The 57,671-nt window shown below is 38.6% G+C and carries 60 protein-coding genes (1 of these 60 running past the window's edge); 6 read left to right on the top strand and 54 right to left on the bottom strand.

Translation table 11 applies throughout. The features are described from left to right. From QYB95_RS17505 to ccpN, 5 genes are all read right to left on the bottom strand, one after another. Positions 1-64, bottom strand: partial view of a hypothetical protein gene (locus QYB95_RS17505; protein ID WP_301139664.1) — the 5' end (the start) only. Its footprint begins 494 nt before the window's first position; 64 of the gene's 558 nt are visible here — the first part of the coding sequence; its start codon is at positions 62-64; its stop codon lies beyond the left edge, outside the window. Between the two features lie 188 nt (positions 65-252). After that, positions 253-1,380, bottom strand: a complete 1,128-nt coding sequence (gene rpoD, locus QYB95_RS17500) for an RNA polymerase sigma factor RpoD (protein WP_301139663.1) — start codon at positions 1,378-1,380, stop codon at positions 253-255. A 32-nt stretch (positions 1,381-1,412) separates the two neighbouring features. Further along, entirely contained in the window at positions 1,413-3,233 is a 1,821-nt protein-coding gene (gene dnaG, locus QYB95_RS17495) for a DNA primase (RefSeq protein WP_301139662.1), read from the bottom strand. A 310-nt stretch (positions 3,234-3,543) separates the two neighbouring features. Beyond that, positions 3,544-4,356, bottom strand: coding sequence for a pyruvate, water dikinase regulatory protein (locus QYB95_RS17490; protein WP_301139661.1), 813 nt, complete (start codon positions 4,354-4,356; stop codon positions 3,544-3,546). Positions 4,357-4,367: 11 nt separating this feature from the next. Then, positions 4,368-5,006: a transcriptional regulator CcpN gene (gene ccpN / locus QYB95_RS17485; RefSeq protein WP_301139660.1), complete on the bottom strand. Its 639-nt coding sequence runs from the start codon at positions 5,004-5,006 to the stop codon at positions 4,368-4,370. A 400-nt stretch (positions 5,007-5,406) separates the two neighbouring features. Here ccpN and QYB95_RS17480 point away from each other — a divergent pair, with 400 nt between their 5' ends. Together QYB95_RS17480 and QYB95_RS17475 are read left to right on the top strand one after the other, a co-directional pair. Continuing rightward, positions 5,407-6,795 carry a glycine--tRNA ligase gene (locus QYB95_RS17480; protein WP_301139659.1) on the top strand — a complete coding sequence of 463 codons (1,389 nt, stop codon included), beginning with the start codon at positions 5,407-5,409 and terminating at the stop codon, positions 6,793-6,795. Between the two features lie 303 nt (positions 6,796-7,098). Next, positions 7,099-7,572, top strand: coding sequence for a hypothetical protein (locus QYB95_RS17475; RefSeq protein ID WP_301139658.1), 474 nt, complete (start codon positions 7,099-7,101; stop codon positions 7,570-7,572). 1 nt (position 7,573) lies between these two features. On the opposite strand, the gene recO is transcribed toward QYB95_RS17475, so the two are convergent. From recO to gpr, 26 genes are all read right to left on the bottom strand, one after another. Next, positions 7,574-8,353, bottom strand: coding sequence for a DNA repair protein RecO (recO, locus tag QYB95_RS17470; RefSeq protein WP_301139657.1), 780 nt, complete (start codon positions 8,351-8,353; stop codon positions 7,574-7,576). A gap of 185 nt (positions 8,354-8,538) precedes the next feature. Beyond that, the gene (gene era, locus QYB95_RS17465) at positions 8,539-9,456 is read right to left on the bottom strand and encodes a GTPase Era (protein ID WP_301139656.1); all 918 of its coding nucleotides are present in this window, start codon (positions 9,454-9,456) and stop codon (positions 8,539-8,541) included. Then, on the bottom strand, positions 9,437-9,880 hold the full coding sequence (locus tag QYB95_RS17460) for a cytidine deaminase (RefSeq protein ID WP_486684538.1): 444 nt from the start codon (positions 9,878-9,880) through the stop codon (positions 9,437-9,439). Before QYB95_RS17460 ends, era begins: the two co-directional genes overlap by 20 nt. 61 nt (positions 9,881-9,941) lie before the next feature. After that, positions 9,942-10,292, bottom strand: coding sequence for a diacylglycerol kinase family protein (locus QYB95_RS17455; protein WP_301139655.1), 351 nt, complete (start codon positions 10,290-10,292; stop codon positions 9,942-9,944). After that, a complete protein-coding gene (ybeY, locus tag QYB95_RS17450) occupies positions 10,279-10,764 on the bottom strand; it encodes an rRNA maturation RNase YbeY (RefSeq protein WP_301139654.1) in 486 nt (161 codons plus the stop codon). Before ybeY ends, QYB95_RS17455 begins: the two co-directional genes overlap by 14 nt. A 15-nt stretch (positions 10,765-10,779) precedes the next feature. Next, complete coding sequence (locus QYB95_RS17445) at positions 10,780-12,915, bottom strand: HD family phosphohydrolase (protein WP_425609222.1); 2,136 nt, start codon at positions 12,913-12,915, stop codon at positions 10,780-10,782. A 145-nt stretch (positions 12,916-13,060) separates the two neighbouring features. After that, complete coding sequence (locus QYB95_RS17440; RefSeq protein ID WP_301139653.1) at positions 13,061-14,017, bottom strand: PhoH family protein; 957 nt, start codon at positions 14,015-14,017, stop codon at positions 13,061-13,063. 4 nt (positions 14,018-14,021) lie between these two features. After that, a complete protein-coding gene (locus tag QYB95_RS17435; RefSeq protein ID WP_301139652.1) occupies positions 14,022-15,146 on the bottom strand; it encodes a sporulation protein YqfD in 1,125 nt (374 codons plus the stop codon). Beyond that, entirely contained in the window at positions 15,130-15,384 is a 255-nt protein-coding gene (locus QYB95_RS17430; RefSeq protein ID WP_301139651.1) for a hypothetical protein, read from the bottom strand. The genes QYB95_RS17435 and QYB95_RS17430 overlap by 17 nt, the downstream gene beginning before the upstream one ends. A 169-nt stretch (positions 15,385-15,553) precedes the next feature. After that, positions 15,554-15,997 (bottom strand): hypothetical protein, encoded by a 444-nt coding sequence (locus QYB95_RS17425; protein ID WP_301139650.1) that lies wholly within the window; start codon positions 15,995-15,997, stop codon positions 15,554-15,556. A gap of 38 nt (positions 15,998-16,035) precedes the next feature. Next, the gene (gene floA / locus QYB95_RS17420; protein WP_301139649.1) at positions 16,036-17,034 is read right to left on the bottom strand and encodes a flotillin-like protein FloA; all 999 of its coding nucleotides are present in this window, start codon (positions 17,032-17,034) and stop codon (positions 16,036-16,038) included. Positions 17,035-17,036: 2 nt separating this feature from the next. After that, a complete protein-coding gene (locus QYB95_RS17415; protein WP_301139648.1) occupies positions 17,037-18,362 on the bottom strand; it encodes an NfeD family protein in 1,326 nt (441 codons plus the stop codon). A gap of 318 nt (positions 18,363-18,680) precedes the next feature. Further along, positions 18,681-18,854, bottom strand: a complete 174-nt coding sequence (gene rpsU, locus QYB95_RS17410) for a 30S ribosomal protein S21 (protein WP_004227078.1) — start codon at positions 18,852-18,854, stop codon at positions 18,681-18,683. A 109-nt stretch (positions 18,855-18,963) separates the two neighbouring features. Beyond that, positions 18,964-19,632 carry a deoxyribose-phosphate aldolase gene (gene deoC, locus QYB95_RS17405; RefSeq protein WP_301139647.1) on the bottom strand — a complete coding sequence of 223 codons (669 nt, stop codon included), beginning with the start codon at positions 19,630-19,632 and terminating at the stop codon, positions 18,964-18,966. 193 nt (positions 19,633-19,825) lie between these two features. Continuing rightward, the gene (mtaB, locus tag QYB95_RS17400; protein WP_301139646.1) at positions 19,826-21,163 is read right to left on the bottom strand and encodes a tRNA (N(6)-L-threonylcarbamoyladenosine(37)-C(2))-methylthiotransferase MtaB; all 1,338 of its coding nucleotides are present in this window, start codon (positions 21,161-21,163) and stop codon (positions 19,826-19,828) included. A 15-nt stretch (positions 21,164-21,178) separates the two neighbouring features. Further along, on the bottom strand, positions 21,179-21,922 hold the full coding sequence (locus QYB95_RS17395; protein ID WP_301139645.1) for a 16S rRNA (uracil(1498)-N(3))-methyltransferase: 744 nt from the start codon (positions 21,920-21,922) through the stop codon (positions 21,179-21,181). A gap of 356 nt (positions 21,923-22,278) precedes the next feature. Further along, entirely contained in the window at positions 22,279-23,217 is a 939-nt protein-coding gene (gene prmA, locus QYB95_RS17390) for a 50S ribosomal protein L11 methyltransferase (protein WP_301139644.1), read from the bottom strand. Between the two features lie 76 nt (positions 23,218-23,293). Further along, entirely contained in the window at positions 23,294-24,412 is a 1,119-nt protein-coding gene (gene dnaJ / locus QYB95_RS17385) for a molecular chaperone DnaJ (RefSeq protein WP_301139643.1), read from the bottom strand. A gap of 166 nt (positions 24,413-24,578) precedes the next feature. After that, positions 24,579-26,411: a molecular chaperone DnaK gene (dnaK, locus tag QYB95_RS17380; protein ID WP_301139642.1), complete on the bottom strand. Its 1,833-nt coding sequence runs from the start codon at positions 26,409-26,411 to the stop codon at positions 24,579-24,581. Positions 26,412-26,473: 62 nt separating this feature from the next. After that, positions 26,474-27,043 (bottom strand): nucleotide exchange factor GrpE, encoded by a 570-nt coding sequence (gene grpE, locus QYB95_RS17375; RefSeq protein ID WP_301139641.1) that lies wholly within the window; start codon positions 27,041-27,043, stop codon positions 26,474-26,476. 13 nt (positions 27,044-27,056) lie between these two features. Then, positions 27,057-28,091 carry a heat-inducible transcriptional repressor HrcA gene (gene hrcA, locus QYB95_RS17370; RefSeq protein WP_301139640.1) on the bottom strand — a complete coding sequence of 345 codons (1,035 nt, stop codon included), beginning with the start codon at positions 28,089-28,091 and terminating at the stop codon, positions 27,057-27,059. A 90-nt stretch (positions 28,092-28,181) separates the two neighbouring features. Further along, positions 28,182-29,327: a radical SAM family heme chaperone HemW gene (gene hemW, locus QYB95_RS17365; RefSeq protein WP_301139639.1), complete on the bottom strand. Its 1,146-nt coding sequence runs from the start codon at positions 29,325-29,327 to the stop codon at positions 28,182-28,184. 146 nt (positions 29,328-29,473) lie between these two features. Beyond that, entirely contained in the window at positions 29,474-29,803 is a 330-nt protein-coding gene (locus QYB95_RS17360; RefSeq protein WP_301139638.1) for a hypothetical protein, read from the bottom strand. Positions 29,804-30,188: 385 nt separating this feature from the next. Then, positions 30,189-32,021, bottom strand: a complete 1,833-nt coding sequence (lepA, locus tag QYB95_RS17355) for a translation elongation factor 4 (protein WP_301139637.1) — start codon at positions 32,019-32,021, stop codon at positions 30,189-30,191. A gap of 290 nt (positions 32,022-32,311) precedes the next feature. Next, positions 32,312-33,187: a stage II sporulation protein P gene (spoIIP, locus tag QYB95_RS17350; protein ID WP_301139636.1), complete on the bottom strand. Its 876-nt coding sequence runs from the start codon at positions 33,185-33,187 to the stop codon at positions 32,312-32,314. Between the two features lie 48 nt (positions 33,188-33,235). Beyond that, on the bottom strand, positions 33,236-34,264 hold the full coding sequence (gene gpr, locus QYB95_RS17345) for a GPR endopeptidase (protein ID WP_301139635.1): 1,029 nt from the start codon (positions 34,262-34,264) through the stop codon (positions 33,236-33,238). A 164-nt stretch (positions 34,265-34,428) separates the two neighbouring features. Between gpr and rpsT the strand changes: the two genes are divergently transcribed. Beyond that, positions 34,429-34,680, top strand: a complete 252-nt coding sequence (gene rpsT, locus QYB95_RS17340; RefSeq protein WP_301139634.1) for a 30S ribosomal protein S20 — start codon at positions 34,429-34,431, stop codon at positions 34,678-34,680. 390 nt (positions 34,681-35,070) lie between these two features. On the opposite strand, the gene QYB95_RS17335 is transcribed toward rpsT, so the two are convergent. The 3 genes from QYB95_RS17335 to holA form a co-directional block, all read right to left on the bottom strand. Continuing rightward, the gene (locus tag QYB95_RS17335; protein WP_301139633.1) at positions 35,071-36,396 is read right to left on the bottom strand and encodes an efflux RND transporter periplasmic adaptor subunit; all 1,326 of its coding nucleotides are present in this window, start codon (positions 36,394-36,396) and stop codon (positions 35,071-35,073) included. Then, positions 36,393-37,082, bottom strand: a complete 690-nt coding sequence (locus QYB95_RS17330; protein WP_301139632.1) for a hypothetical protein — start codon at positions 37,080-37,082, stop codon at positions 36,393-36,395. Before QYB95_RS17330 ends, QYB95_RS17335 begins: the two co-directional genes overlap by 4 nt. Before the next feature lie 97 nt (positions 37,083-37,179). Then, positions 37,180-38,193: a DNA polymerase III subunit delta gene (holA, locus tag QYB95_RS17325; RefSeq protein WP_301139631.1), complete on the bottom strand. Its 1,014-nt coding sequence runs from the start codon at positions 38,191-38,193 to the stop codon at positions 37,180-37,182. Between the two features lie 174 nt (positions 38,194-38,367). Here holA and QYB95_RS17320 point away from each other — a divergent pair, with 174 nt between their 5' ends. Then, positions 38,368-38,532, top strand: a complete 165-nt coding sequence (locus QYB95_RS17320; protein WP_036201782.1) for a YqzM family protein — start codon at positions 38,368-38,370, stop codon at positions 38,530-38,532. Positions 38,533-38,591: 59 nt separating this feature from the next. On the opposite strand, the gene QYB95_RS17315 is transcribed toward QYB95_RS17320, so the two are convergent. From QYB95_RS17315 to QYB95_RS17260, 12 genes are all read right to left on the bottom strand, one after another. Beyond that, entirely contained in the window at positions 38,592-40,883 is a 2,292-nt protein-coding gene (locus QYB95_RS17315; RefSeq protein WP_301139630.1) for a DNA internalization-related competence protein ComEC/Rec2, read from the bottom strand. Next, positions 40,870-41,436, bottom strand: coding sequence for a ComE operon protein 2 (locus QYB95_RS17310; protein WP_301139629.1), 567 nt, complete (start codon positions 41,434-41,436; stop codon positions 40,870-40,872). The genes QYB95_RS17315 and QYB95_RS17310 overlap by 14 nt, the downstream gene beginning before the upstream one ends. Before the next feature lie 76 nt (positions 41,437-41,512). Beyond that, on the bottom strand, positions 41,513-42,223 hold the full coding sequence (locus tag QYB95_RS17305) for a helix-hairpin-helix domain-containing protein (RefSeq protein ID WP_301139628.1): 711 nt from the start codon (positions 42,221-42,223) through the stop codon (positions 41,513-41,515). 34 nt (positions 42,224-42,257) lie between these two features. Further along, on the bottom strand, positions 42,258-42,998 hold the full coding sequence (locus tag QYB95_RS17300) for a class I SAM-dependent DNA methyltransferase (protein ID WP_301139668.1): 741 nt from the start codon (positions 42,996-42,998) through the stop codon (positions 42,258-42,260). Beyond that, positions 42,998-43,351, bottom strand: coding sequence for a ribosome silencing factor (gene rsfS, locus QYB95_RS17295; protein ID WP_301139627.1), 354 nt, complete (start codon positions 43,349-43,351; stop codon positions 42,998-43,000). The genes QYB95_RS17300 and rsfS overlap by 1 nt, the downstream gene beginning before the upstream one ends. A gap of 27 nt (positions 43,352-43,378) precedes the next feature. Then, positions 43,379-43,942 (bottom strand): bis(5'-nucleosyl)-tetraphosphatase (symmetrical) YqeK, encoded by a 564-nt coding sequence (yqeK, locus tag QYB95_RS17290; RefSeq protein ID WP_301139626.1) that lies wholly within the window; start codon positions 43,940-43,942, stop codon positions 43,379-43,381. Continuing rightward, a complete protein-coding gene (locus QYB95_RS17285) occupies positions 43,929-44,501 on the bottom strand; it encodes a nicotinate-nucleotide adenylyltransferase (RefSeq protein ID WP_301139625.1) in 573 nt (190 codons plus the stop codon). The genes yqeK and QYB95_RS17285 overlap by 14 nt, the downstream gene beginning before the upstream one ends. Positions 44,502-44,513: 12 nt before the next feature. Further along, positions 44,514-44,819, bottom strand: a complete 306-nt coding sequence (gene yhbY / locus QYB95_RS17280) for a ribosome assembly RNA-binding protein YhbY (RefSeq protein ID WP_301139624.1) — start codon at positions 44,817-44,819, stop codon at positions 44,514-44,516. 21 nt (positions 44,820-44,840) lie between these two features. Further along, complete coding sequence (gene aroE, locus QYB95_RS17275; protein ID WP_301139623.1) at positions 44,841-45,671, bottom strand: shikimate dehydrogenase; 831 nt, start codon at positions 45,669-45,671, stop codon at positions 44,841-44,843. 49 nt (positions 45,672-45,720) lie between these two features. Further along, positions 45,721-46,824, bottom strand: a complete 1,104-nt coding sequence (gene yqeH, locus QYB95_RS17270; protein ID WP_301139622.1) for a ribosome biogenesis GTPase YqeH — start codon at positions 46,822-46,824, stop codon at positions 45,721-45,723. Further along, the gene (locus tag QYB95_RS17265) at positions 46,824-47,342 is read right to left on the bottom strand and encodes a YqeG family HAD IIIA-type phosphatase (protein WP_301139621.1); all 519 of its coding nucleotides are present in this window, start codon (positions 47,340-47,342) and stop codon (positions 46,824-46,826) included. The genes yqeH and QYB95_RS17265 overlap by 1 nt, the downstream gene beginning before the upstream one ends. An 86-nt stretch (positions 47,343-47,428) precedes the next feature. Continuing rightward, positions 47,429-48,211, bottom strand: a complete 783-nt coding sequence (locus QYB95_RS17260) for a phosphatidylserine decarboxylase (protein ID WP_301139620.1) — start codon at positions 48,209-48,211, stop codon at positions 47,429-47,431. A gap of 117 nt (positions 48,212-48,328) precedes the next feature. Between QYB95_RS17260 and pssA the strand changes: the two genes are divergently transcribed. After that, positions 48,329-48,868, top strand: a complete 540-nt coding sequence (gene pssA / locus QYB95_RS17255) for a CDP-diacylglycerol--serine O-phosphatidyltransferase (protein WP_301139619.1) — start codon at positions 48,329-48,331, stop codon at positions 48,866-48,868. 127 nt (positions 48,869-48,995) lie between these two features. Beyond that, positions 48,996-49,742: an RNA polymerase sporulation sigma factor SigK gene (sigK, locus tag QYB95_RS17250; RefSeq protein ID WP_301139618.1), complete on the top strand. Its 747-nt coding sequence runs from the start codon at positions 48,996-48,998 to the stop codon at positions 49,740-49,742. Positions 49,743-49,963: 221 nt separating this feature from the next. Here the strand turns inward: sigK and mtnN are convergent, their stop codons facing one another. The 8 genes from mtnN to mltG all read right to left on the bottom strand — a co-directional run bounded on the left by mtnN (position 49,964) and on the right by mltG (position 57,222). Continuing rightward, the gene (gene mtnN, locus QYB95_RS17245) at positions 49,964-50,656 is read right to left on the bottom strand and encodes a 5'-methylthioadenosine/S-adenosylhomocysteine nucleosidase (protein WP_301139617.1); all 693 of its coding nucleotides are present in this window, start codon (positions 50,654-50,656) and stop codon (positions 49,964-49,966) included. Between the two features lie 66 nt (positions 50,657-50,722). Then, positions 50,723-51,388: a YrrS family protein gene (locus QYB95_RS17240; protein WP_301139616.1), complete on the bottom strand. Its 666-nt coding sequence runs from the start codon at positions 51,386-51,388 to the stop codon at positions 50,723-50,725. A 277-nt stretch (positions 51,389-51,665) separates the two neighbouring features. Beyond that, the gene (gene greA / locus QYB95_RS17235) at positions 51,666-52,148 is read right to left on the bottom strand and encodes a transcription elongation factor GreA (RefSeq protein WP_301139615.1); all 483 of its coding nucleotides are present in this window, start codon (positions 52,146-52,148) and stop codon (positions 51,666-51,668) included. A gap of 241 nt (positions 52,149-52,389) precedes the next feature. Continuing rightward, the gene (gene udk, locus QYB95_RS17230; RefSeq protein WP_301139614.1) at positions 52,390-53,028 is read right to left on the bottom strand and encodes a uridine kinase; all 639 of its coding nucleotides are present in this window, start codon (positions 53,026-53,028) and stop codon (positions 52,390-52,392) included. Beyond that, on the bottom strand, positions 53,028-54,305 hold the full coding sequence (locus tag QYB95_RS17225; protein ID WP_301139613.1) for a peptidase U32 family protein: 1,278 nt from the start codon (positions 54,303-54,305) through the stop codon (positions 53,028-53,030). Before QYB95_RS17225 ends, udk begins: the two co-directional genes overlap by 1 nt. 16 nt (positions 54,306-54,321) lie before the next feature. Continuing rightward, positions 54,322-55,254 carry a peptidase U32 family protein gene (locus tag QYB95_RS17220; protein WP_301139612.1) on the bottom strand — a complete coding sequence of 311 codons (933 nt, stop codon included), beginning with the start codon at positions 55,252-55,254 and terminating at the stop codon, positions 54,322-54,324. 6 nt (positions 55,255-55,260) lie between these two features. Further along, entirely contained in the window at positions 55,261-55,893 is a 633-nt protein-coding gene (locus tag QYB95_RS17215) for an O-methyltransferase (protein WP_301139611.1), read from the bottom strand. Between the two features lie 234 nt (positions 55,894-56,127). Beyond that, entirely contained in the window at positions 56,128-57,222 is a 1,095-nt protein-coding gene (gene mltG, locus QYB95_RS17210; RefSeq protein WP_486684539.1) for an endolytic transglycosylase MltG, read from the bottom strand. Positions 57,223-57,671: the final 449 nt, after the last annotated feature.

Below are 57,671 nucleotides of genomic sequence, written 5' to 3'. Positions count from 1 at the left end.
ATAATTTATTTTGTTTCCAGAATAATATTTCATTCAAAACAATTTTTTTCTTTGCATTTGCCATAATCTATCTCCAAATTTGTTGACTTATGTATGGTTTCATTTTATCTTATTTTTACTGTTGATGGCACGTAAATTCGCTAAATAAACCAATTTCATACAAAAAAGGCACCCTTTTTTCAGGATGCCTTTTTTTATTACAGTTAACTAAACTAACCTATAAAATTTAATTAACTTCTTGATTTGTCATCTTTACTCTAAGAAGTCTTTTAGACGTTTGCTTCTTGAAGGATGGCGCAGCTTTCTTAATGCCTTTGCCTCGATTTGACGAATACGTTCCCGAGTTACACCGAAAACTTTTCCTACCTCTTCAAGTGTGCGTGTACGTCCGTCATCTAAACCAAAACGTAAACGTAATACATTTTCTTCACGATCTGTTAAAGTATCAAGAACATCTTCAAGTTGCTCTTTCAGCAGTTCATATGCAGCATGGTCCGATGGTGATTGTGCTTCATGGTCTTCAATGAAATCCCCTAGGTGCGAATCATCCTCTTCACCTATTGGTGTCTCCAAAGAAACGGGTTCTTGTGCAATTTTTAGGATCTCGCGTACTTTTTCAGGAGTAAGGTCCATTTCTTCCCCGATTTCTTCCGGAGATGGTTCACGCCCTAAGTCTTGCAGCAATTGTCTTTGCACACGAATTAATTTATTGATGGTTTCAACCATATGAACCGGAATACGAATTGTTCTTGCTTGGTCGGCAATTGCACGCGTAATTGCTTGACGAATCCACCAAGTTGCGTAAGTCGAAAATTTAAACCCTTTTCGGTAATCAAATTTTTCTACCGCTTTAATAAGTCCCATATTTCCTTCTTGAATTAGATCAAGGAACAACATGCCTCGACCTACATAACGTTTGGCAATTGATACTACTAAACGCAAGTTTGCTTCAGCTAAACGCTTGCGGGCCTCTTCATCGCCTTGCTCAATCCGTTCTGCCAGTTTAATTTCTTCTTCTGCAGAAAGTAAATCTACGCGGCCGATTTCTTTTAAGTACATACGTACAGGGTCATTAATTTTTACGCCAGGAGGAACACTTAAGTCATTTAAATCAAATGCTTCTTCGCTCTCTTCTTGTTTCGCTAGAACTTCTTCCTCAAACTCTTCTTTCCCATCTACCTCAATACCGAAGCTTTTTTCAATATCTTCGGCAAAGTGGAAAATCTCCTCATTTTCTAACTCAAATGGAGTGAGTTTGCTTGAAATTTCTTGCATTGAAATTTCATTTGATTTTTTTGCTTTCTCTTGTAAAAGTGCTTTAACTTCGTCAATCGTCTGTCCATTGACAACTTCTTTTGATTGTTCTGACTTATCCGCCATAAACCTTCCTCCTTCTAACAACGCAAATCGGTCTAAATTGTCGATAATGAATTCTTCAATTGAATGAATGCCTTTGAAAGTTCCAATGCACGTTTATGCTCATGCAACTTCTCTGCTTCTTGCATATCATGAAGTGTTTTTTTTATCTCCATTTCAATCCGATGTTTTTTTAACTGCCTTAAGCAATCTGATATTTCAGCTTCAGCCTGTTCAGGATCATGTTCCAGAAGTGCTGCTTCCATGACAATTTTCCTTAGTTCTGAATCCTCCAATATTTCTAAAAACCTTTGATAATCTGCTGAACCATGTTCTTCATAAAAGCCGGCTAATCGAACAAATACCGCACCATACTCATCCCGTACAAAGGGCTCCGGCTGATCGCTTTTTAATATACGATCAACTACATCAATATTAGTTAGCATATGCGATAAAAGTAACCGTTCTGCACGCTCAGTAGCAGATAAAGGCTTTTTTGTCTGTAATTCATTTTTTTTCGTTTGCTTTTTAGTGTCTGCTCGGCTAAAATTCTTAGCATTATCCGCATCCAATTTCCTAAATTGAGCGTAGATAGCTTCCTCAGAAATATTTGTTTCACTTGCAATCTGTTTTATATAAAGGTCGCGTTCAATGGGTGAAGATCGACCAACAAGTTGTTCAAGTACTTCCTGGATAAATTGCAAAACATCATTTTCAAATTGAAAGTTCTTGTTTCTCCTCGCATGCATCATCATAAAAGCAATGTATGCATGTGGCTTTTCTAAAATTTGCTGTACAAACGATTCAGGACCATATTTTTTTATATACTCATCTGGATCTAATTTTTCAGGCAAGACAGCGATTTCAACCTTCAATTTTTCGGCATATAACATTTCAGAAGCTCGCTTGGCTGCCTCCCAACCCGCATTATCACCGTCATAACAAACTATAATTTGCTCACTTAAACGTTTTAGCTTTGTGATGTGCTGTGGTGTCAGGGAAGTGCCCATTGTAGCGACCGCGTTATAAACTCCGGCTTGATTAGCGGCAAGCACGTCCATAAATCCTTCCATCAAGATAACTTGACGTTTTTTTCGAATAACGGTTCTTGCCTTGTCCAAGTTAAAAAGAACTTGACTCTTATGAAATATAGGTGACTCAGGACTATTTAGGTATTTCGCCTCATCAACTGAATCTATAATACGTCCAGAAAATGCTATCACTTTTCCATTTTCATCTCGTATTGGAAACATGATTCTTCCACGAAATCGATCAAAATAAGTATGGTCATTTTCCCTTTGGATGATGAGTCCGCACTCAGCCATTTCGTCTAAATCAAACCCTTTTCTTTTTAGCAAAACTGACAAAGTATCCCATCCTGGCAAAGACCAACCTATACCATTCGTTTCGATATGTTCCTTTGTAAATCCTCTTTTTAGCAAATAATTTAATGCTTGTTCCCCTTCTTCTGTATTCATCAGTAAGTGATGATAGAAATCGGCGGTAAATTCATGCGCCTCAAGCATTAATTCTTCTTTTTTTGAATAGGCGTGATTCTCCTTGGATATACTGTTGCTTTGGATATCTAAATGGATACCCAGTCGATTTCCAAGTTTGACTACCGCATCTGGAAACAATATATTTTCAATATCCATTACAAAAGTAATGGCATTTCCACCTGCACCACACCCAAAACAATGAAAAATTTGTTTATCTTGAGATACTGAAAATGAAGGTGTATTTTCACCGTGAAATGGACATAATCCAAACCAGTTGCGCCCTCTTTTTGTTAGCTGCATATAATCGCTAATGACATCGACTATATCGGACTGAGAACGAATTTGTTCTATCATCTCTTCAGGTATTTTCCCGGTCATATAATCACCAACTTAAAATACTAAGTAACACAATTCGAGATAAATTTAAAAAATCCTCTATTTTCCGACAAAAAAATAGTTTTTTGTTCTAAAATTTCTCTTATTAATATTTTTACCACAATTTTCTCATTATAAAACAAATAGACGAAAGTTTCCACTTTTAAATTTTAAAAAATACGGTTTTTATCTATTTTGGGAGAATTCTCTTAATCCCAAAGAATGGTTATGACAATTAATTGCGTTTTCTAAATTACTTAGGTAAATTTTTTACGAAAAAACCACCCCTACGCCTTGTAGAAGTGGTTTTCTGTTATTTATTTTGTTCTATATTTTCCATGATGACATTTGCTGTTTCTTCAACAGCCTTGTTCGTCACGTCGATCACTGAACACCCGATCCGTTCAACCACCCGATTGAAATGCTCCAATTCCTGTTCAATACGGGAAGGTTTAGCATAGATTGCATCATCATTTAGACCTAGGGCCATTAGTCGTTCTTTTCGAATGACATTTAGCTTTTCAGTAGAAATTACTAAACCAAAGCATTTTTTTGGATCAACCAAGAATAACTCTTCAGGAGGGTTTATTTCAGGTACTAATGGAACATTTGCCACTTTATAGCGTTTGTGTGCAAGGTATTGGGACAGCGGTGTTTTTGAAGTCCTTGAAACCCCCACCAAGACCACATCTGCCAAAAGTAATCCTCTTGGGTCGCGTCCGTCATCATACTTAACTGCAAATTCTACAGCCTCAATTTTCTTAAAATAATCGGCATCCAATTTATGGACAAGCCCGGGTTCCTCCCTTGGCTGTTCGCCAATTTTTTCTTCAAAAAGATGAATTAGCGGTCCCAACAAATCAATCCACTGGACATCCTCCCGGTTGCAGCTATCTATCATATAGTTTCGCATTTTTCTCTCAACTAGTGTAAAAACGATTGTGGCGTCTTGTTCTTTTGCGATTTCAACGATTTTTTCAATATGATCATTGTTTTCAATATTTGGAAACTTACGAATTACAGTACTATCAAAGGTTGGTCGAAATTGAGAAACTGCTGCTTTAACAACCTGCTCACCGGTTTCCCCTACTGAATCGGATACAACGAAAACTTTTAAATTTTTCAAAATAGCACTCCTTACAAATCATGGGTTTCAGCTAATGAAATAAACGCTTTAGTTACGTTGGTTTTTGTTAATCTTCCAACAATTTCAAGACCCTTTTCTGTTTCATTGACAACAGGAAGCGAATCTACTTGTCGTTCAATCAACTTTTTGGCAGCCCCAATTAATGAATCTGTTTTTTTGCAATAAACAATATTAGGCATCCTTGACATAATAATATGAACTGGTATTTTTGTCAGCTCTTGTGTCCCGATACTAGTTCTTAGCAAATCTTTTCTAGATAGAACCCCCTGTAGATAGGACTGATCATCTACAACAAATAGTGTTCCGACATCTTCCAAAAACAACTGGACAATCGCATCGTATACCGTCATATTTTCCGATACTACCACAGGCAACGATTGGAAGTCTCCTACTTTCAAGTTCATCATAGATTCACTTGCCGTCGTCATTGTTTTTTTACCTGAATAGAAGTATCCAACACGCGGCCTAGCATCCAGGTAACCAGCCATCGTTAAAATTGCTAAATCCGGTCGTAGAGTAGCCCGGGTCAAATTTAAACGTTCCGCAATCTGCTCCCCCGTAATCGGTCCATTCTCTTTAACGATTTGAAGAATCGTGTCTTGACGTTTATTGAGTTCGATTGGACTCACCCGCTTCAAATAGTGTTATACTTTTCTTTAAATATTATATACTAATTTAGTGTGGATTGCGAAGAAATGAAAGAAAAGCTACAATATTGACATAGTTCGAGTAAATAGCATAAAATATCGATAGAACATCATATAGGCAATGAGAGGACAATAAGTATCTTTTCAGACAAGCGAGTAGGAACAGGTGAAAGCCTACACGAAAAGAGAAACGGCACCCTTGAGCCAATTTTCTAAAAGAGGATTGTTAAGTTTAGGTTAGCGACGCCGTATGCGGACGCTTTACTTTAGCCGACAATCAAGCGGGGTGGAACCGCGGGTGTACATACTGGCACTCGTCCCCGGGCAAAACGCCCGGAGACGGGTGCTTTTCTATTTTTTATTTTTATTAGGAGGAATCATTATGGCTCAAAAATCTATGGAAACAATCGTAAACTTAGCAAAACATCGCGGCTTTGTCTTCCCGGGATCCGAAATCTACGGTGGACTTGCCAACACATGGGATTACGGCCCACTTGGGGTTGAACTAAAAAACAATGTAAAAAAAGCTTGGTGGCTAAAATTCGTACAAGAATCCGAATACAATGTAGGTCTTGATGCGGCAATTCTAATGAACCCACGTACATGGGTAGCATCTGGCCACGTTGGCAACTTCAACGATCCAATGATCGACTGTAAATCATGTAAAGCGCGTCACCGTGCCGATAAACTAATCGAAGATGCCTCATTGGAAAAAACAGGTGAAGAAATAATCGTAGATGGTATGAGCTTCGATCAAATGAAAGCGAAGATGGATGAGTTATCGGTTACTTGCCCGGAATGCGGAGCAAATGATTTTACGGATATCCGCCAGTTCAATCTAATGTTCAAAACATTCCAAGGTGTAACGGAAAGCTCAACAAATGAAATTTTCCTTCGTCCGGAAACAGCACAAGGAATCTTCGTTAACTTTAAAAACGTACAACGCTCGATGCGTAAAAGAACTCCGTTTGGTATTGCCCAAATCGGTAAATCATTCCGTAACGAAATTACACCAGGTAACTTTACATTCCGTACACGTGAATTTGAACAAATGGAATTAGAATTCTTCTGTAAACCAGGTGAAGATCTAGAGTGGCAGCAATACTGGAAAGAATTCTGCAAAAACTGGCTGCTAAATTTGGGAATGAAAGAAGATAGCATGCGTCTGCGTGACCATGAAGAAGATGAGCTTTCTCACTATTCTAATGCAACGACTGATATCGAATTCCGCTTCCCATTCGGCTGGGGTGAATTATGGGGCATTGCAGACCGTACGGATTACGACCTAAAACAACATATGGAACACTCAGGTGAAGATTTCACTTATATTGATCCAATTACAAACGAACGTTATGTTCCTTATTGCATCGAGCCATCTCTTGGTGCAGACCGTGTAACATTGGCGTTCTTATGTGACGCTTACGATGAAGAAGAACTAGAAGGCGGCGATTCCCGTACAGTTTTACGCTTCCACCCTGCCCTTGCTCCATTTAAAGCAGCAGTATTGCCTTTATCAAAAAAATTAGCGGAAGAAGCAGGCGATGTATGGTCCGAATTACGCAAATCCTTCCCTGTTGATTATGATGAATCGCAATCCATCGGTAAACGTTACCGTCGTCAAGACGAAATCGGTACACCATTCTGTATCACATATGACTTCGATTCAAAAGAAGATGGCCAGGTTACAGTTCGCCACCGTGACAGCATGGAGCAGGTGCGCATGCCAATCACTGAAGTTAAAGCGTATATCGAAAAACATCTTCAATTCTAAAAATTTGAATAGCATTAATAAAAAGGGGTACTCGGAAAGTGTAATAATCACTTTCTGGAGCACCCCTTTTACATTGGCCCTATTACGGTTTTTTCTTAAAAATGGCGAGTTTCATTTTGAATCTAGCCACTTTTTGTCGTAATCTAGCCACTTCAAAATCATAAGATAATTATATTAATTTACAATCTTTTATAATAACATTTCGCCTATTTTTGTTCATTTTGTTCATTTTGTTCAATTAATAAGTGATTTATTTGAAAATTTAGATTATAATAAATTAAAATTTAAAATTGAGGTGGATTGATGTTCATTCAAACTTTATTTAAGCAATCTAAACAAGAACTCTTAGAAATTTGCCCGGCAGATAAGCTTTTAGATCTCGTATGTGAACTTTTAAATAAAGAATTACCCGAACATCCGGCACATCATCACATTTTGTTTACTGCGAATTTCAAGCTGGAATCTTTAAAAAATACCGTGAATCATCATCGAAAACAGGAAAAGCATCAATTAAAGCTGGGTCAATTTCACTCACAGATGTATCAGCAATTGCAAAAACAAATCAGTGATCTGCAGATGTTGATAGATAGCTATATGGAGCTGAACATTGATGTAAAGCAAATGAATCATCGATTGCGCTTTCACTATGAGCAAATCGATTATCTCTTTGAAAACTATCTACTTTTTATGGAAGGGCGATTCTCCGATGAATCCTCCCATTTATTTTGGCAAGCAATAAAAGATGATGTTTTGGATATCATTCGAAAAGTTGTATAACTTAATCTGTAGACTCCTCATTCGTTGTCCTTCTTGTCAATATTGGGGTTCTTTCCAATTGTTCAATAAACGAACGTGATTTTAAACGTATACCCGTCTGTTCTTCATATATTGTTGTGACAATTTTTTTGATAAATTGTTTGGTCCCTTTTTTCAGCTCCAACTTCCCGATTTGATCGATCGGGACGTTGTAAAACATACGAATCAATTTTAGCTGTGTAGGAGATAACCGAATGATATACGGGTCTTGGTGGAAGCAACGGTGACATAAAAACCCCCCTTGTGAAAAGGAGAAAGCAAACTCTCCATCAAAGGATCCGCATGATGCACAGGCATTTAAAATCGGCTGAACCCCTGTATAAGGAAGCAGCTTCCAGTCCACAAATAGACTAATCGCTTCTGGATCATATTCTTCCTCAATCGCGTTTAGTGCTTGCAATAACACGTCAAATGCGAAAGGTTCCGGCCCCTCGTCTACTAGTCTATCAACAAGTTCTACAATATAACTTGCATAAGCTGTTGCCACAATATCTGTTTGAATATGGCGCATTGAGGCCAAATGCTCACCCTGTTGGAGGGTTCCCATGCCAGAAGTTCTTTGGACCATATACATGCCATGCATAAAGGTTTGGGTAACTCCTGCCAGGCGGCTGGTCGGCTTTTTTGCGCCCCTGGCCATTACTGTTACCTTCCCCGCTTCTTTCGTCATTAACGTGACAATTTTATTTGACTCACCATAAGCACGCGACTTTAAAACAATGCCTTCCCATTTGTTTAACATTATGGCACTGCACTTCCTTCAACATTTTACTTTGGTTCTATTATACCTTACCGTTATAGAATTTACGCTATTGGGTGCTTTAAGCTTTTATGGTATCAAAACTGAAAGAAAAGTATGATATTATAATAAATTACCCGGACAATAAAAAGACAAACTGCACTAGAGCAGCTTGTCCTCGAATTTACTTAATATTCGTCTTCACGGTACCCAAAATCACGCAGATGAGCGGATTTGTTCCGCCAATCTTTTTGAACTTTGACCCAAAGCTCCAAGAAGACTTTGGAACCAAGAAGCATTTCAATATCCTTCCGTGCCTGTGTCCCTACTTCTTTTAATAATGCACCGCGTTTCCCGATTACGATACCTTTTTGCGAATCTCGTTCTACCATGATTGTTGCTTGAACGCGAATCATATTTTCATTTTCTTCGTCGCGTTTGATCTTGTCAATCACGACCGCTATCGAATGGGGGATTTCTTCCCTAGTTAAATGAAGCACCTTTTCACGGATCATTTCTGAGATGATGAATCGCTCTGGATGATCTGTCACCTGGTCTGCAGGATAATATTGTGGACCTTCAGGCAAATACTTTTCAATCGTTTCCAGTAATTGGTCTACATTATTTCCTTGCAGAGCTGAAATTGGAATAATTTCAGCAAATGGGAATTTTCCTTTATATGTTTCAATCGTTTGGATTAATTCATCCGGGTGGATTTGGTCGATTTTATTTACAACCAAAAATACGGGTGTTTTCGTGCCTTCCAAAAGTTCTAAAATGAACTCGTCGCCTTTCCCTATTCCCTGTTCCGCATTTACCATGAACATGATGATATCTACTTCACGTAAAGTATTTTTGGATACTTTAATCATGAATTCGCCTAATTTATGCTTAGGTTTATGGATACCCGGCGTATCAATGAAGACCATTTGAGAGGCTTCACGTGTTAATACACCCTGTATTTTGTTTCGTGTAGTCTGTGGCTTATCCGACATAATCGCAATTTTTTGACCGATCACTCGGTTCAAAAAAGTAGACTTCCCTACATTAGGTCGTCCAATAATTGATATAAATCCTGATTTGTAGCTATTGTTTTTTTCCTGCATTCTCTAAATCCTCCGGTGTAAAGGCGCCTGGCAAAAGCTCGGCAACTGTCGTTTGTAGTAAATCTCCATTTAGGTTCGTTAAGTAAACTGGCATATTTGGTTCACAGAACTCCGATATAACTTGTCTGCAAGCACCACATGGTGAACATGGCCCTTCTGTATCAGCAACAACTGCGATTGCTTTGAATTTTTTGTTGCCTTCAGAAACCGCCTTGAAAATTGCTGTTCTTTCTGCACAGTTTGTTAAACCAAAACTCGAATTTTCAATATTACAGCCATGATAAACCTTTCCATCTTCTGTAAGCAACGCTGCACCTACTTGAAATTTTGAATAAGGAACATAAGCCGTTTCTCTTGCAACTTTCGATTGTTCAATTAAATCCTTCATATCCACTGTCATTTCATATCCCCGCTCCTTCAACACACCTAAATTATTAGGCTTAGGATGGTCCCAAGCAAACCCAAGCTAGATGTGCCAGATAAAGTTAAAACCATTTTGGTAGAAAAATGAGTAATCCGATTATAACACTTGCCAAAGCAAAAACAAGTACCGCACCTGCAGCTATATCCTTAGCTTGTTTTGCCAGGGGGTGAATCTCGGGGGATGCCAGGTTTACTACACTCTCAATAGCAGTATTGATCATCTCTGCCCCAATTACCAGTGTAATAACCAGTATAATCATTACCCACTCCATTTTTGTCAAGCCAGTTAACAGACCGGCAATCATTACTATGAACGCACTAATTATATGGATGCGCATATTTTGTTCATTCATTGCAGTCCATATACCATAAAAAGCATATCCAAATGATTTGACTAATTTATGGACGTCCATTCGAATCACGACCTAGACCAAAAGATGATAGAATTTCATCTTGTTTGCCAAACATGATTTTTTCATCTTCTTCTGTCATATGATCGAATCCTAATAAGTGTAAAAAACCATGAACAGCTAAAAAGCCCAATTCTCTCTCAAATGAGTGTCCGAAATCAGCTGCTTGTTCCTTTGTACGATCCGTAGAAATAATGATATCTCCCAAGATTCTTGGGATTCCTTCTCCAACTATTTCAACCTCTCCTTCACCTAACTCCTCAAGAGCAAAGGAAATAACGTCCGTTGGTTGATCCTTATCCCGGTATTCCCGATTAATTTCATGAATTTTTTCATTCGTTACGAAGGTTATTGAGACTTCACTGCCTTCCTCTATTTCAAGGTGGGCAGCAGCATGTTGCAATAATTCCTGAACCAATTCAATATGCTGTTCCTTCACTTCATTTGTTTCATCTAAAAAATCAATATTAAGCATTAGTGCCTCCTCTAGTTAGCCTTCTTTTGGATATTCAATTCTTGAATGGAATATCCCGTTCAGTGTCTCGCACAAGACCTTTTCAATGATTTTCAGCTCTTTGATCGAGACATCACATTCATCAAATTGATGTTCTTGTACACGACTCTGGATAATGGAATGTACAAGCTGCTGGATTTTTTCCGAATTCGGTTGTTTCATGGATCGTACCGCAGCTTCTACACTGTCGGCAATACTAACCACTGCCGCCTCTTTTGTTTGGGGTTTTGGACCCGGATAGCTAAATATCTTTTCATCTACTTCCTTACCTTCATCTTTGGCCTTATGGAAAAAGAATTTCAAAGTGCTTGTTCCGTGATGCTGCAATGCTATATCCACAATTTCCTTCGGCATTTTATGCTGTTCCAATAAATTTGCACCATCTGTCGTATGGGCAATAATGATCTCGGCACTTCTCTCGGGCGGCAAGGAGTCATGTGGATTAATCCCGGACATTTGATTTTCTATGAAAAAGGCAGGTCTCTTTGTTTTTCCGATATCATGATAATAACAGCCTACTCTTGCAAGTAATCCATCAGCACCTATCGCTTCACAAGCTGCTTCAGCCAGATTCGCTACCATTACGCTATGATGATAAGTTCCCGGTGTTTCCGTTAATAGTTTTTTCAATAATGGGTGATTCGGATTTGATAATTCGATCAGTCTCATTGTCGACAATAATCCAAATGCTGATTCAAAGAATGGCAATAATCCCATTGTTAAAGCACCTGATAAAATTCCGGACGCAATACCTGCTACAGTGTAAAAAGCCAATTCAAAAAGGTCATAATTTGATTGGGACATAAGCAAATAAAATGCGATAAACAGTAAATTGAAAATGGAAACAACAGCACAAGCTTTCAGCAAATGCGATCTTTTTTCCATACTCCTCATAAAGTAGATGCTCGAAAGTCCACCAAAGATTATATATAGTACAATATCCATCTGTAATACGGCTGAATAGCCCTCATGGAAAATGACTCCGGCCGAAGCTGCAGACAAAATCGTAACTAAAACTGCGGCTTTTTCGTTTGCCAAAAGTCTTACAAGCATTGTTGCCAAGGCAGTTGGATATAAAAAGGCAATCGTTGCATCAAACTGATCTGAAAGCAAACTAATAACCTTCATCAGTATAATAGCAAATGAATAAACAATGGCTGTTACAAATAAAGCCTTTCTTTTATTCTGAAGCTCCATATCTGAGTAATTAAATAGTATATACATAAAAGCTATTTGCAGAATGACCAGAATGGATAAGCCCAGAACAGGTTTTGTTGATGTTTGATTGTTTAATAATCCTAGAAGCTCCAACTGCCTGAATACTTCTCTATCAATCAATTCGCCTTCTTGTACAATAATTTGACCTTGCAGTATACGAGTTGGTTCTACTTCTTCCCTTGCTTTTAATATTAACTCCTCGGTACGAACCTCATCTAAAATTTCCGTTTCCAATATAGCAGCACGCCCAATAATAATTACTGAATCCAAAATTCCTTCATCTATGGAATTTTGCTGACGAATTTTCGTTTCAATTTCATTCCGTTTTAGTGGAACACCTTCTATACGGATCGGTTCTTTCAGCATTGTCTTTATTTCTTTTACAAGAAAGGCTTCTGCTTCCTTAAGCTCGGAGTCAGTAGCTTCCAATAATGATTGCAATTGACTATTTGAGAAAACTAATAGTGATTGGCTGTCGGTAATGTCCTTTAATTTTTCGCGTAATGGGGAGATTGAATTTTCAACAGATACTTCTTCTTTTTCTTCCTTCTCTTCTTCCTTGGAGCTTGTTTCTTCCCTTACATCTTCAATAATATCAAAGATGGATGTTACTAAAGAAGAACGATGCTCTGCGGTTTCCTCATTAAACAAATAGACAGGTTCAACGGCTTCTTCGGCATGAGTGCGCTCCTGTTCCGTTTTCACGGTATCTTCGATTGTTTTGACTGAACGAATTGTTTCCGGAGCAAGCTGGAAAGCTTGAATATCGTATGTAGTGCTTCGAATATTGCCAAGCATTAAAAAGAATTGCAGAAAACCAGTAATTAATAAAACCACTATTAATAAAGTTCGAAAACTAATCATGTTCAGTAATTTATTAAAGTGCTTTTCCACTTGTGCACCCCCAAATGTCTATATGTACTAGTTTACCAATTTATGAATATTATTTCATGGAATCCTGCCAAAAAATAAAAAATGTGCACGATAAACGTACACATTTTTAAGATTACCAACTCAGTTTACAATTTTTAGCTTAAACTTATAATTCTTGGTCAGTATATGATTGTATAATCTTGGCTACCAATGGATGACGCACAACGTCGCCTGCCTCCAGAATCTGGAAATGAATATCTTTTAAATACTTCAAACTACGTTCAGCGATGATTAAGCCGGATTCCGTATTTTTTGGCAAGTCAATTTGAGTTTTATCACCCGTTATGACCATTTTGGAGCCAAACCCTAAACGAGTTAAAAACATCTTCATCTGCATGTGAGTAGTATTTTGCGCTTCATCCAATATAACAAAAGCATCATCCAAAGTTCGACCGCGCATATAAGCAAGAGGAGCAATTTCAATTGTTCCGCGCTCAATCAGTCTTTGTGTTTGTTCTTGTCCGTAAATGTCATGCAACGCATCATAAAGCGGTCTTAAATACGGGTCTACCTTCTCCTTTAAGTCCCCCGGCAGGAACCCTAATGATTCCCCGGCTTCAACAGCTGGTCTTGTTAAAATGATTCGCTTTACATGACCATTCTTTAAAGCTTGCGTGGCCATGACCACGGCAATATACGTTTTTCCCGTACCTGCCGGCCCAATTCCGAACACGAGATCATGGTGGCGAATCGCTCTTATGTACTCCCGCTGTCCGATTGTTTTAGCACGGATTGGCTTTCCCTTATAATTTCTTGCAATCTCTTCTTCATATAACTCTGCAAAATATTCGATCGTCCCTTTATTCACCATTTCGATTGCTGTTGCCACATCTCGCAGATCGATATTAACCCCTTTTCGAATGACTTTTAAAAGAGCATGCAATAAATCCTTCGCATGTTGTTTTTGTGGTTCGCTGCCTGCAATTTGAATCACTTCTCCACGGGTAATTATTTGAACGTGAAATGTTTCTTCTATCAGTTTTAAATTAGCATCACTCATTCCAAGTAGCATAACTGCTTCATTTGGATTTTCAACTTGTAATTCTGATAATTGTTCTGCCATTAAATCAATCTCCTTGGTCAATTGGGTAGTTTTTTGCAATATTTTCATTTACCAAAAATAGGACTTTCCCTTTCACTTTATCATCATCGAATGAAACGTGCAAAATGTTTTCCTTTTTTATAATCGTTTTGGGAGGCAAAGATTTTAAGATTTTTTCGTGCAATAGAGGCAAGATAAACGACTCGATTTGTTCTTCTGAGATCTCTTCCGTAACAGTGATGTACTTTTGAGTCTTTTTGATTTCCACAAATCTTGAAAGCCATTCCGGTAAATCGACCCTTTGTAACGATTTTCCTTGCTCCTTTTCATTATTTATTTTGAAATCAAAAGTCCATTCTTTACTACTTGCAGAAACGAATTGGATTTGCTTGGGAATTGAAAATTCGGTTTCCAGCCAGTAGTCAGCGTACACTTCTCCCGAAGCGCCAACAACAACGGATTTATCGCCAACCGTGATTACTCCTGATACAAGTGTATCCCCTTTATATACTGTTGTATTCGGCAAAACACGACGTTCTCCACTAGAAATTTCAAAATGTGTAATAACGCCACTTTTTGTAGCGATTAAGTGATTTTTGGCATCGGTCGTATTTTTCTTGTTATCCGTTATAGGGGCAAGCTGAGGTACAATTGTCATGCTGCTGCCTGTTTTTAGTATGTGTACCCAAGATAAATCTCTTAACTCCTCCATAATCGTTTGCCGTATCTCAAAATCGGATTTCACACGCCCTTTCATTTTCGGTTTATCTAAGGAAAGTTTATCCTTAATTACTTTTTCAACAGCAACCCGCAACTCCGGCGTTTCGGCTTCCACATTGACATCCCAAACAAATTGCGAAGCAATGATCGGTATTATAATTAACAGGAGCAGTCCAATAGCCGTCCAACTATTTTTCTGGAAGATTCGGGACACCTGCAAGTATTGTATTTTTACTTTGACCCGATATTTTTTTCGAACCTCGCGTACAATTTTTATATCTTTTCTTATCATCTCGAAACGAATTTCATTTTCGAGGTGCTTAAGGTTTTTTATCTTTACACCTTTCGAATGCAGGTTTTGTATAAATGCATGCGCTCCATTTGATCGACTCAAGCGAATTTCCACAGGTCGATTATCGAATTTTTTCATAATCATTCACCTGTCTCTTCATCTCGATTGACAACAAATTTTCAACATGTATTATAAATTCAACCTCTTTCAATACATCTATATGTACACGGCTTGCTTTAATTAAAATAGAATAATCCTCATATATAAACGAACAATGCTGTTCAGAAGCTTCCAAAAATTTATATGTGCCAAACAATCGCAGCTGTTTATTATTTACTATTTCTATTAATGGGTCTGTTTGGAATAGTTTTTTCAATTAAAAATGCCCCCCTTTCGCAAAAGTATATGCTTGGAAAAAGGGGGGCATGTATAAATTTCAGTGCAGTTTTTTCAAAACTAGCTTTAAGCAATCCTTCCCAGAAAAAATTTTCTGTTAAATTATAGTAAACCAAATTTAATCCAGCCAAAATTCCGCTTGGAATTACTTACTTTCGCTTCGCTTTTGGAGGAGCCAAAATTTCAGTGGTAATAATAGCCTGCACCAATGCATTCCTGGTGGTCGGCACTAAACTCCCAATCTCATTTTGCTTAATCGGATCGGCCTGAGTTTTTAAAGAAGTAGCAGAACTGCGATTGGATGAACGATTTCCATCTAGGACCGGCCTTATCTTTGGTACGGTCTGCTTGGCAACAACTTCTTTTTCAATCGGCTGATTATGGCGTGATTTGTCGCTTAGTTGCTGAAACACCTCACCAGCGAAATCCTCAAGTGATTTTCTTTGCTCAGGTTGCTTCGGCAAATCATAACTATGCTTTGTCGGTTGATTATTAAAAGGCGGCATCGCCTTTTGGTTTTGGGGTTTGTTTTTGGCTGCACCTAAGATAGAACTGATAATGAACAAAACCACCATCATAATAATGCCTTCCATCTAGCTTCACACTCCCTTCTTAAGGTGTGTACCTGCGTTTATTTTTGGTTTGGATCTGGTTTATCAGTTGTAACTTTCGAGATAGAATCTCTCATTGATGTATCTGCCTGGATATTTTGGAAGTTCATATAATCCATAACGCCAAAGTTTCCGTTTCGCAAAGCCTCAGCCATCGCTAATGGTACCTGTGCCTCTGCCTCAACCACTTTCGCTTTCATTTCCTGGACCTTAGCCACCATTTCCTGCTCGTTGGCTACGGCCATTGCACGGCGTTCTTCCGCTTTCGCTTGGGCAATGTTCTTGTCGGCTTGTGCCTGTTCGATTTGGAGCTCTGCACCAATGTTCTTGCCAACATCAACATCCGCGATATCAATAGATAGAATCTCAAATGCAGTTCCTGAGTCCAACCCTTTAGAAAGTACCGTTTGAGAAATAAGGTCAGGGTTTTCCAATACTTTTGAATGACTCTCCGACGAACCAATCGTAGAAACGATCCCTTCACCTACACGTGCAATAATTGTATCTTCCCCAGCACCCCCAACTAGACGATCTAAGTTAGCACGTACTGTAATTCTTGCTTTTGCTTTTACCTCGATACCATTGATGGCTACACCAGCAATAAATGGTGTCTCGATTACTTTAGGATTTACGGACATTTGCACAGCCTCTAATACGTCACGTCCCGCTAGATCGATTGCTGCTGCACGTTCAAAGGATAGCTCTATATTTGCACGTTGAGCAGCTATCAATGCATTAACGACACGGTCTACATTACCACCTGCCAAATAGTGTGATTCCAGCTGGTTAATTGAAACGTCCAGACCTGCTTTGTGCGCCTTAATTAAAGGGTTTACAATTCTTGCAGGGATAACCCGGCGTAGCCTCATCCCAACTAATGTGAAAATACTAACACGTACACCCGCTGCAATGGCACTAATCCATAGTGCAACCGGGACAATTGTTAAAATAACGGACAAAACAATAATAATCAGAACAATTGTTACGATTAGACTTATAGCTGCTGCATCAAAGAACATAATTATTCCACTCCTTTTTTCGTTTCTCTTACTATGATTCGTGAGCCTTCTACCTGAATGACTTCCACTTTTCGATTGGCTTCAATATAGCCACCTTCCGACACTGCATCAATTCTCTCATTGCCGACAAGTATTGTTCCGGACGGACGAAGGGGTGTTATGGAATCACCAATCTTCCCTAATAGATCAATACGATTTACATTTGAAACGTATCCCTCTTCCGTTGTCGTAGCATCTCTTAAAATCAGCTTATTAAAGACATGAAGATTTTTTCCAAAGAATTTCATCACGATCACCATTCCTATTATTGCAATAAACACAGCGATTAAAATGGAATATGCCATATGAACCACACTTTCCCCAGCAAATAATATACTGATTATCATAAGTGCTCCACCAATAATACCTACTATTCCACCCGGTACAAACAATTCAGCCACAAGTAAAGCCAAACCTATCACAAATATAAATACAGATTCATAACCAGCCAAGCCGGCTACTGTATGGCCAAAGAAAAATAGACCGAATGAAGAAAGACCAATGAGCCCTGGAAATCCAAAACCAGGAGAAAACAATTCAAGAACTAACCCAAGACAGCCTATTGATAGCAATAGTGTTACCACAATTGGATTTGTAATGAATCTCGCCAGTTTTTCAGCGAATGTTGGTTCAATTGAAACGACTTCACTATCCCCCAGATTAAGCTTTTCAAGGAGTTCATCCAAATCAGCTACAGTACCTTCCGAATATTTTTCTTTAAGAGCTTCTTCGGCAGTGAACGTTAACAATTTGCCTTCAGGTGCCCTATACTCTGGCAAGTCGACTGTCTTATCTGCCATAGCTCGCGCAAATTTTGGATCTCTCTCATTAGCTTCCGCAGCTGCCACCATTTCACCGATCCAGTAGCTGTTTCGTTTTTCATCGGCAGCATTGCCGGCACCATCAATAATTGCGGCAGCACCCATTGTAGCGGTTGGAACCATGTAGATTTCATCAGCATGCAAAGCTAAATAAGCTCCAGCTGATAACGCTTTCGAATTAATAAAAGCCACTACTTTGATTGGGGAGTTATCAATAAGATCTCCTATTTCTTCTGCGGATGTGACATAACCACCCGGTGTATTTATTTCCAAAATAATTCTTTCTGCCCCTATTTCAGCAGCCTCCGTAAAAGCTCTTTGCAGAAAAGCCTTTAAGCCGTCTTCTACTTCATTTTCAAGCGGCACATGATAAACCTTTCCGCTTGCTACTGCTGAAAGACTCGGAAGAAGCAAAGAAAAGGAAATCATGCACAAAAGAATCCAACTAAAAGTTCTCGTTTTTCTCATCTCACCCCTCCTTTTTGTAGTAATTGATTATGAATATCCTTAAAATTATGTAGTTCAATTTTATTTACGAATGAATAACAAGAAAGTTTCAAAAAAACGTATGTTTTTACATGTAATTTATTCAATATAAGATTATTGTAATTTTACAAAAATCTCATTAATAAAACATTGAATCATGATCATAATACTTCTATATTATTTTCTTTATGAAATGCAAAATACCCTAGTATTTGTTTGGAACAAATACTAGGGTATATCAGTTTTCACCTTGATGAATCATAAAATTGCGTGTTATGAACGTAGGGATTTGTTAGGAAATTACCACTTACGTTTACGTGCAGCTTCTGATTTCTTTTTACGTTTTACGCTTGGTTTTTCGTAAAATTCGCGTTTTCTAACTTCTTGAATAGTACCACTTTTAGATACAGTACGTTTGAAGCGGCGAAGAGCATCTTCAAGCGATTCGTTTTTTCTAACGACAGTTTTTGACATCTCTCTTTCCCTCCCTCCGAACACACGTCAATACACAATCAACATATGTTAGTTGTGTACTAAAGAATTATATCGTATTGTCCAACTATAGTCAACACCAATATTAAAATTAATAGTTGGAATCTGAAATTAAGCCGTTCATGATTGCTACACCAGAGCTTGCCCCAATTCGCGTAGCACCGGCTTCAATCATTTTTTGCATATCTTCCAGGCTTCGTACGCCCCCTGAAGCTTTTACGCCAATTTCTGGCCCTACTGTTTTTCTCATTAGGGCTACATCCTCTGCATTTGCCCCGCCTGTTGAAAACCCGGTTGAAGTTTTAACAAAGTCAGCTCCAGCCTCCACAGATAACTCACACGCTTTCACTTTTTCTTCATCGGTTAAAAGAGAAGTTTCGATAATCACTTTTACTAAAGTCCCATTTGCAGCAGCTACAACTGCCTTAATGTCTTCTAGTACAAGTTCATAATCACCATCTTTTAATGCGCCGATATTGATTACCATATCTATTTCACCCGCACCATTTTCAATGGCATTTCTTGTTTCAAATGCTTTCGCTTGAGGAGTAGTTGCCCCTAAAGGGAAGCCAATCACTGTACAAACTTTAACTTTTGAACCTGCTAATAATTCACTTGATTTTTTAACCCAGGCAGGATTAACACATACCGAAGCGAATTCATATTTTAGTGCTTCTTCACAAAGTTTTTCGATTTGAACTTTTGTTGTTTCGGCTTTTAATAAAGTATGATCGATCATTGCAGCGTAATTTTGAGTCATGAAATTACTCCTTTTTTATAGTTGTACGTACCTCTCCCATAATACCATTAAAGTAAATTATTGTGAAATGACAGATAATTTCAAATGAACACTATTTTCCATGGTTTATCGTTTTTATTCGTTTGAAATGATACTTAATTCATTTTATACATACAAAAACGGCAAAACCCTTTAAGATTTTGCCGTTTTATGATTATGCTTGAACTTGTTCTTCCAATACGCGTACAAATTGACCTTCACAGTATGGATAACCTGCTTTAAGCACTTTCACCTTAACAAGTTTACCAATCATCTCTTCGTTTCCTTCAAATACAACACGAAGATAGTTGTCAGTGTATCCGACAATTAGATTTTCTTGATCTGCTTCTTTGTATTGTTCTTCCGGAATCACTTCCAGCACTTCACCTTCAAATCGGGAAGCATATTCTTTTGCTAATTGATCGTTAAGAGTAAGTAAGCGATGCACACGTTCGTTTTTCACATCTTCATTAACCTGGTCTTCCATTCGTGCAGCAGGTGTACCAGTTCGTTTAGAGAACGGGAAAACATGCAGCTCTGCAAACTTATGTTTTGCTATAAAGTTGAATGTTTCCATGAACTCCTCTTCCGTTTCACCCGGGAATCCAACTATGACATCAGATGTAATAGCTAAGTCAGGTAAAGCTTCATTTAAGCGTTCTAAACGCTCCGCGAAGAATTCCATTGTATATTTACGTCGCATACGTTTTAACACTGTGTCCGAACCCGATTGAATGGGAATGTGTAAATGGCGTACCACAATATTAGAATTCTTTAATACTTCAATTACTTCGTCCGTTAATTGTGAAGCTTCTATTGAAGAAATACGTAGTCGTTTTAAGCCTTTTACATTTGCTTCGAGATCGCGAAGCAACTGTGCCAAGTTATAATCTTTAAAATCCTGTCCGTATCCACCTGTATGGATACCAGTCAAGACGATTTCCAGATAACCCGCATCAACCAGCTGTTGGGCTTGGCGGATTACTTCCTGTGGATCACGTGAACGCATTAAGCCACGCGCCCAAGGAATAATACAGAATGTACAAAAGTTGTTGCATCCTTCCTGGATTTTTAAGGATGCACGTGTACGGTCCGTAAAATAAGGAACATCCAATTCTTCATAAACACGGTTTTTCATAATGTTTCCTACCGCATTAATCGGTTGGCGTTCTACTTTATATTGTTCGATATATCCCAACATTTTTTGGCGATCTTGCGTTCCCACAACAATATCAACCCCTGGAATCGCCATAATTTCTGCTGGTGATGTTTGGGCATAGCATCCTGTTACACAAATAACCGCATCCGGATTTTGACGGACAGCACGACGAATAACCTGACGTGATTTTTTATCTCCCGTATTCGTTACCGTACATGTATTTATTACATAAACGTCTGCTTGTTGTTCAAATTCAGTACGTTCATATCCTTGTTCTTTAAAAAGCTGCCAAATACTTTCAGTTTCATAATGGTTTACTTTACAGCCTAAAGTATGAAAAGCCACTTTTGACACTGGCTAACACCTCTTTCATTCAAATTCATATGATATCGCAGATAACGCATAAAGTGGTGCTGTTTCTGCTCGTAATATTCTTGGTCCGAGTGACATTGTTTCCGCTCCAGCTTCTAATAAGCTTTTAGCTTCGTTTCTTGAAATGCCACCTTCGGGACCGAAAATTAATAAAATCGACTTCGATTCATTATCATACACTTTTTTAAGTTTATCTGCAAATCTTGTTCGCGTTTCTTTCTTCGCATCTTCTTCATCAGCAATAAACACCTGATCATATTCAGAAACAAGCTTTAGCAGCTGCTTAAAGGAGACAGGATTCATAATAGCAGGAATATAGGTTCTATGCGATTGCTCTGCAGCTTCTTGGGCTATTTTTTGTAGACGTTCTGTTTTTTTCTCGCCTTTTTTCTCGTCCCATTTTACAATCGAACGTTCAGCACTAAAAGGAATTAACGCATGCATGCCAAGCTCGGTAGCTTTTTGGGCAATCAGCTCAAGTTTATCCCCTTTTGGCAATCCGCATGCAATATCGACTTTTATCGGCATTTCAGGGGAGGGTATCGTTCTGCCTGTTTGTTTTACAACAACATCTTGACCTATTGAAACGATTTCACATATAAATGCTGTATCATCATGAACGACGATCACTTGCTCACCGGTTTCCATGCGCATTACTTTGGAAATATGACGAGCGTTTTCTCCTGTTATTGTTAGTTCTTGCAGTTCATTAAAGGGTTCCCGTACAAAATAGCGTTGCATTATGTACCTCCTATAGTTTATAAGAAAAACGGATGCCGCTCGCGCAAGCCTTCGCGTCGACGAGAACGCAACGTCCTGTTGCATCGTCGGCATGACTCACGCCGTGTGAGCCCCAACAATTGGCCGACAAAAACGCCACATCCTGTGGCATTGTCGGCACTTGCACATCCATGTGCTACGTAAAAATCGACAAAAGGACGCTCTTTTGTCCTTGCAGGCGATTGTTAATTGCCTGAGGAGCTAGCACCTGCAGCTAGACACTGTAATAAATTCTTAATTGTCGATTTATTAATTTTTGGATATCGTCTAAAAAAGCAAGGAGCTGCCCCTTATTATTGGGACAACTCCTTTGTCGTTTATGGTCGTCGGGCAATGATGGCAACCCAATCTTCCATCATTAACACTTCCTCAATAATAAATCCTGAACCTGCCAATGCTTTTTTTACATCATCTTTTTTCGCATTAATTATACCAGAAGTCACATAGAGCCCACCAGGTTTCACAATTGAAAAGGCATCGTCGGTGAACGTCATAATGATCTCGGCCAAGATATTCGCAACGACCACGTCTGCTGGTTCTGTAACTGTATCCAATAGATTTCCTTGATGAACTTCAGCAATTTGCTGTACCTTGTTATGTACAATGTTTTCATTTGCAGATTTAACAGCAACTGCATCTAAATCCAGCGCATGAACTTTCTTTGCACCAAGCATTGCCGCAGCTATCGCCAATACACCAGAACCGGTTCCAACATCTACCACGGAATCTCCTTCATTCACTACTTTTTCTAATGCTTGCAAGCACATTACTGTAGTAGGATGTGTACCAGTACCAAATGCCATACCAGGATCCAGCTCGATAATCAGCTCGTCGGTGTTTACAGGTGTATATTCTTCCCAAGTTGGAACAATTGTAAATCTTTCCGAAATTTTCACTGGGTGATAATATTGCTTCCAGGCTGTTGCCCAATCTTCCTCATGGACTTCACACATAGTGAAAACATTATCCCCGAGATTAATATCAAAATTCTCAAGATTCGCGATTGCAAGTTTAATTTCTTCAACAGTTTCTGCCAAAAAACTAGACACTGGCAAATAGGCTTTTACGATAACCCCACTTGCCGGGAAATCATTTGGGTTTAAATCATAAATCTCGCCAAATTGATCTACTCTTTCTTTCTCCATTTCTGTTGAATCTTCAATGACAACACCACTAGCGCCTGCCTCATGGTAAATATTCGAAATTGCTTCAACCGCTTCGTTTGTTGTTAAAACCGACAATTCTGTCCATTTCACTTGCAATCAGCTCCTCTAAAATTTGTTTCCAGGGCAGCAAAGCTTTAGCGCCCAAATACGGGCACCAATTATTCCATTACTCACCTTTAAATGTTTTTTTAATTTTATCAAACAATGAACTGCTATGTTCTTCCGGGATATCACCACTAATTTCTGCAAAATCACGCAGCAGTTGTTTTTGTTTCTCCGTCAGTTTTGTAGGCGTCATTACTTTAACGATGACATATTGATGCCCTGTTCCATAGCCATGGACATTCTTAACACCTTTATCCTTAATGCGGAATTGGGCACCCGATTGTGTACCAGCCGGAATTTTCAGTTTTACCTTCCCGTGAATCGTTGGTACTTCAATTTCATCACCAAGGGAAGCCTGTGGGAATGTTAGTTTTAATTCATAATAAATATCGTCGCCATCTCGTTCAAAGTATTCATGGTCTTTTACGTTGAAGACGATGTATAAATCACCTGAAGGACCTCCGTTGATACCCGGCTCACCTTGACCAGTCACACGCAATTGTTGACCATCATCAACACCTGCAGGAATTGTTACTTTGATTTTTTTGCGTTTTTGCACAGTTCCCGAACCATGGCAAGTTGTACATTTTTCCGGAATAATTTTACCAGTACCATGACAAGTATTACATGTTCGACGGTTTACCATCCGGCCAAATGGTGTTTCAACTGCTTGGTTTACCTGACCTGCCCCATTACATGTCGTACAAGTTTTCACACTAGTTCCAGGTTTTGCACCCGACCCGCTACAAGTATCACATGTTTCTTCTTTAGGTATTTCTATCTCTGTTTGCTTACCAAATACTGCATCCTCAAAAGAGATATTCATTCGGTATTGCAGGTCATCGCCTTTTCTAGGGGCGTTTGGATCGGAACGACGTCCACCTCCGCCGAAGAACGAACTGAAAATATCTTCAAACCCACCAAATCCTGATCCTCCGAAACCGCCAAATCCGCCTTGGTTCGGTGCTTCATGACCGAATTGATCGTATTGTGAACGTTTTGCATCATCGCTCAACACTTCATAGGCTTCCGCTATTTCCTTGAATTTTTCATCTGCTCCAGGTTCTTTATTGATATCCGGATGATACTGCTTTGAGAGTTTTCGGTAGGCTTTCTTTATATCATCTTTACTTGCAGTTTTACTAACGCCAAGCACTTCATAGTAATCGCGTTTACTCATCTGTCACACTCCGCTCTTTTTCATAACGTATATTTTAACATGTTCGTATAGTACTGTATATGAAGATTGATTTTATTTAGCTACTTTTGCAATGACAATGAAAAAGTCAAAGTCCGTATGTTCGGCTTTGACTTTTTCTACTTTCATCTATAAACGACTACAGACCTTATTTATCGTCTTTTACTTCTTCAAAGTCAGCATCTACAACGCCGTCATCTTTTTTATCTGGACCTGCTTCTGCTTCACCTTGTGCAGCTTGTGCAGCCGCTGCTGCTTGTTCATATACTTTCATAACTAAAGGTTGTAGTACACCCTCAAGTTTTTCTTTTGAAGATTTAATTCCTTCGATTTCACCAGCTTCCAATGCTTTTTTCAATTCTTCTTTTGCATCTTCCACTGATTTTTTCTCATCTTCCGTGATTTGCTCACCAAGATCAGCAATCGTTTTGTCAACTTGGAAAACTAATTGGTCCGCTTCATTGCGCAGTTCTGCTTCTTCTTTACGTTTAGCGTCTGCTTCAGCGTTAGCTTCCGCTTCTTTTACCATACGTTCGATATCATCGTCCGTTAAACCAGAATCGGATTGGATAACAATTGTTTGCTCTTTTTGTGTACCTAAGTCTTTCGCCTTAACAGATACGATACCATTTTTATCAATATCGAATGTTACTTCAATTTGAGGTACGCCACGTGGAGCTGGTGGAATATCCGCTAATTGGAAGCGACCTAGAGTTTTGTTGTCTGCAGCCATTGGACGTTCACCTTGCAGCACGTGAATATCTACAGCAGGTTGGTTATCTGCAGCTGTTGAGAACACTTGTGATTTTGAAGTCGGGATTGTTGTGTTGCGTTCGATTAATTTCGTGAACACGCCACCCATTGTTTCAATTCCAAGTGAAAGTGGAGTTACGTCAAGTAATACGATGTCTTTCACATCACCTGTCAACACACCACCTTGAACAGCAGCACCCATTGCTACTACTTCGTCTGGGTTAACGCCACGGTGTGGATCTTGGTTTGTTTCTTTCTTCACAGCTTCTTGAACAGCAGGAATACGAGTTGATCCACCAACAAGAATAACTTTATCTAAATCAGATGCATTAAGGCCAGCATCTTTTAGAGCTTGACGAGTCGGAATAATCGTACGTTCTACCAAGTCACGAGTAATTTCATCGAATTTTGCACGAGTTAAGTTCACTTCCAAGTGAAGTGGGCCATCCGCTCCTGCAGTAATGAATGGTAATGAAACTTGTGTAGATGTTACGCCTGATAAGTCTTTTTTCGCTTTTTCGGCAGCATCTTTTAAACGTTGCATTGCCATTTTATCTTTTGATAAATCAACGCCATTATCTTTTTTGAATTCTTCAACTAGGAAGTCAATTACTTTTTGGTCGAAGTCATCCCCACCAAGTTTGTTATCACCGGCTGTTGCCAACACTTCGAATACTCCGTCTCCTAATTCAAGGATTGAAACGTCGAATGTACCGCCACCAAGGTCAAATACAAGGATTTTTTGGTCTTGATCTTGTTTATCCAACCCATAAGCTAGTGCTGCTGCTGTTGGTTCGTTAATAATACGTTCTACTTCAAGACCTGCAATTTTACCAGCATCTTTTGTTGCTTGGCGCTGCGCATCATTGAAGTAGGCAGGAACTGTAATTACAGCTTTTGTAACTGCTTCACCTAAGTAATCTTCAGCATAACCTTTTAAGTATTGTAGAATCATCGCTGATACTTCTTGAGGAGTATAATCTTTCCCCTCAACAGTAACTTTTTCCGAAGTACCCATTTTTGATTTGATTGACAAAATAGTGTTAGGGTTTGTAATTGATTGACGTTTTGCTACTTCCCCAACTTGTTTTTCTCCATTTTTAAATGACACAGCTGAAGGAGTTGTACGATTGCCTTCTGGATTTGGAATTACTTTTGGTTCGCCGCCTTCTAAAACTGCTACACAAGAGTTTGTTGTACCTAAGTCAATACCAATAATTTTGCTCATTTTAAATTTTTCCTCCTAATATTTAAACACAAAATTTGTGTGTTCCACATATACATTCTGAATTATTCGTTTACTGAGACCATAGATGGCCGCAAAACACGATCTTTCAATTTATAGCCTTTTTGAAGCTCTCTTAACACAACACCAGTTTCCTTCTCCGGGTCTGATTCTTGCATCACTGCTTGATGAACATTCGGATCAAATGCCTCTCCCTCGGCAGGAATCAACTCCAAGCCTTCTTGTTTTGTTGCATCAATCAATGTTTTGTATACCATTTCAATTCCTTTAAAAAGGGAAACGGCATCATCAGAACTTACTTCAACCTGCAAAGCACGGTCCAAGTTGTCGATAACCGGCAACAGTTCTGTCAGCAACTTTTGAGCTCGATATTTTTCAGAAGCTTCACGGTCCAACTGTGAGCGACGACGCATATTATCGAAGTCAGCTCGCAGACGCAAGTAGCGACTTTCTTCTTCTTCAAGCTTTGCTTCAAGTTCCGCAATTTTCTTGTTTAATTGCTCCTCTTGGGATAATTCTGCTTGCTCATTTGTTTCTGTACCGCTCTGTGCTTCTTCATTTACTTGGTTGTTTACTTCTTCAAGTTGCTCTTTGTTTTCCGTAGTTTCAGACACGAATGTTTCCTCCTTATAACCCATCATTAACTTTATTTGAAAGTGCACGTGAAAGTCCACTTCGCATCACATCAAGCAGCGACACAACACGTTGATAATCCATTCTTTTGGGGCCTATGATTGCAATGGACCCTTCTTGGTCATTACCTACAGAGTATGACGCTGTTATAACACTTAAATCATCCATAACGATATGGTTATTCTCAGAACCTATTCGAATATGAATGCCCGTGTCTTCACGATGGAACAAAGAAATTACTTGGCTTTCCTTTTCCATCATTTCCATGAGTGCCCGAACTTTATTTAAATCGTGGAACTCTGGCTGATTTAACATATTTGTTTTCCCGCCAAAATAAATCTTGCCCTCATTTTGGAAGGTAGCGACATTCCTTAATGACTGAATAAAGGAATCTGCCGTGTTTACGTGTTGCCTTAAAACATTAAAAGTTTCCAATTCCAGTCTGCTTTGCAGCTCTAATAATGAAACACCCACTAATCGTTCGTTCAGAATATTGACTGTTTTTTCAATATCTGAAGGAGCAAATCCTTGCGGGAGTGTAATTGTGCGATTTTCAACATGTCCGTTATCCGTAACAATGATTGCGACTGCAGTTTGTTCTGATAGAGGGACTATTTGAAATCTTTTTACCCGATGTTTACTTACATTAGGTCCAAGTAAAATCGTTGTGTAGGAAGTTAAATCAGACAAAATGTTAGCAGATTCACGGATTACTTGTTCCATTTCTACAATTTGATTTTTGAAAATAGATTGAAATAAGCCAATTTCTCGGTTCGACATAGAGATCGGCTGCAATAAATGATCTACATAAAATCGATAACCCTTTTCAGATGGTACACGACCTGAAGATGTATGGGTTTTTTCTATAAATCCCAGTTCTTCTAAATCGGCCATTTCGTTACGGATTGTCGCCGGGCTAGATGTAATCCAATCTTTTTTTGAAATTTGGCGTGATCCTACTGGTTGAGCTGAAGTAACAAAATCATCAACGATTACTTGCAATATTTGTAATTGTCGATTCGTTAGCATTGTCATCACCTCTGTTAGCACTCATTAACACAGAGTGCTAATACTATTATTAAATTATCAAATCTCTTATATGATGTCAACGGAATCGCTCTATTCTCCCAATAAAAATTGCTGGAAGATTTCGTTACCGACAAAGCGGCCCTTACGACTTAGTCTGACACCCTTATCATCTTCAATTAATAGCTCTTCTTTAACAAGTTTTGCTATTTCTTTTCCATACAGTTCTTTCATGGAAATACCGAGCTTTGATTCAAACTCATTAAACAATACCCCTTCATTTTTCCTCAAACCTAAAAACATCTGTTCTTCACATTTTTCTTCATTTGTAACTTCATGTCTATGAAGAATTGGCTGTTCGTTATTTTTAATTGTTTCAATATATTTTTTTATTGGGCCGTGATTTGAATAGCGATTTCCCATAAGATAACCATGGGCACCCGCACCAAACCCAGCATATTCATCGTTATCCCAATAAATTTTATTATGTGTTGATCTATGGCCTTCTATCGCAAAATTACTTATTTCGTATTGTTTCTTTTCTTTTTCTTCCATACGTCGCATCAATAGGTCATACATGTCGGCTTCCAAGTCCTCAGTTGGCAAGTTCAGCTTTCCTTTTGCGTACTGGATATAAAAAATGGTTTTTGGTTCAACAATTAAGGAATATGCTGAATAGTGAGGAAGATCCAGCTCCAACGCTTTCTCCAACGTATCTTCCCATTGCTCCATTGATTGGCCAGGGAGACCATACATTAAATCAATGCTTATGTTCTCAAAGCCTACTTTTTTGGCTTGTTTAATGGTTTCAAAAACATGCTCGTTTGAATGTGTGCGCCCAATTTTTTCAAGCAGCTTCTGGTCAAAGGATTGAACGCCCATACTCAACCGATTTACACCGCCATGAATCAATGCCTCCAATTTATCCGCTGATAATTCGTCCGGATTTGCTTCGGAACTAAATTCTACAAGTTGCTTTGTTGGGAGCAACGTATTTATATGGTGCAATAGCCTTGCAATTTGTTCAGCTGAAAGTGCAGTAGGGGTACCGCCGCCCAGAAAGATTGTTTCAATATCCTGAAATTGCTCCGGTGCTTTCCTGACACTCATTTCAATCTCCTTACCAACTGCTTCTATATACTCATCTACCGGTTGATTTTTAAAAAAGACTTTGTTGAAGTCACAATAATTACAAATTTGATGACAGAAAGGAATATGTATGTAAACACCTCGAGCCATTAGAAATCCCTTCTTTCTTAAGAAATATCGTATCCCTCTATTGTACCCTTTCATGATAAAAATTCAATTTAATGGCACCAAATCAGTACAATAAAGGATGTTCAATAAAAAAAAAGAGATCTGAAGATATTCAGACCTCAAAAATTTTAGATGGCAATATTAATTTGTTTTTTAAGTAAGTCGACAAACAGGTTAATTGTTGTATAGCTAGAGAATTTCGTTGTGAAGTTGATTGCTTCTTCTTTTGAATTAAAAGAAAATGCACTCATCTCTTTTGTAAATTCATACTTTCCATTTTGTAGCGTGATTGAATACACACGTACGACCGGCAGATACGGTCTATGCTTATCCAAATTGTCTCCTGCCAACAAAACCCCGACTGTAGCATCTTGTTCATCAACAATTGTTGTCAGTGCTACTAATTCATCATTCTCAAACCATTCAGGAATTGCTACCTCTACTATATTATTATTCACCTATCATACATCTCCTTCGCTGTTTTTTCATATGAAGCTGAAAAATCGATATAAATACCAATAAATAACAAATTATAGTGGTTCAATTGGTTTATTTAGATAAATTGTACTATAGGTATCAGATTTCTAAAAGAGCAATAATTAAACACTTTTTTTCTTTATATTTTAATATATGAAATATTGTTGCAATAAAAAACAGATTATCTTAATGAGAGGTAGATAATCTGTTTTATTGGTAATAACTTCTACAAATTCGTGTAATTAGCCCTGAAAAACTTAGCGGTAGCGTTATATTGCAAAAAAGCCAATTTGCAGCACGATGCTGCAAATCGACTCTTGTATAGCCATATTTATTTAATTGCGATCGTTTCTGGCGTGCTACTTATTATTTCTTATTGCTATCATCCATTTTCAATACTGCCATGAATGCTTCTTGAGGAACTTCTACCGAACCGACTTGTTTCATGCGCTTTTTACCTTCTTTTTGCTTATCAAGAAGTTTTCGTTTTCGGGAGATGTCACCGCCATAACATTTTGCCAGTACGTTTTTACGGATTGCTTTAATTGTAGAGCGGGCAACAATTTTTTGACCGATTGCTGCTTGAATTGGTACTTCGAATTGCTGGCGCGGGATTAGCTCTTTTAATTTTTCAACAATTACTTTTCCACGCTCATACGCAAAGTCTCGATGGACGATAAAGCTTAATGCATCGACTTGCTCGGCATTTAATAGAATATCCATCTTCACTAGCTTGGATGGCTTATAGCCAATTAACTCATAATCAAATGAAGCATAGCCCTTGGTGTTTGATTTTAGGAAATCAAAGAAATCATACACAATTTCAGACAACGGCATTTCATAAATTATACTTACACGGCTCGTATCAATATAATCCATGGTCATGAAGTTTCCGCGTTTCATTTGGCACAGCTCCATTACCGCTCCTACATAATCATTTGGAACCATAATTGTTGCTTTAACGTAAGGTTCCTCTATACGGTCAATTTTTTGCGGGTCAGGCATCATGGACGGATTATCAACTTTTAGAACTTCCCCGTCTGTTAAATGCACATCATAAATAACAGAAGGTGCCGTCGTAATTAGGTCGATGTTAAATTCACGTTCAATACGCTCTTGGATGATTTCCATATGAAGCAATCCTAGGAAGCCGCAACGGAAACCAAAACCTAAAGCCTGGGATGTCTCCGGTTCATATTGGAGTGCTGAGTCATTCAACTCCAGTTTTTCCAATGCTTCACGCAAATCGTTATATCTTGCAGTATCAATCGGGTAAAGACCGCAATATACCATAGGATTTAATTTACGGTACCCTTCAAGCGGCGCTTCGGCAGGGCGGTTGGCAAATGTAACTGTATCCCCTACTCGAGTATCGCCAACATTTTTGATGGATGCTGTCAAGTACCCTACATCCCCTACCGTAAGCTCGGCTTGAGGCACTGATTTCGGTGTGTGAACCCCGACTTCAATTACTTCAAACTCCGCCCCGGTAGCCATCATGCGAATTTTGTCCCCGGCTTTGACTGTTCCATTAACGATACGAATTGAAATAATAACACCTTTATAAGCATCGTAAACGGAATCGAAAATCAACGCTTGAAGAGGGGCTTCCGGATCTCCGGCTGGAGCGGGCACCTTTTCCACGATTTGCTCCAGGATCTCTTCAATACCGATGCCCGCTTTTGCAGAAGCAAGTACGGCTTCTGAGGCATCAAGTCCAATAACATCCTCAACTTCCCCGCGTACACGTTCCGGATCGGCTGCAGGCAAATCGATTTTATTGATGACCGGCAGGATTTCCAGGTCATTATCAAGTGCTAAATAAACATTTGCAAGTGTTTGTGCTTCGATTCCCTGTGCCGCATCAACTACTAAAATAGCCCCTTCACAAGCTGCCAAACTTCGCGAAACCTCATATGTAAAATCGACATGTCCAGGTGTGTCGATTAAATGGAATGTATAAGTTTCACCGTCTTTAGCCACATATTTTAACTGAACGGCATTTAATTTGATTGTTATTCCTCTTTCACGTTCCAAATCCATGGAATCCAACAATTGAGCCTTCATTTCACGTGCAGTAATGGATTTTGTTTTTTCCAGAATACGGTCTGCTAATGTAGATTTTCCGTGATCGATATGGGCAATAATAGAAAAATTCCTTATGTTTTGTTGTCGCTTTAAACGTTCTTCTCGATTCATGTCGTGTCCACTCCTAATCAAATACGCCTCCTACGTATTCATTCCCGACATCTGCCGGAAATAACCAAAGATAAGTGGACTCACTTGATCTTTGGGATACGCTGGAGGCATTAACCTTTATCAGTCAGTTGCTCGTACTGATCGATTGATAACCTGTTATAAGTTCTATATACAATTCCTTCAAAAAAAGGCTAAACTAACTTGAATTATAGCAGTGACACAACAACTTTAGCAATGATGTAGTGAGAAAAAACGCAAAATATTATGATTCACATCAAAAAATTTTATGATTAGACATTTCCTTCTTTATTGACATAGGTTTTCGCAATCGCTTGAGCAAGTACAGCGATTGTTCGGTATACCTCATCTTCTGTATTATCGATTCCGCCAATTTCAATTAATAGCAAATTACTAGCTAGATCTTGATTGTAGACTCCATCAACCCCATCGCCGGACTTTTCAATAATCCCTCTTGATATATTGGGGACTATTTTGTTTAAAGCCTGACTCAAAGAATTGGCATGATCTAGATTCGACTTATAATTGGGGTTTTCTGCCCCGATAACGAATGCGGTTTTAGCATAGCCCACATTGTTATGGGAAATCGTTGACTTTTTATGTCCTGTAGCATCCCGGTGGATATCCAAAATCAGGTCATACTCGTTTTTCTTTAACTCTTGATTAATAAAAGTACGCGCTGTGGAATAAGAAGAAGACATAGTTTTCCCCTGCTTCACTGTTTCTGCCATAATGTCTACATCCAGAGTGGTTGCGTTTAAACCGTTTAGTTTGAAATAGTCTTCCATTACCTGCGACATGGAGAGCAAATTCGCTTTGTCATCGTACACAGCAACGGTTCCTGTTTCACTTTCTGCGAACGGTTTATAGGTTTCTTGAGAATGTGTGAAAACAAACAATACATCAAATGAATCCATGGCTGGTTTCACATCTGTAGCACTACCTTCTGTTGCTATTACTTCCGTGGCTGTCACTTCTTCAGAATCCTGCTCTGACTGAACATCGGTCGATGCATAGACTACTTGCTTTTCTTCGGCAATCGGAGGCTCATATTTTTCGTTGTTTGGAAAAGGCAATAGTCCTGCAATGATTGGTAACATAAAAAAGAAGACTAGAAAAACAGATAGAACTTTAAATTTTTTTAACATGACATCCTCTCCTTCCACTACAATATGGAGGAGGATGTCCTTTTAGAACTATTTCACTTTATGTTCCATCCACTTAAATAAACATTTGCTGATGAGAATTGAATATTTCGTAATCCAGACATCCACTTCTTTCGGCGTGACGATCAATCTTTCGGGATGTGAAGCAAATGCCTCTTCAAATAGTTGAAGGCGATCTTCATTGGACCATGTCGACCATTCACCGAAAATCGGTTTAATTAAATTTAAATCAACTCTTTGGTTTGAATCGGGCGTCCATGAAGAAACGGAGAGTTTGCCTGAAGGCTTCCCTTTTTCTTCAATCTTTGCCGCAATCGAACGAAATACGTTATCGATGGCATCAGCTATAATAACCGTTGCATCCACAACTGTCGGCACACCGATTGCCGTTACAGGTACACCCATCACTTCTTTGGACACTTCCGTACGCTGATTCCCAACTCCTGAACCGGGGTGAATCCCTGTATTTGTAATTTGAATTGTTTTACATAAACGCGAGCTGCCTCTTGTTGCCAATGCATCTATTACCAATACTAGAGAAGGCTTAATTCGCTCAGTCAGGGCACGAATAAAATCACTTGTTTCAAAACCTGTCTGGCCCGTCACGCCTGGCGCGTACATGATAAAATGATCGCTCGGATTTTCGGATTGTTCATTTTGCATCGAGTCAATCGCGAAAGGACCGATTGCATCGGGTGTGATTGTTTTATTTCCCAATCCGATGACTAGAACCTTGCTATCTTTTTTAATCTCTATATCTTTATGGATATCATCAAGATATTTTGTAAACGATTTTTCCAACTGTTCAAAGCCGTTCGAATCATCTATGGTTAACGTCGGAACAGAGAGCGTTATATATGTTCCTTCCTTTTTTCCGATCTGTTCCTGTCCATGCTCGTCCACAACCACTTTTGTGATTTTCACTCGACCTTCGTTGAATTCATCAATATTAACGCCGCTGGTTTGGTCTAACCTATTTTTCTGCTGCTTGGTCTGATGCTCCACAACTTCTGCTGATTCATCAATTAAATCGGTTCTGCTCCAATTAACTTCTATCATTAATAATCACCTCTTTTATATGTTGGACAAACTGTCAAGTAAATATTCTTTGCATTTAACTATTGCAATTAACTCCATGGTTTGGTAGAATGATTTTTGTTGTATTGACAAACGAAAATAGTGAGAAGATAACTCATCTCGTACCTTATTAGGAGGTGAAAGATATGCCAAACATTAAATCTGCAATTAAACGTGTTAAAGTTGCTGAAAAAGCTAATGCAGCTAACGCTCAAGCGAAATCAGCTATGCGTACTACAGTTAAAAAAGCTGAACAAGCACTTGCTAACAACGCTGAAAACGCTAATGAATTAGTATTAGCAGCTAGCAAAGCACTTGATTCTGCAGCATCTAAAGGTCTTATCCACAAAAACGCTGCAGCTCGTAAAAAATCACGTTTAGCCAAAAAAGCTAACTAATCATTAAGAGGTTTTCCAAAATCATGATTTTTATGATTTGGAAAACCTCTTTTTCGTTTGCTCACTTAATTTTTTTACAATAGATATTTCTACTGTTAGTTATTTTAATCTAGGAACTAATTGAGTGTTATTTGGGTAAGCGGTCTAGCACAAAAGTCGCAAAGCCAACTTGAAGTTGTCTCTGCGACTTGTCATTGGGGCTAACTCGACGTTGGTCATGGCGACCGACAATGCAATAGGACGTTGCGTTTTTGTCGCCTGCTTTTGTGTAAGGCCCGCTAATAAAAATCTTAGCTTCTGCAGCTCCCGTATCTATAAATATCATTCTTATCCTAATTTAACTTTTAACCATCAAAAAACTACCTAGAGTCATCCTCTAGATAGTTGATTTTAAAAAATTATATATTTCGCATAGTGCTTCCAATCAAGTTCCTGCAAGGCTGCTTTACTTGGAATTTCAAAGGGCATCGGGAAGAATGCATTCGATAATTCATCTTCTACGTGATCGTGAAAGATGATTTGACCATTTGTTAAATTACTCGTTAGAATCGTTTCTCCCTTATCAAGGAAGGCAACCTTAACTTCGTTCGTACGAATTTTGCCATCTTCGCCTATTGAATAAATATAATTTATTTCTGTTGACTCGGTTTCAGTCGGCACTTCTTTAGTGACAAGCCAATCCTTGTTTACTCTAAGGGCATTTGAAGCCTCGTTAATAATAATTTTGGCATTTGTTAAACTAGCGTAAGGCTTATTCAATATAGGACCGTCCAAATCAACTCTTACTTCAAAAGAAAGTGGTTTCGGCATCGCAACCAGCTTCTCCATTTTGTTAAACCAAAGTGAGTTTGTCGCTGGGATTGTCTGTTTCTCAACCACAATACCTAATAATTCATCTTCCACACTCTCTACTGAACGATTATCTTCACTATTTGTCATAACCTCTGTCTCTGCTTCGGTTTCAATAAGGGCTGGATTAAGTTCAACGGCTTGGTTTTCCGAAACCTGCTCCCACTCCTGCTCTGATAGATAAGTGATCAGGTTTTTTTCATCTGTATAGATTAAAAAAGTAATATTCCCATTTCCTTCGATAACTTCCCCAATTACTCCGTCAACCGGGCTGGAGAGTACATTTGAAAAACTAAGTTCCGAAATCCGGTCTTGCAGGATTTCAATATTTCTTTCTACCTCAGCAATCTGGTTTTCGGTAGCAGCGATTGCTTCTGTCGGAGAACCTTGCAGAACTTCCGTTTCCACGGTTACCGATAATTCATCATCCAATTGTTCCGAATCAATTGTTGTAACGGGATCAGCAATATCCTGCGCCTCCAGTCTGCTCAGAATGCCCTCTAAGGCTATTAACTCTCCTTCGTATGCATTTAGTTCAGATTGTAGGTTGGACTGTTCCTGAGTAGCCTCATCTGTTTTATAGGAGGCGATTTCTTCATTTGCACTAATTTTCTGGCCAGGTCGCACCGAGATTTGTGATAGTGCATTTGCATTTGCCGTTATTCGAATTTCTTCTTCCGGAACAATCATTGCCTCTTTTTCCAAATAGGCTCTTTGCTGCTCGAGTTCCACTCTTTCATAATCGGTAATATAGTAAGACCGTACAATCTTGCTGTCGTCTTTATAGATAATGATGCAATTCATTACCAAAATGGCCAACAATACAGCGCCGCTTATTCCTAACCAAATTTTTCTATCTCGTCTCATAAACCTACCACCTTAGAAACATAATCATAGAGAGGTAATATACTGATTCCAGCTGCTACTAGGGCAAAGAAAATTTGAACAGCTATAATTTTCACTAATAATGCCCGCTTGCTCTCCTCTTCCCATTTCGATAGAAAAGTATATTGAATGAAAATGGTAGCAGCTGTTGCAATCGTTAGCTGATTAAAGAAGAAAATGACAAAGCTTTCATCTGTTAAGTATGTACTTATCGGGCCCAAAGACAAAAAAGAGATTGTTGTCGTAAAACCGGACATAGCGAATACCAGGAATAGGATAGCTTTTTCTATTAAAATACTTGCAATCACAAAGAGTTGTATTTTTGAAATTGCCTTGAATGAATGATCTGTTAGGATTGATAGACATAAAGAAATAAAAAAGTAATGAAAAATAAAAAATAATAACCCCTTTATCGCTGCCCCCAATACTGATAGGTATCGGCTCGCAATATATTCTTCTTCTAGATTAGTGGCCATAAGATGCGTCAGATTTTCTGTACCCATCCCCCAAATACCTCTAATGACAAAAAATAAAATAGTCAAACAAAGGAGTATATAAAAACGGGAACGATAACCTTTAATTTGATGATCCTGTTCTTGGTTATCTAATGCAAATGCTAGTTTGTCAGGATTAAAAAGAGAATGCCAGAATCTAAATTGATAGTCCATGAGAAGTCCTTTCTTTCTAGAAAATTGATGTTTTAATTAATATAACAGATTTTGTAAATACTGTTAAATGCGAAAACCCTAAAATACGCCAATAGATTTATAAAGCTTTTAGCAGAAACATTTCTAAATACCTCTCCCTGTTACCGCTGACCGACTTTAGTTTCAAATCTATTTCCGATAGATTTTTTAGCGCTTTTAGCAATCTTTCCTCATTTGGCCGGTCCCTGCTTTCCACCATTAACTTCACTCGATAAGGATGAATCTTTAATTGTTTCGAGATTTGATTTGGATGGTACCCTTTTTTTTGCAAATAATAAACATTATTCATCGTGCGAATATTCGAAGCCAGCAGGCCGACCAACATAATTGGCTCTTCCTTTTGTCTAAGCAATTCATGATAGATCTGCAGTGCTTCGGGAACATTTTTTGTTAGGTAAGCATTCAGCATTTTAAACGCATCATGCTCCAATGTTTTTGCAACCAACTCTTCAACTAAGTGAGCGGTAATTTGTTTTTCTTCTCCTAAGTATAAAGCAATTTTTTCGATCTCGATTTGCAGCTGAAGCATATTCGCTCCAACCATTTCCACCAACTTATCTACAGCCTCATCAGCTATATTTTTTTCAAAACGGTTCACCTCACTTCTTATCCAGGTTGCCAAATCATTTTCTTTAGGTGTTTGGGCATGAAGAAGGATACTTTTTTCTTTCATTGCCTTCGTAATTTTTTTACGCTCATCTAGCTTTTCATAAGGTGCTATAAATACTGTGACACAGAAATCGGATGGATGGGCCAACCAGTTTTCAAGCCGTTTTAAATCATGCTCAATCTTCTCTTTCCCTTTTTCGCTCGCTTTTAAAAATGAAGCGTTTTTTGCGATTACCATTTTTCTCTCAGAGAAGAATGGAAAGGTATCTGCTTCACCAATCACTAAATCAACTGGTGATTCCTCCATATCAAATGTTATCACTTCGGCTTCTTCTGCTGCTGTACTTAATGCTTGTTTGATCCGTTTGATTGTTTCATCAATAAAATAAGATTCTTCTCCGTAAATACAATACACAGGAGCAATTTGCCCATTATTTATCTCTTTCCAAACTTTTGTAAACATATTGCTTCCTCCCAATACCAAGACGTATTTATAAGTATACACGTTTTTTATTATCTATCATCTATGTATAAAAAAATTCAATTTGACAAAAGGTAGTTAGTAGAAATTGATTTATTGGTTATAGCTTTTTATAATATATTCACTTATAATTGATGTTGAGTAGGAGGGATAAGTATGTCATCACATGATGAAAACGTTGTAACACACAATCCTTTTGAAGGAAAAAATGGCGCATCTATGCGTAACCAAGCTATTGATGCTGGTGTAGGATTTGGCGTTTCATTCGTATTTTTTGCAATTATGTTTATTATCGCAATCATTGTTGATGTAGCCGCATAATCAGGGCTGCTGCGAAAAGGGGAATTTCAAGATATACTTGAGATTCCCCTTTTTGTTTGTCACTTCCCGTTACCTGTCTTCACTTCAATTGTTTCACCATCAAGCCGTACTTCAACTGTACCTACTTTCCCGGTATTGAATGTAGATAAACCCAAATCCTGAAACCTTTCTACAACTTCCTGATGTGGGTGGCCATATCGATTATCCCTTCCTGCGCTAAAAACTGTAATCGCAGGTTTTGATCTTTCTAGAAACACTTCACTACTTGAAGTTTTACTGCCATGATGCCCCGCCTTTAAAACATCTATATTGCTAATGTAAGGGTATTGTTGAATAATTGATTCCTCACCGGCCATTTCCACATCCCCCATGAAAAGCCCCTCAAAATTGCCTGTCGTTAAGTACAATACCAGTGAATCATTATTCCCTTCATATGACGTCTCGTTTGGCCAAAGATATGTTAATGTAAACCCTTCAACTTGCCAGGAAGCATTCGCTATTTGCTCTACAATCGGGATATTGCGTTCTTTTGCTTCAGTTAACAAATCATTCATAACATCCTTCTTATAAGAACCGGGCGTGATGTGTATTTCACCGATTCGAATTTCCTGTACAACTTCCTCTGCCCCTTCAACATGATCACTATCTGAATGAGTCAATATCAGTTTATCGATTTTGTGAATCCCCTTCCCCTTTAAAAAAGGTACCACAATGTCCCTTCCTACCTCATATGGATTCGAACTCTTCTTCCATTCTTCCTCATTGAATCTCAAAACGCCGCCAGTATCAATTAGATACACTTCCTCTTGAAAGGGCAATTCAATAACAATACAATCCCCCTGCCCTACATTGATAAAGGTAATGATTAAATCATTGGTCAGCTTTCCGCCAAAATGAACAAAAATCGCAGGAAGTATAAGCACAGCAAGCACTTTCTTAAGTTTACCTCCCACATCTAAGATATAAAATGCCGCAAAAACACTAATATACGCAACAACAATTAGATAAATGGCCGGCTTGCCAGGGTTCCACATTTGAAACGGTATACTTTGCAGATAGTTAATAAAGAGTGTTAGGAAATGTCTAAATGGTTCATAAAGGAGAAACAATACATCCGTTGGTGATTCAGCAATATAGGATGTACCCAATAAGAGGATATTGATGGGCAAAATGATGAAGGAGAAAAGTGGAACAAAAAATATATTCACAATGAAAGACGAGAGACTTAGCTCATAGAAATGGAAAAGTAAAAGAGGATAGACTAACAGCTGGGATACGAAGGTGATGAGAAATGACTGTACAATCCACGAGGAATAACGATTAATAAATTGACTGGAGTAAATCAGGCTTGCTGTTGCCAAATATGATAATTGAAAACCAATTTGGAAAACCGACCAAGGTTCCAGGCATACAAAAATAATAAAACTGATGGAGAGGGCATCATCTGCTGCCATCTTCCCTACTAAACGACTAACCATCATCAGCTCAACAACTAATACTGCCCGCCAAACAGAAGGAGCACCGCCAGCCAGAATCGCATAAATCGGTAATATGACCAAGAGAACGATGGATGCAAATTCTCTTCTAACGCCCAACCTCAAAAGTCCTTGATAAAAAATAAACGCCACAATGGCTATATGAAGCCCGGAAATCGCGAATAGATGGGTGATTCCCAATTTCTGATAGGCCCTTGTCATTTCATCGTCCACATTTTCCTGTAACCCAATAATCAAGGCTTGGGCTTCGGCGACGAGAGATGGCGGAAAGGTATTTTCGATGTGTTGTTTTACATTGAATCGTTGCTTGGCAATTCTTTCAGGAATACTTCGACTGTGTCCAACAAACTCCCAAGCAGCTATTTCAACAATACCTAAAGAGCCCTTGCTCTTAAGATAATTCTTCATATCAAAGGCATAATCATGACTGGGCTTTGAAGGCTCTGCTACCTCGCCAATTACTAAATATCGAGTTCCTGCTAATGCTTCCTGCTGATAGTTAAGTTTTTCACTTTCGGAATTGAAGTTGTAGACGACATAGACAGATCTGCCTTTGGCATCCTTCATAAATCCACGTAAAGTATCGCCATTTATTTTATATTCATCGGTCCATGTTAAATGAGCAGGAAGAAGAAGTGGTTCGTCGAATTGTTGGAGCTGGTGTGCAAAGTAAATAAAACTACTAAAAGCAATCAAGGCGGTTCCGGCAACATGAATCCTGCCTAACTTTTTAAAATGAAGAAATAGAGCAAACGGCAACAATAAGAACAATAAGCCCACCGATTCATGAGCTGCAATGGAAGCGACGAGAATCGATAAGGCATAGTAAATCCATTTATGCTTAAATGAAATCAAATAATTGTTTCACCTTCTCTTCAAAAGGTTGAAGTTCTTCTTTGGAAGCTCCCAAATTCCTCAATTTATCCAGCATATTTACTGCTAGCTCAAGCTTTTGATCCTGTAAAAAATCTATTTTTGCTTCGTCAAAAGGAATTTGAACAACATTGACGTTGGCCTTTTGAAATAATTCCAACGCATATTCGCTATTTTTATAATCATTGGCGTAATACAAGTTTTTAATGCCTGCTTGAATAATGGTTTTCGAGCAAGGCAAACAAGGAAAATGTGTCACATAAATATCTGCACCATTTGCCGGTGTACCATATTTCGCACATTGCAATAATGCATTTGCTTCAGCGTGAACCGTCCGAACACAATGATTATCCACAACATAGCAGCCATCTTCGATACAATGTTCGTCTCCCGAAATCGACCCATTATACCCACCAGCGATAATTCTTTTCTCTCGAACAATTGTTGCACCGACTGCTAATCTAGTACATGTACTTCTTAGGGCCAATAGATGGCTTTGCGCCATAAAAAACTGATCCCATGTAATTCGCTCCATATGATTACCTCCAAACTATCTACTATTAGTTTAGATGGAAACACTCGTTTATGCAATGTGGGTCTGTTCGTATTTTCTACTTTACCATGATCATTTCTTTTAATTTATCAAAGGTTTTATCGCCGATGCCCGATACATTTTTTAAGTCGTCGATCGTTTGGTATGGGCCACTTTCCTCACGATAGGCGATTATTGCCTGAGCTTTTGATGGTCCAATACCAGGCAGTGTTGTTAATGCTGCCTCATCGGCGCTATTTAGATCCACTTTGTCATCTAGGGATTCGGTTGATGTGGCGGGAGAACTTGTAACTTGTCCATTTATAAGATTCTGCCCTATTTCCTCACCAGTTACGGGTATATAGATCACCATCTCGTCCTGCAGCTTTTGTGCATGATTGACAGCCATAGATTGCGCTTCTGCTGTATAGCCGCCAGCCCTTTCAATTGCATCGATAACGCGATCCGCAGTTGTTACTTCATATACACCTGGCGATTTTACTGCCCCTTTTACATCGACCATAATTTTTTCAATAATCGGTTCCTCTTTTGGCTCTGCTTGCTCTGTTGGAGCATCACTCTTTACTTCTTCGCTTTGTTCTTGTGGAATTGTTGTAATTGTATAGGCCTCTTCATCTGAAGGTTCTTGCTGGAGGAAAATATAAAGGAGAATGATACAAATTATGCCGGGGAATAGCATGATTCGTCCATACTTTTTCAATACTTGCGAAATAATAAAAAACACCTCTCTAAAGAGGTAAATCATATGGAGTATATATATAATATACATAATTTACCTTCTTTTGAAAAGTGTCTAAATTGTATTATTTGATTGCACGAATAAAAATTCGTTCGCTTTCTTCGGTTGGAGTTTCGTCAGTCCAATCTGCCGTTACTTCCACATCCACAAAACCAATCCCCTTTAACAATTTTACATACATCTCGACAGGAAAAGTTCTTTGGAAGTGTTCCTCTTCAAATCTTTCAAAAAGGCCACTCGCTTTTTCTTTTACGAAGAAGGTCATTTGGTGATAAATGGAATGTTCATCTTCGCCCGGCTCTGTATACCAGATGTAAGTAACTTCTCCATCGTCATAGGTAAACGGACTTTCCATAAAAATATGATCCATTTTAAATAGTGAATGAACATCAAAAAATAATTGGCCACCTTCACGAAGGGAATCATAAATTCTTTTCAATGTTTCAATTACTGCTTCTGTTTTCGTCAAGTAATTTATGGAATCAATTGGAATGGTTACTACGTCCAATTCGGTAAAACCTTCCAATTCATCCATGGACATTGTAAACAAAGGAATTGTAATACCCTTAGCTTGCAGACGCTCATAGGCAACAGCTAACATGTCTTCCGATAAATCAATACCGCTTACTTGATAGCCTTCTTGATGAAAAAGAAGCGAAAGGGTTCCTGTCCCGCAACCAACATCCAATAAATGGGGATATTGTTTATTTGGGGCATGTTTTTTTACCCATTCTACATATTGATCATACGGAATATCCTGCATTAACTCATCGTACACAATTGCAAATCTCTCGTATGAATTCATCATTCTGCTGTTGGAATATCAAGTTGAGGGGCATCTCCCCAAAGTCGTTCCAAATTATAAAATGCACGTTCATCTTTATGGAAAATGTGTACGACAATATCTCCAAGGTCCACTAAAATCCAACGCGCAGAGTCAAACCCTTCAATTCGTTTTACCTCAAAGCCATTTTCTTGTGCCTTTTCCTGAACTTCCCGTGCAATTGCTTGTGCTTGTCGATCGGAGTTACCGTTGCAAATCAGGAAATAATCTGCTAGTAAAGAGATATTTTCCATATTCAATACTACGATATCTTCCGCTCTTTTATCATCCAAAGCTTTATAAATAATTTCTAATAATGTTTGCTTTTGCGTCATTCTTCACTTTTCCTCTCTATTTAACGCTTAGGCGTTTCTTGAAATAACATCATTGAAGCATTCAATCGAAACTGGGTAGATTGGTTGTTCTGATTTGGCTAAAAATCTGATTGAATGAATAATACATGCTTTCATAGCAAGATCCAGGTCTTCCTCCGCGACTTTCCGAAGCTTTTCCACTCCGTCAAATTTTCGGTTCGGCTCGATCATATCCGCTATATAAATAATTTTCTCCAATCTCGACATACCTGCCCTACCCGTCGTATGAAAACGTATTGCATTTAAAATATCTTCATTTGTAATATTAAATTCAGTTTCTGCAATCCATGCTCCTACGGGACCGTGCAATATTTCGGAGCCCCAGTTCACAAGCCGCCCGTCAAGATTGTTTTCTTTCACAATAGTCCGCATCCATTCCTCATCTGCGTACTTTGCGATATCATGCAGGATGGCGGCTGTTTCAGCAGCAGAAAGGTCCTCGTCATACTTCCTTGCTAAGGATAGTGCAGTTTCCATTACACCAATAGTATGAATATATCTTTTTTCAGGCATACGTGGTTTTATAGCCGATAAATACTTATCGCGTTCCATATAGACCTTCCTTTCGAATATAGCTTTCGACACCGGTGGGCAATAAGAACTCCAGAGTTTTACCTGTCTTAAATCGTTCCCTAATGAAAGTGGAAGATAAATCAACTTCAGGGGCCTCCACCATTTTCACATCATATGTAGTAGACGATTGTGATCCAGGCCTTTTTAATCCAACGAACTGAACTAATTTGATTAATTCTTCAATCTTGTACCAATTATGAAGAGAATCAATCATATCGCCCCCGATGATAAAATAAAATTGTACATCCGGTTCCCTCTTTTTTAGCTCTAACATAGTGTGGTACGTATAAGATACTCCACCAAGCGCTAATTCGATTGATTCAATCTTGAACTGATCATAGGGTCCCGTTGCAATTTCCACCATTCGGAGACGATTTTCCGTGGATGCATCATCGACTAATCTTTTATGTGGTGCAATTGCATTTGGCATAAAACGAACTTCATCAAGAGAAAGCGCATGAAACACTTCATTTGCCATTATTAGATGTCCGATATGGGGCGGATTAAATGTACCACCTAAAATGCCAACTCTTTTCATTGCCAACACACCTTATTTCTTTTCTGCTTTTGGTAACACAATTTTTTTGTTATTTCTTGATTCTTTATATAAAACAACTGTCAACCCGATTAGTTGCACAAGTTCGGCACCTGTTCCTTTTGCAAGTGCATTGGCAACATCATTCTTATCTTCTTCACAATTGTCCAGAATACGTACTTTTATTAATTCGCGCGCTTCCAATACATCACGTAATTGACTGATCATCTGGTCATTTACGCCACCCTTGCCCACCTGGAAAATAGGTGTTAAATGATGTGCTTCTGCACGTAAGAATCTTTTTTGTTTGCCTGTAAGCATAAAACGTTGTTTCCTCCTAAATCAACTGCGATTTAATTCATCAGTTAATCTTTTTATCATATTATTTGTGTTTGGGTACTGTTCTAACCAATAACGGAAAGCTATTGCTCCTTGGTGGACGAACATGCCCAGACCATTTACGATTTTGGCATTTTTCATTTGTGCCTCCAATAAAAATGGTGTCATTAATGGATTATACACAATATCGGCAGCAATTGCTCCTTCTTGTAACTTTTCAAGAGATAAAGGCAATCTAAATTCACTATTTCCAAGACCTGCAGATGTGCACTGGATGACAATTCCAAATTTGTCCAGCGAGTGTTCCGTTTCTGTAATGGAAAGCGCTCTGCCTTCACCCAATTCAGAAACAATCTCCTTTGCCTTTTCAACTGTGCGGTTGGTTACCGTTAAATTGTGATAACCATACTGCTGCAATGCAAAGGCAATCCCTCGGGCAGCACCTCCAGCGCCTATTAACAGCACTTCCAGCGTTTTCTTGTCATTCCCTATCACTTCTTCAAGAGAGTGCACAAACCCTGCTCCATCTGTGTTATATCCTTTCAGACTTCCATCCGGAAGGCAAAGGACGGTATTGACCGCCCCCATTTTCTTTGCAAGAGGATCGAGCTCATCCAAATATGGAATGATGGTTTGTTTATGTGGTATCGTGACGTTCCATCCACTTGCCCCCAGCATTTTTAATGAAGCCACTGCATTTTCCAAGTCTTCACTTTTCACATGAATTGGAATATATGCTGCATCAATGTTCATTTCATCAAACCAAGTATTATGCATATTCGGGGATTTTGAATGGGCAATCGGATCCCCAATCACAGCAAACCATTTTTTCATTTCCAAAACCTCTTCTTCCTAATCTAAACTCTGTACATGAACCTTAACATTATATTAAAGATGGACGAATAAACACCTCTACCCCTTTAGGAGCGTGTGCAGCCACTACTACATTGGGATGCTGCACAGTAATCCAGCCCAGACCTGAAATGACTACGTCCGTTTTTCCCTCTTTAATGGCAAATTCATGACGTACAAGTTCAGGAAGCAAATGTATATGCTCTTTAGATGGCGGTGCAAGGAGTTCTCCTTTATGCTCTTCATACAATGAATCCGCTTTTTCAAGCTTTGTACGATGAATTGGCAAGTCATTTGCAGCATAGATTGTAAAGGCAGAACGTTCACCCTTTACAAAATCGAAACGGGCCAATGCACCAATAAATAAAGTTTGTCCTTCATTTTGCTGATAAACTTTCGGCTTTATTTCTTTTTTGGGTGTAATATATTTTAGTTCACTTGAATCAATATGATGTGCCATCTGGTGATGATTAATAATACCAGGTGTGTCATAGATTGCCGCACCATCGTCCAGCGGAATTTCAATCATATCCAGCGTAGTTCCAGGGAAATGGGATGTCGTAATGATATTTCCTTCTCCAGTGGCCTGTTTAATAATCCGGTTGATGAAAGTGGATTTCCCTACATTCGTACTACCAACCACGAAGACATCCTTGCCATCTCGATGCATTTCAATGGCGTCGATTACCTCGCTCATACCGATTCCTTTATGTGCACTAACAAGGATTACGTCAATCGGCTGGAGACCCAGGCTTTTGGCTTCACGCTTGATCCAGTTAATCACTTTTTTTGGTTTTACTGATTTGGGCAGCAAATCAGCTTTATTGGCAACCAATAGAACCGGATTTTTCCCGACGAAGCGATGCAGGCCAGGCAGCCAACTTCCATTGAAATCGAAAATATCTACAATTTTTACGATTAACCCCTGCTGTTCGCCCAGACCATTCAAAATACGCAGAAAATCATCATCCGTTAAACTAACAGGTTGTATTTCATTGTAATTTTTCAGGCGAAAACATCTTTGACAGATGACCATCTCTTTTTCTAATGAGGATGGAGGGGCATAGCCTAGTTCCTTTGGATTTTCTGTTTGTATATCTGCTCCACAGCCAATACAGCTATGATTTTCACTCATTACTGTTCCTCCCAAGTTTTAATTCCTTTTCGTTTTAATGCATTAAATACACGCCGTTCCACAAATCGATTGAAAAGCGTAACAAAACCATCCGACTCGGCAACAGGTCGGACTAAAAATGTATATAATTTTAAGCGGTTAGCACCCATAATATCCGTTAATAATTGGTCGCCAACCATCGCGACTTCATTGCTTTTTAGGCGTATTTCCTTCATGGCAGCATAATAGGCTGCTCCCAGCGGTTTTTTGGCACGGTAAATAAACGGTATTCCAAGTGGTTCGGCAAATCGTTTTACACGTGCTTGATTATTGTTTGAAGCAATAATAATTCGAATGCCTGCATCTTGCATTAGTTTCATCCAAGTTGCGATTTCTTCCGTTGCATTCGGCCTGTCCCATTCAATCAAGGTATTATCCAGATCTGTAATAATTCCTTTAATACCTAAGGAAGCTAGTTTTTCTGGTGTAATTTCAAATACTGTTGTTACAAATTCTCTCGGCAATAAAAAATTATACAAAGCCTTGACTCCTTCAAAATTTTATATGATAACTTTTATTCTTTTGGAGGACGATTCCTCTGTTAGTTAAAATTCTCATTAGCCAATTATAACATAATTGCGATAGGTTCTCCCATTTTCACATTATGCCCTTTTTTAATGTTTTCGGTAAATGTGATGACGTCTTCTTCGAAGAGCATTACAACTGTAGAACCAAATCCGAAAAAACCGATTTCTTCACCTTTTTTCCAAGTAGTCGATCTATTTGTTAAAGTAATGGAATTAACAAACATCGCCCCTACTTTTACAAGCGTAACATGTTTGGAATCCTGGAATGTTACTTCACTGACCATTCGATAATTTTTGCTAATCGGTTCTTTGCCGTAAGTTAAACCTAATTGATTTACCGGATAGGATTTATTTCCAAGAAAATATTGACGAACTACCGTCCCATCAACCGGACTATGAATACGATGGTAATTAGCTGGACTCAAATAGAAAACAATGTATTTCCCATTCTTGTACTTCTCTATAACATGTTCATTCCCCAACAGATCCATGAGTGTATATGGCTTTCCTTTTACTGAAAAGATGGCATGTTCATCGATTCGTCCAAAGGATTCAACCTTTGCATCAACGGGGCTAACGAACATATTATCGGCTTGGTTTACGGGTCTCGCTTCTTTTTTCAATTGTCTCGTGAAGAATTCTTGCAAACATGTAAAACTATCTAAATCACTTGAAACCTCGGTAGTATCTATTTCGTATACTTTACTATATTGACCGATCAGTTTTTTGCTGACTGGTGACGTTACAAACTTTTTCAGTAGTAAAGAGCTGTATTTTCCATTTGTAAGTTCAATAAGAGATTGATAAATTATTTCTTTCATAGTAACCCCCAGCGATTTCAGAATTTATGTAATTTTAAGGTTTTTTTATTAACTTACAATTTACGCTGTTTCGAAGTATAATATATAAATATATTTAGCGCAAAGGAGTGTTTCCCCATGTTTATAATCCATATGGTGGATTCCACGATTAAAAAAATAAAATCGCACGCTGCTAATTTAATTACACTTTGCAATTTGTCTTTCGGTGGCGCCTCAATTATGGCAACATTAAACGAAGCTTATAGTTACAGTGTTTTATTCATCTTTATCGCTGCTTTTCTAGATCGATATGATGGCAAGGTAGCAAGGAAATTCAATCAGGAGTCAGAGCTTGGCAAACAATTGGACTCCATGGGAGATATTATATCATTCGGTGTTGCCCCGGCTCTATTAATGTACGAAATTATTTTAGCTGATTTCGGAATGATTGGAATAATCTTCACGATACTTTATATTGCATGTGGTGCATTCCGCTTGGCTCGATTCAATATTACGGAAGCTACTGCCTATTTTGTAGGATTACCCATTACTGCGGCGGGAACTTTTTTAACATTTTCCTATTTCCTAATCCCGGTAGTCGGCCCACAATTTTACTTATTCCTTTTCCCTCTCCTCTCCATTCTAATGATCTGTACATTCACATTAAAAAAGGTATAGACTATTCGGTGCATCAATTCTGATTGCATCGTTTTTTTATCCTATTTTTTAATTTAATCGCCCCTACTTCTCATTTTCTCGGGAAGTTTATCATATAATGTCGAAAAAGGAAGAAAGGATGACGTGATTGAGCGGAATTTTTGCATCACTAATGCAGCTTTGGCTAGACATTCCGTCATTACTTGGTTATTTAAAGGGGCAGGCTTTTCATCGACCTTTTACCAAAGAAGAAGAAGCAAAAGCAATCGAACGCTTTATGGCTGGCGATGAACAAGCACGTCTTGATTTAATCGAAAGAAATATGAGGCTTGTCGCACACGTCGTCAAGAAATTTCACCCTCAGCATGAGCAACTAGACGATTATATATCCATCGGTACCATCGGGTTGATGAAGGCAGTCAGCAGCTACACACCCGATAAGAAGACCCGTTTAGCTACTTATGCTGCTCGTTGTATCGAAAATGAAATCCTTATGCATTTACGTGCACAAAAAAAGGTACAAAAAGATGTATCCCTATTTGAACCCATTGGAGTGGATAAGGAAGGACAATCTCTGCAGATCCGGGATCTATTGCAGCTGGAAGAACAGCCCGCCATCGATAAAATCGAACAAAAAGAAAGCTTCGAGCAGCTGTACGACTATTTAAATACATTGGATGCCCGGGAACTTGAAATCATCGTGTACAGATATGGATTAAACAACAACGATCCCTTGACTCAAAAAGAAATAGCCAAAAAACTTAAAATCTCAAGAAGTTATGTATCACGCATCGAGAAGCGGGCACTTGTAAAGCTGTATCAACAATTTAAGCATAATCAGGCTGAAAGAGAAAGCCGAAAAGCAGAAATCGAATCATCATATCTTGACAATTAAAAAAAGCTCATTAGGGTTTAATCATAACCTTAATGAGCTTTCTTCTTAATGGTAACTTTTATGATTTGCTCCAGAATAAATAATAATTCCCAAAATTGCTGTGATAGCTACAGAACCTGCCATAAGCATTAACATAGCATAACCTCCTAATACATTCATACTTCTATATTACTGTGATTTTTTCTCTTCGGTCAAGTTAGTTTGTGAACAAAGGGTGACCATTACAACTTTTCTATCGTTTTAAGGACAATTTCCGTGGAATGCTTGGCAGCAATAGGCAAGAATTCGTCAAAGCTAATATTTGACTCTTTTCCAGCGATATCCGATAATGCGCGAATCACAACAAACGGTGTTTTAAATTGGTGGCATACTTGTGCAACAGCAGCCGCTTCCATTTCTACGGCTTTCATTTGAGGGAAATAGCCTCTCACTTTTGCTACACGCGCTGGATCATTCATAAAGGAATCACCTGAACAAATCAACCCTACACCGTATTGATGCTCCCCGATTTCCGAGACAGCTTCTTCCGCTAATTTCATTAAGCGTTCATCCGCTTTGAAAGCCGGTGGTAGTTGCGGTACTTGCCCCATTTCATAATTAAAGATGGTTACATCCACATCATGGTGGCGAACTTCATCTGAAATAACGACAGCCCCCACTTCTAAAGCCGGATCGTATCCGCCTGCAGAACCTGTATTAATCACTACATCTGGCTTGAACTCGTATAGCAAAGCTGTAGTGGACATAGCCGCATTTACTTTCCCGATTCCACTCTTCAGCAGGACGATTTCTTTATCGTGATATCTTCCTGTTGTATATTCACTATTTGCAATCGTAGTTACTTCAGTATTTGAAAGTGCATTTCGTAGTAATTCAACTTCTTCTTCCATTGCTCCAATTACTGCAATTTTCATTTAGTATTCCTCCAATTCTTGACACACATATATTAAAGAATATATGCTTTACCGTCAATAGATTGGTTACCTTGCACCTACTGATTGTTTTAGTTTTTCGACTTTTACAGGTTTCCATCCTTCATTTTTCAGCCATTCTATATAAATTCGATAATTTGCCGTTTTGTCGCTTGTTGAAACAACTGCAACCGAACTATCCGCACTTCCATTGTTTTTTACGGACCAAAAAATAATATCATCTTCGTCTAATTGAACAGCTTGACGGAAGGTTTCTAATTTTTCTTCGTAATCGGGATGGCCTTTTTCGTATGCAGAAACATGCTCGCCGACTTGTTTGGTTGGATTTACTTTCCAATTCGGATCAACAATGACTTCCTCTACCGAAGGATCATTAGATGCTTGAACGGAGACAATCGCATCCGCATTATTTTCCTCTTGGGAATTTGGCTCATCGGTTTCTATTTCCTCGGCAGATACCACATTTTTATCGGATTGTTCCTCTATATTTTTAGTATCTTCTTTGTCTTCTGTATTATTTACATTTTGTTTCTCAACCGCTTCATTTGCTTGTTCTTTTTCATCATCATTAAAAATTGCAAGTACATTTAATACAATAAGTATCGAAACAATTGCAATTAGGATATTCAGGATTTTGTCCACTTTGTTTTTTCGTTTTCGCTGATCAAATCGTTTATTTTCTGAACGCGTTAAAGATTCTTGTCCTTTAGACATAAATTGAATCCTCCTTTACTCCATTACCTTTATTTTATCAAGATTCCAATTTAAAGCCATCAATAAGCCCAATTTTAATAATCTTGTTAAACTTTTAAAGTAAATGAAAAAGTCGACAAAACCTTTATATGATTTCGCCGACTTTGTTATTCTAATTTTATGAAAATTAAAACCTTTGAAAGGTAATTTAACAAGCTTTTTCCCTTATAAAAGGAAATGATCTTCCCAATTTGCAGGCTATGTATAAAGCCAAATATAAAGGATACCAGTTACTGAATTAATTTGCAGTTTTGATGGATACGATACGTACTTCCATATCTCCACCTGGAGTTGTTAACTTTACAATGTCGTCCACTTTACGGCCCAATAAGGCTTTTGCAATTGGAGAATCGTTCGAAATACGACCTTCAAATGGATCGGCTTCAGCAGAACCAACGATTGTATATTCTTCTTCATCGCCATCTGGAAGTTCTACGAAAGAAACTGTCTTACCTAAAGAAACAACGTCACTTTCACCAGATTCCTCTATGATTAGCGCATTACGCAACATAGACTCGATTGTTGTAATACGTCCTTCAACAAATCCTTGTTCTTCTTTTGCCGAATCGTATTCGGAATTCTCGGATAAGTCGCCGAAACTTCGAGCAATTTTAATGCGCTCTACTACTTCTTTACGTTTAACCGTGATTAAATTTTCTAATTCTTCTTCTAATTTTTGTTTTCCCGCTAAGGTCATTGGGTATTGTTTTTCATTTGCCAAATTAGTTCACTCCTTAAAGTCTTCACGAAAATTATACTTGAAACAATACTATACACACCCCAATAAAGAAAATGCAATCGTTTTCTATTTAAGGTGTAATAATAAAACCCGGTTAGTAGTTAAGCATATGAGGTCCGGGGACTGATTAGAAGTCCCCCAACCCACTTAACTAATAACCGAATTTAATTTTGCAGACGTACTATTTGTATATACTAATTAATTCCAATACTCACTCATCATATTACACAATTGTTGTAGATTCAAGAATTGTTTTGATTTTTGTTACCATTAGGTCAATCGCTACTTCATTTTCCCCGCCTTCAGGAATAATGACATCTGCATATCTCTTAGTTGGCTCGATGAATAAGTTATGCATCGGTCTTACGGCTGTTAGATATTGTTCAATTACTGAGTCAATAGTTCTGCCTCGTTCTTTAATATCTCGCTCAATACGACGAATTATACGTAAATCCGAATCTGTATCGACAAATAATTTGATGTCCATTAAATCTCTTAAGCGTTTATCTTCTAGAACAAGGATACCTTCCAAGATAATAACATCCTTTGGATCTACGTGTATTACCTCATCGGCACGTGTATGATTTACATAGTCATAGACCGGCTTGTCGATGGCTTGTCTTTGTAATAAGGTATTGATATGCTCCAGCAATAAATCATTATCAAAAGCTAATGGATGGTCATAGTTCGTTTTTAGACGTTCTTCAAAAGTTAAATGGCTTTGATTTTTATAATAGTAATCTTGTTCAATTACAACAACGGAATGCTCACGAAAGACATCATAGATGGCATGAGTCACACTCGTTTTCCCTGAGCATGAACCGCCTGCAATCCCTATTACTAAAGGGTGCTTTTTGGACATTAAATATTCTCCTTCCGCATCATGTTGTAGCTGAACAACGGACGCTCGCACTTAAATTTAATAATTTGCAATGGATGGTTGGCAACCTCCAGTTCATTCCCTTTTTCATCCCAGATTTGTCCAATTTCAAATTTAAATGATTCAATATCGGGACCAAAGAATTCGACTGTATCGCCTGGTTTAAAGTAATTTCGCTGCTGTAGAGTAACCATCTGTGTTTCTTGGTCATAATCAAGAACCAGACCGGCAAAATCCCATTTCATTTTGGAAGCATGCGTTCCAAACATTTGTTGTTCATAGCCTGGCTCTCCTTCAAAGAAACTAGATGCTGTTGCACGGTTAGCGCAACGATCCAGTTCTTCAAGCCATTCTTTTTTAATTTGGAAATTTTCCGGATCTTCACAGTAAGCATCAATCACTTTACGGTAAACCGAAATCACTGTTGCTACATAGTGAATGGATTTCATACGCCCTTCTACTTTTAATGAGTCAATTCCAAGCTCAATCATATGAGGAATCGATTCGATAAGTTTCAAGTCTTTCGGGCTCATGGCAAACGGTGCATCACCTTCGCCAAACAATGCTTTTTCCTCACCATCAACTTGTTCATATAGATCATAATCCCATCGGCAAGATTGACAGCAGCCACCACGGTTAGAATCACGCGCAGTCATGTGATTTGATAGTACACAACGGCCTGAATAGGCAATACACATTGCTCCATGAACGAAGGCTTCGATTTCAATATCTACCTCTTCCTTCATTTTGAGCATTTCTTCTGCCCCGACTTCGCGTGCCAGAACAACACGGTGAAGTCCTTCTTGTTTCCAATACTTCACAGCCTTCCAGTTGGATAATGATTGCTGTGTTGAAAGGTGGATTTCCAGTTTTGGCGCCACTTTACGGCAAGTTTCGATAATAAGGGGATCTGCAACGATAATCCCTTTTACACCCGCTTCTTCAATCGCCTCTAAATATTCCTCAAGACCAGCCATATTTTCATTATGTGCAAAAATATTAGTGGTTACATAAATAACCGCTCCATATTTTTTCGCAAATTCAACACCTTCACGCATTTCTTCAATGGAGAAGTTGCCTGCATTCGAACGCAATCCAAATTCTTGGCCACCGATAAATACAGCATCCGCACCATAGTGTACGGCTACCTTTAGCTTCTCCAAGCTCCCGGCCGGTGCCAGCAATTCTGGCTTTTTAGTGATGATGCGTTTACCATCAATGGTTTCACGGATTTTTTCGTTTTCTATTAGTTGCAACAAGGCTATGGGCTCCTTTCTAATAAACTGTTTCTTTAAAGATAAATCCTGTATCTAAAGGACGTAATTCAGGCTGAATTTCCTCGATTTTTTCTAAAAGTACATCCTTGATCTCATCATAAGCATCTTCACCGTTATCAAAGTAAGCATCGATTGCTTGTCGATAGCAATTAGTCACTGTATTGATGTACTCCTCCGTTTGAAGAACACCATCAAATTTCAATGAATCAATGCCTGCTTGGAAGAGCTCCGTCAATTCATCAATTAGACACATATCATTTGGAGAGAAAATATGTGTTCCATTGAGGTCTTCGTAAATCGGATATTTATTTTTGCGTTCTTTATCATGCAAGAACATATTTTGATTGGCTTTACGATTTTCAATTTCCATTACTTCGTCTCGATATAGGAAGTAGTTTCCTAAGAGGGAGCGTTTTGATTGGAACATACATGTCATGCCATGGATTTGAACTTCAATTTCGGGTTTGGCATTCTTTTTGATTTCTACCACTTCGTCTATTGAAAGTTCACGGGCAAGAACTGCACGCTTTGCTCCACGTTCATTCCAGTAATTCGCCTGGAACCAGTTTGTTGCAATTGTTTCGGGATTCCAGTGGAGAGGGATTGTAATATCCAGCTCACGAACTGCTACAACCACAGCTGGATCACCAAAAATCAAGGCATCCACACCGATGCGCTGCATATCTTTCAGATAGTTCTCAAGAGCATCTAAACGATCATTATGGAAAATTGCATTTACTGCTACATATACTTTTTTCCCTGCTCCGTGAATTAACTGAGTTGCCAGTTCCACATCACTTACAGGAAACTCGCCTGCCAGCCGTAAACCAAACTGTTGTTCACCAATCACAAAAGCATCTGCTCCCGCTTCGATCAATGCCCCTATATGTTTCACTGACTTTGGTGTTACTAATAATTCCGGTTTTTTCATTATTCGTCACCTCTTTAAACAAATTAACAAGCCATCGCCGACAGGAAAAAATGTACTATCATAATCTGGGTGAGCCATAATCCAGTCAGCAAAAGTTTTCAAGTTGCGAATCATTGTTCTTTTACGTCTTGGCACTTCTTTTATATCTAAATCCGTTAATCCGTGCATGTACATGTTATCGATGTATAAAATACCGCCTGAAGGAACCAATGGTGAATACTTTTCGAAGAAGCGCATATATTGCCCTTTCGCCGCATCAATAAAAACAGCATCAAAAGCAGATTGTATACTTTCCACATCCACTTCCAACGCATCGCCTTCGATCACTGTAATTCGATTAGCAGTTTCAGAACGTGCAATAAATTGCTTAGCAAGACTTACTCGTTCCGAATCCCTTTCAACGGTTACAATTGTACATTCTGGTAAGGTACTAGCCATTCGTAATGCTGAATACCCAATAGCAGTCCCTATTTCTAATATACTAGATGGTTTTTGAATTCGAAGCAGCTGATTCAGGACGTCTATCGCTGACAATTGCATAATCGGGACATGATGTTCCTGTGCATACTTCTCCATTTCCAATAATAACTCACTTCGTGGCTGAATAAAGGATTCTATATAAGTGTTTGAAATTTCCATTATGTAAGCCCCTTTATAATTGTATAGATACTGTTCTTCGGAGTGGTAGTAGTTAGATAAAATAGTTTGAAAGTGCTATATTTTCTACTTTATCACCCAAAAAAATCACAATTTATAATATCATGAAAAGAGAAGGAAAGCGAATAAATCTTATTATTCCAGTCTTGAAAAGTCTCCCTTACAAGATTTTCATAAAATAATAAGTCTATCCGTTTCCTTCTGGATTTTCACTATCTATTGCTCTAAAAATTGGTCAATATTTTGAAGATGCTCTTCATATGTCTTTGCAAAATGATTATTGCCTTCAGTATCTGCCAAGAAATATAAATAGTCGGTATCTGTCGGATTAAGCGCTGCTTCAATCGAGATTTTACCGGCATTTGCTATCGGACCTGGCGGCAACCCCTGAATGACATAGGTATTGTAAGGGTTATCCACCTCCAGGTCTTCATAGAGGACACGATCCTTATGTGAGCCCAAAGCGTACAAAACAGTAGGATCGGTTTGCAATGGCATATCGATATCCAAACGATTATAGAATACACTTGCTATCGTTTCGCGATCTGTCTGCGCAGTTGCTTCTTCCTCCAGCAAAGAGGCAAAAGTCAGAAGTTGATGCGGGGTCATCTCCTTCTCTGCAAGCAAGCTATCATACTGCCCGACAACATCATTTGTTAAAGAAATCATCATTGAAACGATTTCTTGGAGTGACGGTTTTTCCTCGTAGAAGGAGTATGTTGAAGGATATAAATAACCTTCTAGTGCATAACGAATATTTTCCTTTGAAACTTCCTCAGTAATTAAATCAGGGAAAGTCCCCATCATATTCTGGATAAATTCCTTACTTGTAACCAATTCCATGAACTCTTCGGCTGTGTATTCCGTATGCTTGGCTATAATTTCCGAAATTTGTTCCAATGTTAACCCCTCAGGAATAGTTAGACTAAATACAGGTTCATGATAAACCTTACCTGTTTTTAAGCTTTTAATAATTTCATCCAGTGTCATGGATTGAGTCAATATGTAATTTCCCGCCTGGAAATTCGATTCATTCTTGAATTTTGTGTAATATTTAAAAATACGCGCATTTTTAATAATACCATTTTCTTCCAAAATCGACGAAATTGTCGAGATACCAGAACCCATAGGAATTTCTACAGGGATTTCATCAGTTGCTTCTGGATCAATCGGTTCAAGTGCGGATTTTACATAGAAATAACCACTTACTCCCACAATTCCAACGATTAATAAAATCACTAATGTCACGATTGTTACAATGCGACGGACAACCCGTCCTTCTTTTTTACGTATTTTCAACTTTTCGATCATCTCTTGTTTTTTAGATTTATTATTCTCCACCGGCGTACCCCCTTGCATCTCCTAATATGATACAAGAAAATGCAAATGGTGACAACAAAACCCGTCTTTCAAGCCTGAAAGACGGGTTTTGTCTGCGCCGAAAGCTTAGGACAGGCGCAAAATGTGTCAGTGCCCAATGTTCGTTTAAAAGTGTGCCTTTTCGTTTAGAGTGGCCCGCTCACTTCCCAAACTTGCTATAAAATCGCCTACCGGGCCTCAAGAGGTCATCTCACTTCCCGTTAATTCTTTATAGAAATTTAATCGGTTTTCGAGATTCGCTTTCAGTTACCGTTCCTGCTTTTAAGTCGCTTCATCCTGCTTCTAGAGACCGAATCACTTCCGTTTATGCGATATAGCCACCGAATCGGGCTTCGAGACCTGCTTTCAATGCCCGATCTTGCTATAAAGTCGACTCATCC

This window comes from Ureibacillus aquaedulcis (assembly GCF_030418165.1).
GTDB classification, from domain to species: Bacteria; Bacillota; Bacilli; order Bacillales_A; family Planococcaceae; genus Ureibacillus; species Ureibacillus aquaedulcis.
Note: the sequence above shows the minus strand (reverse complement) of the source record. Positions and strands in the feature narration are given on the sequence as shown.

Excerpts from the sequence above, each read along its gene's own strand:
- rpoD (WP_301139663.1), bottom strand. The coding sequence starts at position 1,380 with ATGGCGGATAAGTCAGAACAATCAAAAGAAGTTGTCAATGGACAGACG.
- dnaG (WP_301139662.1), bottom strand. The coding sequence starts at position 3,233 with ATGACCGGGAAAATACCTGAAGAGATGATAGAACAAATTCGTTCTCAG.
- QYB95_RS17480 (WP_301139659.1), top strand. The coding sequence starts at position 5,407 with ATGGCTCAAAAATCTATGGAAACAATCGTAAACTTAGCAAAACATCGC.
- QYB95_RS17475 (WP_301139658.1), top strand. The coding sequence starts at position 7,099 with ATGTTCATTCAAACTTTATTTAAGCAATCTAAACAAGAACTCTTAGAA.
- recO (WP_301139657.1), bottom strand. The coding sequence starts at position 8,353 with ATGTTAAACAAATGGGAAGGCATTGTTTTAAAGTCGCGTGCTTATGGT.
- era (WP_301139656.1), bottom strand. The coding sequence starts at position 9,456 with ATGCAGGAAAAAAACAATAGCTACAAATCAGGATTTATATCAATTATT.
- QYB95_RS17455 (WP_301139655.1), bottom strand. The coding sequence starts at position 10,292 with ATGGACGTCCATAAATTAGTCAAATCATTTGGATATGCTTTTTATGGT.
- ybeY (WP_301139654.1), bottom strand. The coding sequence starts at position 10,764 with ATGCTTAATATTGATTTTTTAGATGAAACAAATGAAGTGAAGGAACAG.
- QYB95_RS17440 (WP_301139653.1), bottom strand. The coding sequence starts at position 14,017 with ATGGCAGAACAATTATCAGAATTACAAGTTGAAAATCCAAATGAAGCA.
- QYB95_RS17435 (WP_301139652.1), bottom strand. The coding sequence starts at position 15,146 with ATGAAAAAATTCGATAATCGACCTGTGGAAATTCGCTTGAGTCGATCA.
- QYB95_RS17425 (WP_301139650.1), bottom strand. The coding sequence starts at position 15,997 with ATGGAAGGCATTATTATGATGGTGGTTTTGTTCATTATCAGTTCTATC.
- floA (WP_301139649.1), bottom strand. The coding sequence starts at position 17,034 with ATGTTCTTTGATGCAGCAGCTATAAGTCTAATCGTAACAATTGTTCTG.
- QYB95_RS17415 (WP_301139648.1), bottom strand. The coding sequence starts at position 18,362 with ATGAGAAAAACGAGAACTTTTAGTTGGATTCTTTTGTGCATGATTTCC.
- rpsU (WP_004227078.1), bottom strand. The coding sequence starts at position 18,854 with ATGTCAAAAACTGTCGTTAGAAAAAACGAATCGCTTGAAGATGCTCTT.
- deoC (WP_301139647.1), bottom strand. The coding sequence starts at position 19,632 with ATGACTCAAAATTACGCTGCAATGATCGATCATACTTTATTAAAAGCC.
- QYB95_RS17395 (WP_301139645.1), bottom strand. The coding sequence starts at position 21,922 with ATGCAACGCTATTTTGTACGGGAACCCTTTAATGAACTGCAAGAACTA.
- dnaJ (WP_301139643.1), bottom strand. The coding sequence starts at position 24,412 with ATGAGTAAACGCGATTACTATGAAGTGCTTGGCGTTAGTAAAACTGCA.
- dnaK (WP_301139642.1), bottom strand. The coding sequence starts at position 26,411 with ATGAGCAAAATTATTGGTATTGACTTAGGTACAACAAACTCTTGTGTA.
- hrcA (WP_301139640.1), bottom strand. The coding sequence starts at position 28,091 with ATGCTAACGAATCGACAATTACAAATATTGCAAGTAATCGTTGATGAT.
- hemW (WP_301139639.1), bottom strand. The coding sequence starts at position 29,327 with ATGGCTCGAGGTGTTTACATACATATTCCTTTCTGTCATCAAATTTGT.
- lepA (WP_301139637.1), bottom strand. The coding sequence starts at position 32,021 with ATGAATCGAGAAGAACGTTTAAAGCGACAACAAAACATAAGGAATTTT.
- spoIIP (WP_301139636.1), bottom strand. The coding sequence starts at position 33,187 with ATGTTAAAAAAATTTAAAGTTCTATCTGTTTTTCTAGTCTTCTTTTTT.
- gpr (WP_301139635.1), bottom strand. The coding sequence starts at position 34,264 with ATGATAGAAGTTAATTGGAGCAGAACCGATTTAATTGATGAATCAGCA.
- rpsT (WP_301139634.1), top strand. The coding sequence starts at position 34,429 with ATGCCAAACATTAAATCTGCAATTAAACGTGTTAAAGTTGCTGAAAAA.
- QYB95_RS17335 (WP_301139633.1), bottom strand. The coding sequence starts at position 36,396 with ATGAGACGAGATAGAAAAATTTGGTTAGGAATAAGCGGCGCTGTATTG.
- QYB95_RS17330 (WP_301139632.1), bottom strand. The coding sequence starts at position 37,082 with ATGGACTATCAATTTAGATTCTGGCATTCTCTTTTTAATCCTGACAAA.
- holA (WP_301139631.1), bottom strand. The coding sequence starts at position 38,193 with ATGTTTACAAAAGTTTGGAAAGAGATAAATAATGGGCAAATTGCTCCT.
- QYB95_RS17320 (WP_036201782.1), top strand. The coding sequence starts at position 38,368 with ATGTCATCACATGATGAAAACGTTGTAACACACAATCCTTTTGAAGGA.
- QYB95_RS17310 (WP_301139629.1), bottom strand. The coding sequence starts at position 41,436 with ATGGAGCGAATTACATGGGATCAGTTTTTTATGGCGCAAAGCCATCTA.
- QYB95_RS17305 (WP_301139628.1), bottom strand. The coding sequence starts at position 42,223 with ATGTATATTATATATATACTCCATATGATTTACCTCTTTAGAGAGGTG.
- QYB95_RS17300 (WP_301139668.1), bottom strand. The coding sequence starts at position 42,998 with ATGAATTCATACGAGAGATTTGCAATTGTGTACGATGAGTTAATGCAG.
- rsfS (WP_301139627.1), bottom strand. The coding sequence starts at position 43,351 with ATGACGCAAAAGCAAACATTATTAGAAATTATTTATAAAGCTTTGGAT.
- yqeK (WP_301139626.1), bottom strand. The coding sequence starts at position 43,942 with ATGGAACGCGATAAGTATTTATCGGCTATAAAACCACGTATGCCTGAA.
- QYB95_RS17285 (WP_301139625.1), bottom strand. The coding sequence starts at position 44,501 with ATGAAAAGAGTTGGCATTTTAGGTGGTACATTTAATCCGCCCCATATC.
- yhbY (WP_301139624.1), bottom strand. The coding sequence starts at position 44,819 with ATGCTTACAGGCAAACAAAAAAGATTCTTACGTGCAGAAGCACATCAT.
- aroE (WP_301139623.1), bottom strand. The coding sequence starts at position 45,671 with ATGAAAAAATGGTTTGCTGTGATTGGGGATCCGATTGCCCATTCAAAA.
- yqeH (WP_301139622.1), bottom strand. The coding sequence starts at position 46,824 with ATGAGTGAAAATCATAGCTGTATTGGCTGTGGAGCAGATATACAAACA.
- QYB95_RS17260 (WP_301139620.1), bottom strand. The coding sequence starts at position 48,211 with ATGAAAGAAATAATTTATCAATCTCTTATTGAACTTACAAATGGAAAA.
- pssA (WP_301139619.1), top strand. The coding sequence starts at position 48,329 with ATGTTTATAATCCATATGGTGGATTCCACGATTAAAAAAATAAAATCG.
- mtnN (WP_301139617.1), bottom strand. The coding sequence starts at position 50,656 with ATGAAAATTGCAGTAATTGGAGCAATGGAAGAAGAAGTTGAATTACTA.
- QYB95_RS17240 (WP_301139616.1), bottom strand. The coding sequence starts at position 51,388 with ATGTCTAAAGGACAAGAATCTTTAACGCGTTCAGAAAATAAACGATTT.
- udk (WP_301139614.1), bottom strand. The coding sequence starts at position 53,028 with ATGTCCAAAAAGCACCCTTTAGTAATAGGGATTGCAGGCGGTTCATGC.
- QYB95_RS17220 (WP_301139612.1), bottom strand. The coding sequence starts at position 55,254 with ATGAAAAAACCGGAATTATTAGTAACACCAAAGTCAGTGAAACATATA.
- QYB95_RS17215 (WP_301139611.1), bottom strand. The coding sequence starts at position 55,893 with ATGGAAATTTCAAACACTTATATAGAATCCTTTATTCAGCCACGAAGT.
- mltG (WP_486684539.1), bottom strand. The coding sequence starts at position 57,222 with ATGATCGAAAAGTTGAAAATACGTAAAAAAGAAGGACGGGTTGTCCGT.